This window comes from Ruegeria sp. AB7, assembly GCF_056542625.1.
The window spans coordinates 166,131-223,416 of sequence record NZ_JBQGAC010000006.1 but is presented as its reverse complement, the minus strand read 5'-3'; the positions used below and the strand labels follow the sequence as shown (position 1 = coordinate 223,416).

Annotated in this window: 54 protein-coding genes and 1 riboswitch (2 of these 55 only partly in view); of the genes, 29 read left to right on the top strand and 25 right to left on the bottom strand. The window is 54.2% G+C overall.

Annotated features, from left to right (window positions below; translation table 11 throughout):
- The first annotated feature begins 264 nt into the window (after positions 1-264).
- The 5 genes from urtA (at position 265) to urtE (ending at position 6,229) form a co-directional block, all read left to right on the top strand.
- Positions 265-1,545, top strand: coding sequence for an urea ABC transporter substrate-binding protein (gene urtA / locus ACR0EN_RS16410; protein ID WP_170392782.1), 1,281 nt, complete (start codon positions 265-267; stop codon positions 1,543-1,545).
- Positions 1,546-1,607: 62 nt separating this feature from the next.
- A complete protein-coding gene (gene urtB / locus ACR0EN_RS16405) occupies positions 1,608-3,560 on the top strand; it encodes an urea ABC transporter permease subunit UrtB (RefSeq protein ID WP_480587835.1) in 1,953 nt (650 codons plus the stop codon).
- 3 nt (positions 3,561-3,563) lie between these two features.
- On the top strand, positions 3,564-4,793 hold the full coding sequence (urtC, locus tag ACR0EN_RS16400) for an urea ABC transporter permease subunit UrtC (RefSeq protein ID WP_480587832.1): 1,230 nt from the start codon (positions 3,564-3,566) through the stop codon (positions 4,791-4,793).
- Positions 4,790-5,530, top strand: a complete 741-nt coding sequence (gene urtD, locus ACR0EN_RS16395) for an urea ABC transporter ATP-binding protein UrtD (protein ID WP_480587829.1) — start codon at positions 4,790-4,792, stop codon at positions 5,528-5,530. Before urtC ends, urtD begins: the two co-directional genes overlap by 4 nt.
- 3 nt (positions 5,531-5,533) lie before the next feature.
- Entirely contained in the window at positions 5,534-6,229 is a 696-nt protein-coding gene (urtE, locus tag ACR0EN_RS16390) for an urea ABC transporter ATP-binding subunit UrtE (RefSeq protein WP_170597604.1), read from the top strand.
- Positions 6,230-7,063: 834 nt separating this feature from the next.
- On the opposite strand, the gene ACR0EN_RS16385 is transcribed toward urtE, so the two are convergent.
- Both ACR0EN_RS16385 and ACR0EN_RS16380 read right to left on the bottom strand, forming a co-directional pair.
- Positions 7,064-7,885, bottom strand: a complete 822-nt coding sequence (locus ACR0EN_RS16385; RefSeq protein ID WP_480503755.1) for a prephenate dehydrogenase/arogenate dehydrogenase family protein — start codon at positions 7,883-7,885, stop codon at positions 7,064-7,066.
- Between the two features lie 297 nt (positions 7,886-8,182).
- Positions 8,183-9,829, bottom strand: a complete 1,647-nt coding sequence (locus ACR0EN_RS16380) for a hypothetical protein (protein WP_170818956.1) — start codon at positions 9,827-9,829, stop codon at positions 8,183-8,185.
- A gap of 450 nt (positions 9,830-10,279) precedes the next feature.
- Here ACR0EN_RS16380 and ACR0EN_RS16375 point away from each other — a divergent pair, with 450 nt between their 5' ends.
- On the top strand, positions 10,280-11,674 hold the full coding sequence (locus tag ACR0EN_RS16375; RefSeq protein ID WP_480587826.1) for an alpha/beta fold hydrolase: 1,395 nt from the start codon (positions 10,280-10,282) through the stop codon (positions 11,672-11,674).
- Positions 11,675-12,025: 351 nt separating this feature from the next.
- On the opposite strand, the gene ACR0EN_RS16370 is transcribed toward ACR0EN_RS16375, so the two are convergent.
- The 5 genes from ACR0EN_RS16370 to ACR0EN_RS16350 form a co-directional block, all read right to left on the bottom strand.
- Entirely contained in the window at positions 12,026-12,226 is a 201-nt protein-coding gene (locus ACR0EN_RS16370; RefSeq protein ID WP_170818954.1) for a hypothetical protein, read from the bottom strand.
- Positions 12,227-12,485: 259 nt separating this feature from the next.
- Positions 12,486-12,692, bottom strand: coding sequence for a hypothetical protein (locus ACR0EN_RS16365; protein WP_480587824.1), 207 nt, complete (start codon positions 12,690-12,692; stop codon positions 12,486-12,488).
- A 192-nt stretch (positions 12,693-12,884) separates the two neighbouring features.
- Entirely contained in the window at positions 12,885-13,853 is a 969-nt protein-coding gene (locus tag ACR0EN_RS16360; RefSeq protein WP_480587821.1) for a HupE/UreJ family protein, read from the bottom strand.
- A gap of 17 nt (positions 13,854-13,870) precedes the next feature.
- Entirely contained in the window at positions 13,871-14,701 is an 831-nt protein-coding gene (locus tag ACR0EN_RS16355; protein WP_170565398.1) for a peptidyl-prolyl cis-trans isomerase, read from the bottom strand.
- A 158-nt stretch (positions 14,702-14,859) separates the two neighbouring features.
- Positions 14,860-16,782, bottom strand: coding sequence for a DUF3604 domain-containing protein (locus ACR0EN_RS16350; RefSeq protein WP_480587818.1), 1,923 nt, complete (start codon positions 16,780-16,782; stop codon positions 14,860-14,862).
- 711 nt (positions 16,783-17,493) lie between these two features.
- On the opposite strand from ACR0EN_RS16350, the gene ACR0EN_RS16345 reads away from it, so the two are divergent.
- Both ACR0EN_RS16345 and ACR0EN_RS16340 read left to right on the top strand, forming a co-directional pair.
- The gene (locus ACR0EN_RS16345; protein WP_170818949.1) at positions 17,494-19,269 is read left to right on the top strand and encodes an amidohydrolase; all 1,776 of its coding nucleotides are present in this window, start codon (positions 17,494-17,496) and stop codon (positions 19,267-19,269) included.
- A 438-nt stretch (positions 19,270-19,707) separates the two neighbouring features.
- The gene (locus tag ACR0EN_RS16340; RefSeq protein ID WP_170392770.1) at positions 19,708-20,409 is read left to right on the top strand and encodes a hypothetical protein; all 702 of its coding nucleotides are present in this window, start codon (positions 19,708-19,710) and stop codon (positions 20,407-20,409) included.
- Positions 20,410-20,580: 171 nt separating this feature from the next.
- Here ACR0EN_RS16340 and ACR0EN_RS16335 read toward each other — a convergent pair whose 3' ends face one another.
- From ACR0EN_RS16335 to ACR0EN_RS16320, 4 genes are read right to left on the bottom strand one after another with little or no spacing between them, the layout of a single operon-like run.
- Positions 20,581-22,098, bottom strand: a complete 1,518-nt coding sequence (locus ACR0EN_RS16335) for an ABC transporter permease (protein WP_170392769.1) — start codon at positions 22,096-22,098, stop codon at positions 20,581-20,583.
- Positions 22,099-22,108: 10 nt separating this feature from the next.
- Complete coding sequence (locus tag ACR0EN_RS16330; protein WP_170392768.1) at positions 22,109-23,158, bottom strand: quaternary amine ABC transporter ATP-binding protein; 1,050 nt, start codon at positions 23,156-23,158, stop codon at positions 22,109-22,111.
- A 58-nt stretch (positions 23,159-23,216) separates the two neighbouring features.
- The gene (locus tag ACR0EN_RS16325) at positions 23,217-24,185 is read right to left on the bottom strand and encodes an ABC transporter substrate-binding protein (RefSeq protein ID WP_170392767.1); all 969 of its coding nucleotides are present in this window, start codon (positions 24,183-24,185) and stop codon (positions 23,217-23,219) included.
- 35 nt (positions 24,186-24,220) lie between these two features.
- Positions 24,221-26,446 carry a DUF1989 domain-containing protein gene (locus ACR0EN_RS16320; RefSeq protein WP_480587815.1) on the bottom strand — a complete coding sequence of 742 codons (2,226 nt, stop codon included), beginning with the start codon at positions 26,444-26,446 and terminating at the stop codon, positions 24,221-24,223.
- A gap of 203 nt (positions 26,447-26,649) precedes the next feature.
- On the opposite strand from ACR0EN_RS16320, the gene ACR0EN_RS16315 reads away from it, so the two are divergent.
- Positions 26,650-27,660 carry a LacI family DNA-binding transcriptional regulator gene (locus ACR0EN_RS16315; RefSeq protein ID WP_480587812.1) on the top strand — a complete coding sequence of 337 codons (1,011 nt, stop codon included), beginning with the start codon at positions 26,650-26,652 and terminating at the stop codon, positions 27,658-27,660.
- A gap of 737 nt (positions 27,661-28,397) precedes the next feature.
- Here ACR0EN_RS16315 and ACR0EN_RS16310 read toward each other — a convergent pair.
- The gene (locus ACR0EN_RS16310) at positions 28,398-29,246 is read right to left on the bottom strand and encodes a LysR family transcriptional regulator (RefSeq protein WP_170392764.1); all 849 of its coding nucleotides are present in this window, start codon (positions 29,244-29,246) and stop codon (positions 28,398-28,400) included.
- A gap of 86 nt (positions 29,247-29,332) precedes the next feature.
- Here ACR0EN_RS16310 and ACR0EN_RS16305 point away from each other — a divergent pair, with 86 nt between their 5' ends.
- From ACR0EN_RS16305 to ACR0EN_RS16290, 4 genes are all read left to right on the top strand, one after another.
- Positions 29,333-29,800: a c-type cytochrome gene (locus tag ACR0EN_RS16305; RefSeq protein ID WP_480587810.1), complete on the top strand. Its 468-nt coding sequence runs from the start codon at positions 29,333-29,335 to the stop codon at positions 29,798-29,800.
- 13 nt (positions 29,801-29,813) lie between these two features.
- Positions 29,814-30,722 (top strand): c-type cytochrome, encoded by a 909-nt coding sequence (locus tag ACR0EN_RS16300; protein ID WP_480587807.1) that lies wholly within the window; start codon positions 29,814-29,816, stop codon positions 30,720-30,722.
- Between the two features lie 158 nt (positions 30,723-30,880).
- Positions 30,881-31,762, top strand: a complete 882-nt coding sequence (locus ACR0EN_RS16295) for a cation diffusion facilitator family transporter (RefSeq protein WP_480587804.1) — start codon at positions 30,881-30,883, stop codon at positions 31,760-31,762.
- Between the two features lie 159 nt (positions 31,763-31,921).
- A complete protein-coding gene (locus ACR0EN_RS16290) occupies positions 31,922-32,791 on the top strand; it encodes a hypothetical protein (protein ID WP_480587801.1) in 870 nt (289 codons plus the stop codon).
- 76 nt (positions 32,792-32,867) lie between these two features.
- Here ACR0EN_RS16290 and ACR0EN_RS16285 read toward each other — a convergent pair whose 3' ends face one another.
- The 4 genes from ACR0EN_RS16285 to ACR0EN_RS16270 all read right to left on the bottom strand — a co-directional run bounded on the left by ACR0EN_RS16285 (position 32,868) and on the right by ACR0EN_RS16270 (position 35,418).
- Entirely contained in the window at positions 32,868-33,515 is a 648-nt protein-coding gene (locus ACR0EN_RS16285) for a response regulator (RefSeq protein ID WP_170392761.1), read from the bottom strand.
- A complete protein-coding gene (locus ACR0EN_RS16280; protein WP_480587798.1) occupies positions 33,512-34,201 on the bottom strand; it encodes a sensor histidine kinase in 690 nt (229 codons plus the stop codon). The genes ACR0EN_RS16285 and ACR0EN_RS16280 overlap by 4 nt, the downstream gene beginning before the upstream one ends.
- A gap of 4 nt (positions 34,202-34,205) precedes the next feature.
- On the bottom strand, positions 34,206-34,778 hold the full coding sequence (locus tag ACR0EN_RS16275; protein ID WP_480587795.1) for a hypothetical protein: 573 nt from the start codon (positions 34,776-34,778) through the stop codon (positions 34,206-34,208).
- Between the two features lie 241 nt (positions 34,779-35,019).
- Positions 35,020-35,418: a MerR family transcriptional regulator gene (locus ACR0EN_RS16270; RefSeq protein WP_170818943.1), complete on the bottom strand. Its 399-nt coding sequence runs from the start codon at positions 35,416-35,418 to the stop codon at positions 35,020-35,022.
- Between the two features lie 99 nt (positions 35,419-35,517).
- Between ACR0EN_RS16270 and ACR0EN_RS16265 the strand changes: the two genes are divergently transcribed.
- Positions 35,518-35,841: a hypothetical protein gene (locus ACR0EN_RS16265; RefSeq protein WP_480587791.1), complete on the top strand. Its 324-nt coding sequence runs from the start codon at positions 35,518-35,520 to the stop codon at positions 35,839-35,841.
- A gap of 4 nt (positions 35,842-35,845) precedes the next feature.
- Entirely contained in the window at positions 35,846-36,097 is a 252-nt protein-coding gene (locus tag ACR0EN_RS16260; RefSeq protein WP_480587788.1) for a GDCCVxC domain-containing (seleno)protein, read from the top strand.
- Positions 36,098-36,296: 199 nt separating this feature from the next.
- Here ACR0EN_RS16260 and mntR read toward each other — a convergent pair whose 3' ends face one another.
- Positions 36,297-36,749, bottom strand: coding sequence for a manganese-binding transcriptional regulator MntR (gene mntR / locus ACR0EN_RS16255; RefSeq protein ID WP_170818941.1), 453 nt, complete (start codon positions 36,747-36,749; stop codon positions 36,297-36,299).
- A gap of 116 nt (positions 36,750-36,865) precedes the next feature.
- Here mntR and ACR0EN_RS16250 point away from each other — a divergent pair, with 116 nt between their 5' ends.
- From ACR0EN_RS16250 to phnE, 4 genes are read left to right on the top strand one after another with little or no spacing between them, the layout of a single operon-like run.
- Positions 36,866-38,719, top strand: coding sequence for a cytochrome c peroxidase (locus ACR0EN_RS16250; protein ID WP_170818940.1), 1,854 nt, complete (start codon positions 36,866-36,868; stop codon positions 38,717-38,719).
- A complete protein-coding gene (locus tag ACR0EN_RS16245; RefSeq protein ID WP_170818939.1) occupies positions 38,719-39,579 on the top strand; it encodes a phosphate/phosphite/phosphonate ABC transporter substrate-binding protein in 861 nt (286 codons plus the stop codon). The genes ACR0EN_RS16250 and ACR0EN_RS16245 overlap by 1 nt, the downstream gene beginning before the upstream one ends.
- Positions 39,576-40,346, top strand: a complete 771-nt coding sequence (locus ACR0EN_RS16240; protein ID WP_170818938.1) for an ATP-binding cassette domain-containing protein — start codon at positions 39,576-39,578, stop codon at positions 40,344-40,346. Before ACR0EN_RS16245 ends, ACR0EN_RS16240 begins: the two co-directional genes overlap by 4 nt.
- The gene (gene phnE, locus ACR0EN_RS16235; protein ID WP_170818937.1) at positions 40,346-41,089 is read left to right on the top strand and encodes a phosphonate ABC transporter, permease protein PhnE; all 744 of its coding nucleotides are present in this window, start codon (positions 40,346-40,348) and stop codon (positions 41,087-41,089) included. Before ACR0EN_RS16240 ends, phnE begins: the two co-directional genes overlap by 1 nt.
- Before the next feature lie 7 nt (positions 41,090-41,096).
- Here the strand turns inward: phnE and ACR0EN_RS16230 are convergent, their stop codons facing one another.
- Positions 41,097-41,846 (bottom strand): transglutaminase-like domain-containing protein, encoded by a 750-nt coding sequence (locus tag ACR0EN_RS16230; protein ID WP_170818936.1) that lies wholly within the window; start codon positions 41,844-41,846, stop codon positions 41,097-41,099.
- Positions 41,847-41,943: 97 nt separating this feature from the next.
- A complete protein-coding gene (locus ACR0EN_RS16225; protein ID WP_170392752.1) occupies positions 41,944-42,372 on the bottom strand; it encodes a MerR family transcriptional regulator in 429 nt (142 codons plus the stop codon).
- 213 nt (positions 42,373-42,585) lie between these two features.
- Here ACR0EN_RS16225 and ACR0EN_RS16220 point away from each other — a divergent pair, with 213 nt between their 5' ends.
- The 8 genes from ACR0EN_RS16220 to ACR0EN_RS16185 all read left to right on the top strand — a co-directional run bounded on the left by ACR0EN_RS16220 (position 42,586) and on the right by ACR0EN_RS16185 (position 48,908).
- On the top strand, positions 42,586-43,149 hold the full coding sequence (locus tag ACR0EN_RS16220) for an SCO family protein (protein WP_480587899.1): 564 nt from the start codon (positions 42,586-42,588) through the stop codon (positions 43,147-43,149).
- A gap of 5 nt (positions 43,150-43,154) precedes the next feature.
- Positions 43,155-43,577 (top strand): disulfide bond formation protein B, encoded by a 423-nt coding sequence (locus ACR0EN_RS16215; RefSeq protein WP_480587782.1) that lies wholly within the window; start codon positions 43,155-43,157, stop codon positions 43,575-43,577.
- Positions 43,574-44,233, top strand: a complete 660-nt coding sequence (locus tag ACR0EN_RS16210; RefSeq protein ID WP_480587778.1) for a DsbA family protein — start codon at positions 43,574-43,576, stop codon at positions 44,231-44,233. Before ACR0EN_RS16215 ends, ACR0EN_RS16210 begins: the two co-directional genes overlap by 4 nt.
- A gap of 18 nt (positions 44,234-44,251) precedes the next feature.
- On the top strand, positions 44,252-44,731 hold the full coding sequence (locus ACR0EN_RS16205; protein ID WP_480587775.1) for a copper chaperone PCu(A)C: 480 nt from the start codon (positions 44,252-44,254) through the stop codon (positions 44,729-44,731).
- Positions 44,731-45,357 carry an SCO family protein gene (locus tag ACR0EN_RS16200; protein WP_480587772.1) on the top strand — a complete coding sequence of 209 codons (627 nt, stop codon included), beginning with the start codon at positions 44,731-44,733 and terminating at the stop codon, positions 45,355-45,357. The genes ACR0EN_RS16205 and ACR0EN_RS16200 overlap by 1 nt, the downstream gene beginning before the upstream one ends.
- A complete protein-coding gene (locus tag ACR0EN_RS16195; RefSeq protein ID WP_480587769.1) occupies positions 45,354-46,721 on the top strand; it encodes a peptidoglycan DD-metalloendopeptidase family protein in 1,368 nt (455 codons plus the stop codon). Before ACR0EN_RS16200 ends, ACR0EN_RS16195 begins: the two co-directional genes overlap by 4 nt.
- A gap of 100 nt (positions 46,722-46,821) precedes the next feature.
- Positions 46,822-46,989, top strand: coding sequence for a hypothetical protein (locus ACR0EN_RS16190; RefSeq protein ID WP_170663596.1), 168 nt, complete (start codon positions 46,822-46,824; stop codon positions 46,987-46,989).
- A gap of 23 nt (positions 46,990-47,012) precedes the next feature.
- Positions 47,013-48,908, top strand: coding sequence for a penicillin acylase family protein (locus tag ACR0EN_RS16185; protein WP_480587765.1), 1,896 nt, complete (start codon positions 47,013-47,015; stop codon positions 48,906-48,908).
- 192 nt (positions 48,909-49,100) lie between these two features.
- Here the strand turns inward: ACR0EN_RS16185 and ACR0EN_RS16180 are convergent, their stop codons facing one another.
- Positions 49,101-51,443 carry a heavy metal translocating P-type ATPase gene (locus ACR0EN_RS16180; RefSeq protein ID WP_480587762.1) on the bottom strand — a complete coding sequence of 781 codons (2,343 nt, stop codon included), beginning with the start codon at positions 51,441-51,443 and terminating at the stop codon, positions 49,101-49,103.
- 186 nt (positions 51,444-51,629) lie between these two features.
- Here ACR0EN_RS16180 and ACR0EN_RS16175 point away from each other — a divergent pair, with 186 nt between their 5' ends.
- Positions 51,630-51,902 (top strand): hypothetical protein, encoded by a 273-nt coding sequence (locus ACR0EN_RS16175; protein WP_170625485.1) that lies wholly within the window; start codon positions 51,630-51,632, stop codon positions 51,900-51,902.
- 41 nt (positions 51,903-51,943) lie between these two features.
- Here the strand turns inward: ACR0EN_RS16175 and ACR0EN_RS16170 are convergent, their stop codons facing one another.
- Positions 51,944-52,606: a L,D-transpeptidase gene (locus ACR0EN_RS16170; RefSeq protein ID WP_170392745.1), complete on the bottom strand. Its 663-nt coding sequence runs from the start codon at positions 52,604-52,606 to the stop codon at positions 51,944-51,946.
- A gap of 215 nt (positions 52,607-52,821) precedes the next feature.
- A riboswitch (cobalamin riboswitch) is annotated at positions 52,822-53,034 on the top strand.
- Between the two features lie 76 nt (positions 53,035-53,110).
- On the opposite strand from ACR0EN_RS16170, the gene ACR0EN_RS16165 reads away from it, so the two are divergent.
- Positions 53,111-53,794, top strand: a complete 684-nt coding sequence (locus ACR0EN_RS16165) for an energy-coupling factor ABC transporter permease (protein WP_170392744.1) — start codon at positions 53,111-53,113, stop codon at positions 53,792-53,794.
- A 105-nt stretch (positions 53,795-53,899) separates the two neighbouring features.
- Here the strand turns inward: ACR0EN_RS16165 and ACR0EN_RS16160 are convergent, their stop codons facing one another.
- Positions 53,900-54,523: a transglutaminase-like cysteine peptidase gene (locus ACR0EN_RS16160; RefSeq protein WP_480587757.1), complete on the bottom strand. Its 624-nt coding sequence runs from the start codon at positions 54,521-54,523 to the stop codon at positions 53,900-53,902.
- Positions 54,524-55,027: 504 nt separating this feature from the next.
- Positions 55,028-56,449 (bottom strand): AMP-binding protein, encoded by a 1,422-nt coding sequence (locus ACR0EN_RS16155; RefSeq protein WP_170818929.1) that lies wholly within the window; start codon positions 56,447-56,449, stop codon positions 55,028-55,030.
- Positions 56,442-57,286, bottom strand: partial view of a hypothetical protein gene (locus ACR0EN_RS16150; protein WP_170818928.1) — the 3' portion only. It continues 1 nt past the right edge of the window; only the last 845 of its 846 coding nucleotides appear in the window; the start codon is cut by the window's right edge — 2 of its three bases fall inside, at positions 57,285-57,286; its stop codon occupies positions 56,442-56,444. The genes ACR0EN_RS16155 and ACR0EN_RS16150 overlap by 8 nt, the downstream gene beginning before the upstream one ends.
- On the bottom strand, positions 57,284-57,286 hold the final stretch of the coding sequence (locus tag ACR0EN_RS16145; protein ID WP_170818927.1) for a hypothetical protein. The gene runs 1,329 nt beyond the window's last position; only the last 3 of its 1,332 coding nucleotides appear in the window; its start codon lies off the right edge, out of view; it ends in the stop codon at positions 57,284-57,286. Before ACR0EN_RS16145 ends, ACR0EN_RS16150 begins: the two co-directional genes overlap by 4 nt.

Below are 57,286 nucleotides of genomic sequence, written 5' to 3'. Positions count from 1 at the left end.
AGACAGCGACCCCGGTCTTGGATGAAAAATTAGGCGCATCGCGCCGATTTTCCGAATTGGGTTAAAGGTAAGTTGCCAAGCTTGCTGCGATGCAGAAACCGTATGGGTGCCACCGCGGAAACGACCCGGGGGTGTGTGACGGCTGCGCGAATTGGACCTCGAACACAACCGCCACACGGAACGCAACAACAGTTGCGGGGATCAGGTAGAAGAAGAGTGTGCCTTTGTGCAAGCCCTCTCTCCCGGCCCCGCCAGGAGGATCACATGAAATCGCTCAAATCCACACTCGCCGGATCGGCAGTATTTGCTGTCATGGCCACCGCCGCCTTGTCGACCGAAGACACGATCAAGGTTGGAGTGCTGCATTCGCTTTCAGGTACGATGGCGATCTCGGAAACGACGTTGAAAGACACTATGCTGATGCTGATTGACCAGCAGAATGCCAAGGGCGGTCTGTTGGGTAAACAGCTTGAAGCTGTCGTGGTCGACCCGGCCTCTGACTGGCCTCTGTTTGCCGAAAAAGCGCGTGAGCTGCTAACCGTCCACGAGGTGGATGTAATCTTTGGCAATTGGACTTCGGTGAGCCGCAAGTCGGTTCTGCCAGTGATCGAGGAGCTAAACGGTCTTCTGTTCTATCCGGTCCAGTACGAGGGCGAAGAAAGCTCTAAAAACGTCTTTTATACCGGTGCCGCTCCGAACCAACAGGCCATCCCCGCCACGGACTATTTCCTGGAGGAACTGGGGGTCGAGAAATTCGCTCTGCTCGGCACAGACTATGTCTACCCCAGGACCACCAACAATATCTTGGAAAGCTATTTGAAGCAAAAAGGTATCGCGGAAGCAGATATCTTCGTCAACTACACGCCTTTCGGCCATTCCGACTGGTCCAAGATCGTGGCGGACGTGGTCGCGCTGGGCGCGGATGGTAAAAAAGTCGGTGTGATCTCGACCATCAATGGTGACGCCAATATTGGTTTTTACAAGGAATTGGCAGCGGCTGGTGTTTCGGCAGATGACATTCCGGTCGTGGCCTTCTCGGTCGGTGAGGAAGAACTGTCCGGTTTGGACACCACCAACCTCGTCGGTCACCTCGCCGCTTGGAACTACTTCCAGTCGGCGGATACTGAGGCCAACGCGGAATTTGTGGACACCTGGAAAGCCACCATGGGTGATGAACGTGTGACCAATGACCCGATGGAGGCGCATTACATCGGCTTCAACATGTGGGTAAACGCCGCGACCGAGGCCGGTTCGACCGAGGTCGATGCCGTGCGCGCCGCGATGTATGGGCAGGAATTCCCGAACCTGACCGGAGGCACCGCTGTGATGCTGCCGAACCATCACCTCGCGAAACCGGTTCTGATCGGCGAGATTCAGGAAGACGGCCAGTTCGATATCATCAGTGAGACTGATGTCGTGCCGGGTGACGCCTGGACCGACTTCCTGCCGGAGTCGGCTGTGCTCGTCTCGGATTGGAAAGAGCTGGGTTGCGGTATGTACAACACCGAGACCAAGACCTGCGTTCAGACCCTGTCGAACTACTAACAGACCACGCAAGGCGGGTTTGTTTGCCCGCCTTGCCACAAAAGACATTCGGGTTTCACCACATGGTACGACTTTTCCTTGCGGGCCTCGCAATCCTGTGCGCCTGCCTGACTGCCAACGCTCAAGAGGTCGGTCTACAACCGATCCTGCAAGAGCATCAGGAGATCATCGCCAAAAGCTCGCGCAAGACGATCAAACCGGCGATTGATGCGATTGCGTCAAGCGGCTTGCCCCAAGCGCAAGTGATGCTTGAGACATGGGCAGCCAAGAACATGTGGATGCGCAAGTCGGACGGTCTGTTCTTCGCTGGCCAGAAAGGAGAGGGGCGGTCGTATGAATTGACCGACTTCGATACCGGAGAAGTCGTCGGTACATTTGAGAAATCCGAGCTTAGGCAGCTTAAGCCCAACAGCGGTATCCGCGCGATGATCGGGACCGCTCTGGTCCAGTTCCAACTGACCGATCCGGATCGCGCAAAACGTCTGGCCGCATTGCAATCCATCCAACGTGATCCCGAAAGTGCACTCTTGGAGCCACTTCGCGCTTCGATAGGGGATGAACCCGAAGCAGAGTTGAAGGCGCAAAAGCGACGGCTCGAACGATTGCTGACGATTGGATTTGACGAAGATACCGCAGCCCGCGTGGCGGCGATCAAAGAAATGTCCGGCGATCTGGGCGTAGACGTTCGTGCGGCTCTGAACCCGTTGCTCGTCACTGCCCGCCAAGCCGCTACCGAATTGCCCCAGGACCTGAACGTCGCCGTTATTCTTGAAGCGGGCTCAGACGCCTTAACGTCTGACGAAGCATATGACTTGCTCGTTGCAGGAAACCTGGCCGCACCGCGTGTTTCGGCGGAAGATATCAGATCGGCACTGGCGGCCAATATAGAAGGTGGTCGTGTAGGTGGTACTCCCGTCGCACAGCTGAATTCAGATGCAATGCGCGCGCGTGCGTATACCTCTCTGGCAGAGGCGGGGACTGTGCCAGCCTTGGTCACGAAGGCGGATGTCAACGCTGCAGTTAACACGCATGTATTCTTCGAAACCTACAGTGAGCCATCTGCCGAGGTCACTGAAGCAGCAGAGAAAGCCCTGCAACAGATCGAACTGAAGGTCGGCCTGAACCAAACACTCGACCTGACGCTGGACGCGATCTCACTGGCGTCGATCTATTTCCTCGCCGCCATCGGTCTGGCCATCACCTTCGGCGTGATGGGCGTGATCAACATGGCCCATGGCGAGTTCATCATGATGGGTGCTTATACCGGCTACGTGGTGCAGCAGATTATCCCTGATCATACGCTTTCGATCATGGTCGCTATTCCAATGGCTTTTGCTGTCACCTTCGCGATGGGCGTCGCTATGGAGCGGTTGGTGATCCGCTGGCTTTACGCTCGCCCGTTGGAGACGTTGCTGGCGACGTTCGGCATCTCTATTGCCCTACAGCAGCTGGCCAAGAATATCTTTGGCACGCAGGCGCGCCCGCTGACTGCTCCCGATTGGTTGGATGGTTCGTGGATGCTGAATGACGTGGTTTCAATCAGCTACATCCGCATTGCGATCTTCGTTCTGGCGCTTATTTTTCTGGGACTTTTCCTCTACATCATCAAACGGACGAGGCTAGGGCTTGAGATGCGTGCAGTAACGCAGAACTCGCGCATGGCGGCGTCAATGGGGATTAATCCCGGGCGAGTGAATATGCTGACCTTTGGGCTTGGCTCCGGCATTGCCGGCATCGCCGGGGTCGCGATTGGCCTATTCGCCAAGGTCACGTCCGATCTGGGCAGCGACTATATCGTGCAAAGTTTCATGACAGTGGTTGTGGGTGGTGTTGGTAACATCTGGGGCGCGCTTGCAGGTGCGGGCATGATCGGCTTCCTGCAGAAGGGGATCGAGTGGATGAACCCGTCGAACACCCTCGCGGCCCAAACCTACATGATCATCTTCATCATCATTTTCATCCAGTTTCGGCCGCGGGGCATTATCGCCCTCAAGGGTCGCGCGGCGGGGGATTGAGCCATGGAACGCAGCTTTATCGCCAAGAACCCATCCGTGCTGGTCTTTCTTGCCATCCTGTCCCTGTTCACCCTGAGCGTAACCATCCTGTCCGAGGGATTCGGGATCGGTGTAATCTCGACCAGTTTCGTCAAAACGCTGGGCAAAACCCTGTGCCTTTGCCTGATCGCAGTGGCGATGGATCTGGTCTGGGGCTTCACCGGCATCCTGTCACTGGGGCACTTCGCCTTCTTCGGGCTGGGGGGCTACATGATCGGCATGTGGCTGATGTACGAACGCACCCGCCTGATCGTGGTCGACTCGCTGGCACAGGCCGAAATTCCACCGACGTCGTCCGAAGTGGTGGACGCGATTGGAACACAAGTCTTTGGCGTTGTCGGATCGTCGGAGTTTCCGTTGATCTGGGCGTTCTCCCACAGCCTGACCCTGCAACTGATCCTGGTTGTGCTGGTCCCGGGTCTGTTGGCGCTGGCCTTCGGATGGTTGGCTTTCCGGAGCCGTGTCACCGGTGTATACCTATCGATCCTGACACAGGCGATGACGTTGGCACTGGCACTGTATCTGTTTCAGAACGACAGCGGGTTGCGTGGGAACAACGGCTTGTCCGGCCTGCAGAACCTGCCAGGTGTCACCGCCTCGCAGGACGTGGTGTCGATCTGGTTCCTCTGGGCCTCGGCGCTGGCCTTGGGTCTGGGCTATATGCTGGCAGCCTGGATCGTGTCAGGCAAGTTCGGCTCGGTCATCCGCGGCATTCGCGATAACGAGGCACGGGTGCGCTTCCTTGGCTATTCAGTCGAGGTATTCAAGCTGGCTGTCTTCACCCTGACTGCTTGTATCGCAGCCATTGCCGGCGCGCTTTATTACCCGCAAGCAGGCATCATCAATCCCGAGGAAATGGCCCCTATCGCCTCGATCTATTTGGCCGTCTGGGTCGCCATCGGTGGACGAGGCCGATTGTACGGCGCGGTAATTGGTGCAGCTTTTGTCAGTCTTCTGAGCACGTGGTTCACGGGCGGACAGGCCCCGGATATTCCGCTTGGATTTTACACGATCAAATGGGTCGACTGGTGGCAGGTGCTATTGGGCATAACTTTTGTGTTGGTTACGCTGTTCACCCCGCAGGGTATCGGAGGATTGTTCGACTTGTGGACCGACAGCCGCCACCCGGACAGGCATGGGGCAAATCTGGGACCGGATGACGGCGCTCTGCGCGAGAAGGAGGCCATCGAATGAGCACTTTGCTTGAGGTTAGCGGCGTTTCGGTCACTTTCGATGGTTTCCGTGCTATCAACAACTTGTCGTTTCAGATCGGCGAGGCCGAGCTTCGCGCCGTGATCGGCCCAAACGGGGCAGGCAAGACCACGTTCATGGACATCATTACAGGTAAAACCCGGCCCGATGAAGGACGTGTCATCTGGGGGGAGAAATCGGTATCTTTGTTGGGGCTGTCCGAGGCAAAGATCGCGCAGGCTGGGATCGGAAGGAAGTTCCAGAAACCTACGGTTTTCGAAGACCAGACCGTGCAGGAAAACCTGTTGATGGCGCTTCAGAACAAACGTGGCTGGCTTCACGTGCTTTTCTATCGAACCTCCACTGACGATTTGCAAAAAGTTGAAGGTCTGGCTGTTGAAATCGGTCTGAATCAGAGTTTAAGCCGCAAAGCTGGTGAACTGAGCCACGGTCAAAAGCAGTGGCTGGAAATTGGCATGCTGCTGGCTCAGGAGCCACGACTTTTGCTGGTGGACGAGCCTGCCGCTGGCATGACACCGCAGGAGCGCGAACACACCACCGACTTGCTAGTACAAGCCGCCAGAACCCGTGCCGTTGTAGTGGTGGAACACGATATGGAATTTGTACGACGCCTGAATTGCAAAGTCACGGTTCTACACGAAGGGTCCGCCTTGGCTGAAGGCAGTCTTGATCACGTGACATCTAACCATGACGTCATCGACGTATATCTAGGGCGCTAAACAATGCTGAAGCTAACAGAACTGACTTTGCATTATGGGCATTCGCAAATCCTCAACGGGATTTCCATGGAAGCCAGACAAGGTGAAGTGACTTGCGTCATGGGGACCAATGGTGTCGGGAAAACCAGCCTTATGAAAGCAATATCAGGTACGCATCCGCGATCGGGCGGCAGTCTGGAACTGGACGGGGAAATTCTGGGCGTCCTGCCTGCTCATCAAATGGCGTGGAAAGGTGTGGCCTATGTCCCACAAGGTCGTGAGATATTTCCTTTGCTCACAGTTCGCGAAAATCTTGAAACGGGATATGCCTGTCTGCCTGCCAGCGAACATTTCATTCCAGGTGATATATTTGATATGTTCCCGGTCCTCAAACAGATGCAAAACCGTCGCGGAGGTGACCTTTCTGGCGGTCAGCAGCAACAGCTGGCGATTGCACGGGCATTGATAACACGACCACGCCTGCTTCTGTTGGACGAGCCGACCGAAGGTATTCAGCCCAACATCATCCAACAGATAGGCGAAGTCATCCGACACCTCAGAACCACGAGAGGAATAGCAATCATTCTAGTGGAGCAATACTTTGACTTTGCCTATGAACTTGCCGACAGATTTATCGCGTTGCGACGAGGAGAAGTCATAAGCAACGGCACCAGGGAAGACGTGACACGCGGTGAGTTGCTGCAGGCTGTAACAGTCTAGTGCTGATACTTGAAATTGGTTTCGGAATTGAAGGATGAAATCCAAAATTTGGCACAATCTAAGCTCGGGACATGGTTTGATGATCTGAACAGGTTCAATTGAAACTGTATTTTCTTCTGAAACCCCATCGCGTGGTGTCTTCTGGCTTGAAGAGTAAATATTTTTTGATCAGATGACGGACTTCATTTCGTCCTATGGCTCGACGTGGACGCTCCTCCAACTTGCACCGCAATTAACGTAGTGACGGCTTTCTAGACGCACCTTTGTTGTGGAAGGCTTTTGAGCCGCAAACGGCAAAACCTGTACGCCGAAGAATTACCGAATGACTAATAGTCAATGACTTAAGTGTCATTGGAGGGTAAAACTATGTATCGCACAACTTTCCTGTTGAATGTCACACAAACCTGATCCAACCGTCATAGTCAGACCAGAAAAGCAGGGTACTTTCGACATCGGAAGGCGCTGCCAACGTTGGGCATCAGTTGAATTTGACCTTTGCGTCCTAAGCTTTCCGCAATAGCGGGGGCGCTGCAGCCGGAGGGCGGCCCGGTTACGCGAATCTACTCCGTCCGAGGCAGGAGCAAAGCAGTGCATCTTGATGAACTGTAAGAAGCCGCATCGCGTTACAACAATCTAACCTTTGTCCTGCGCGAAACATCCAAAGTGGACCGCTTCGACGCATCGGCCTTTTTCGGTTTCGCGAGAGACATGGTAGAAAAACCGTTTTGCATTGCGGACCCGTCACCCTTCGGGATGCATTTTGGAAAGGCCTTAAAGAAAAAGGCCAGTTCGCCCGACGCTTTCACTATGCGTTGTTCGAGATCCGACAGGTATTCAACGTCCGTTTTTGTTGTTGGCGGTGTAATCAAATGCTGCCTCCAGCTCTACACTCAGACTTGCGGCCAAATCAAAAAACCGTCGTCGGACGGTCTCGGCGTAGGGATTGGCCTTCTCAATCGCTTCGAATACTTCTGGCGCATCGTGCTGAACCATGGAAATCGCCTCAGACAGCAAGTCAAAACTCTTCGTGGTCATGCGCGTTGGCAGCGGTCCCATTCGCAGAAGCACTTTGGCGATGAGGTGCGTGAGCCCTTGGACTACTGCCGCTTCTTGGTCGTGATCTTCTGGAGTTGTCATGATGACAGTCAGACCCAGTGTCTTGCGCAAAAACGCAGCAAGTCTGGCATGTTGCCTTCCCTGAATGGGGCAGACGGCAATTTTCAAACCCTTAATACCTGTCGCAGCACTCTGAGGACCAAACAAGGGGTGGGTCGCGATTATGTCTACATCGTTCGGTAGCCGCCGCCGCATGATTTCCGAGGGAACTACCTTTACTGAGCCTACATCAACAATCAGCGCGCTGGGCTTACAAGCAGCCGCGATCTCGCTGACAACTTGCTCAAATGAGGATACTGGTGCAGCAATGAGGACCACGTCAGCCTGCGATACTGAGTATAATGATGACAGACGTACTCCGAGTTGCTTTGCGGCCTTGGCAACGTCTGGGGACGGATCGTAAGCAGATATTTCGAAGTGCTGGCTAAGATGAAGGGCTGCAAGCTGTCCGAACGCACCAAACCCCACGATACCTAGTGAAGTGTTTTGATTTCTTCTGTTGTTGTTCATTTTTCGACCTTTAAATTTGCCGCCCGGCACAAGGTCGATTGTTTGTTGACCGCTGTCAGGGGCAGCGGAAACTAATGATGAAGCACCCGCAGCTATCGAAGCTGAGGATAATAGTCCTGGAGTGCAAAGAACGATTTCATCATGACAACAGCGATAAGACACCCGAGAGAGCAGAGTCAACGATATTGCTGCATAGCGGCAATCGGCTAGGGCGCTGCGTTTTAGAGTTTTGGATTCTATGCGGCCGTTCGGCCAACTCGATTTGAAGCCCGCATTGCGGGTAAAGTAGATGTTGCTTTTGACTCAGACTGTCCTTCTGGCAGCCGATTACTCGGCTGCCAAAGCCTTGTGCCGGCAATAACATGATGCTTTGATTGGCACTTCGGCTCGGGCAGCGGCCTTGTCCAGTTGTAGTTTTATTTGGGGCGCTTCAACCGTTTCACCGCGCCGAGTCAGGCATTCGTACAAGCCGTGCAAGCTCCAGACATTGCCTGGGTGCTGGCAGGCCCGGCTAAGCGTTGCATCCAGACCAAGGTCGGCGCGATAGACGCTTTCCGCTTCCACCATATGGCCTTGCTCCAATAATAAAGCGCCGAGCGCATGCCGAGTGGGCTGCATCCAACCCCAGGGTTCGTCATAGGGCAGCGCATCATCAATCTCGACCGATCTGCGAAGATGCTCGAAAGCGCTCTCGTGCTCTCCCTTGTGATAGGCTAGCTCACCTAGCATCATTTGCTCAGCAACCTTCAAGATGTCGAGGCACGTGTTGTTGAACAGCATTCTGGTTTCAGGCACCCGATCCAAAGCTTCATAAAACTTTACCTTTTCACCATCGGCTTCAGTGATCTTGTGCTGGTTCGCCAAGGCAACGGTTCGCGCGTACCGCATCATGGCGGTAGTGACGCAGAAAAGCTCTTCATCCACTGGCAGGTCCTGATCGAGTATCTCTTGCCAGCGTCCGAACCGGATCAGAACATGTTGCTTCATAGGGATGAAACCTTCGAACCAGTCAGCCATGGGGCGAAGGGTCTCCGCAGGTAATGTCGCAATCAATTCTTCCGCCGCTTCGATCGCTGCACTCGGTTGTCCGAGGAACATCGCTCCGTAGATCTTGAAGTGGTAATTGTGGCAGCGATAAACGGAGTAGAAGTTGTCGGGGCCTTCGTGCTTCAGAAACTTCCTGTCGGCAACGATGGCCGCTTGATTGCGAAGCACCACGTTCATGTAGTCACCGCACAAAACGTCGACATGAGTAGGCATATGCAGTAGGTGCCCGGCGTCCGGAATCAGTGTGCTGAGCGCATCGCCATGGCGCAGCGCCCTTTCGGGGTGCGGGGACATTTCCATCAGATGGATATACATGTGCAGAAGCCCAGCATGTTCCCATGCGCCAGGAAGAGAGGAGAACGCTGTGTCGAGCACGCCAATTGCCTCAAGCGTGTCTGCGCCTTCGGCTGGCTTCCCGGTCGGTAAATCCCAAAGCTGCCAAGGCGTCCGGTTCATGATAGCCTCGGCAAGGACGGCGCACACGTCCAGATCATTGCTGAATTCGGCATGGACTTTGCGCATTGCGGTAGCAAAGGCATCATTCCAGGGTCTGAAATCCTCTACGTCTGGCGAACTCGGATAGCGGGATGGGATCGCCTCGATCAAGGCACGTTCAATTGGTGTCAATCGATCTAAAAGCACGGTAGCGGCTTCGATTGATGCACTTGCCAATGCGATGCAGTCGGGCTTCTCGTCGTCCTCAAAAGTTTCCCAAGGCTTGTTGTAGTTAGGTCCGATGCAATACGCGATGCCCCAATGCGCCATCGCACAATCGGGGTCGGCGGCAAGAGCCTTTTGAAAGCAAACTATCGCCTCTTCGTGATTATAGGCATATGTCCACGCCAAGCCCCGATCAAACCATCTCTGAGCGTTATCTGACGACGTTGAAATCTTACGAGTGTAGTCGCCGAGGTCGTAGTACTCCATCGGGATTTTCCCCCACTAAATTCGCTAAGTTTATCATGGAACGCCTTGAGTCGATAGCGACGCCGCAATTTGGCGAGAAATGGAGTACCTGCTCATTCTTTTAGCTGATTTGCGCTCACTGTTGTCATGTGGGCGCTTCTGTCTGATGACGCCTGTCTTCGCTATGCGGTTCTTGGCTGTCTCCGGTTCGAGGTTTCAGTCTTTCAGGTCCGGTTCTTCCGTCTGCGTAAGCTCATCAAGATCGAGGCAAGGACAGAGACTCGGACAAAACGGCCTTTCGCAAAAAGACGTATCTGCAGGCACTTTACGTGACTGTATCTCCGATTTTCCGACTTTTAGAGACCTTGCGAACGGTAATCTCGAAGCAAAAAACACGCCTTCTGACAAGTTATCGATTCTAACATCTTATGGGCGTGGTAGAGTTTTCGAGCAATCTTGCGGGAAATAACCATGAGCCAACGTCGCCTTGCTGCAATCCTGTCTCTCGACGTCGTCGGCTTCAGTCGGATGATGCAGGGTGGCTCAAAGGCACTGCTCAAAACACTGAACACGCTGTACCGCGATTTGGTGACACCAATCGTCGGACAGCACCATGGCCGGGTGGTCAAACTTCTTGGCGATGGGGCACTAATAGAATTTCCGTCAGCGAGTCACGCACTCGAAGGGGCAATCGCGATTCAATCCCACCTTAGAGAGCCAGACCATCCATATTTGGTTCCAGAACGCATTCAGCTTAGAGCAGGCTTGCATGTAGGCGATGTCACTGTGGACGGTGAAGATATCTTCGGAGGCGGCGTAAACATTGCGGCACGTCTCCAAGCGGCAGCTGAACCCGGTGGCATTCTGGTCTCAAAAGTACTCTGCGATCTTGCCGGGTCGGATTATGCCAACCGATTGCACAGAGAGGGACTGCGGACACTCAAAGGTATTGCACAGCCGATTGAGGTATTGTCGATTAATTTCACTGATGAAGGTGTATCAAAGTCACGAGTTGATTTCGCCAAAACACAAGAAATCCGCTACTGTCAAACTGATGACGGCATTAGTCTGGCTTGGAGCGTAGTGGGTGACGGATCCCCGGTTGTTAAAGCACCAAGTTGGATTGGACATCTAGAACTGGACTGGCGCAATCCTGCGGTGGCTCCAATTTGCACTTCGGTTGCGCAACATCACCGACTAATTCGATTTGATGCACGGCTCAACGGTCTTTCCGACTGGGATGCAGAAACTTGCACGTTCGATAGGTTCGTTGATGACTTGGAAACCGTTTACGACGCGGCTGGTTTAAAGCGCGCGCCAATCCTTGCGATTTCACAGGGGTCTGCTGTAGCCGCCGCCTTTGCAGCCCGTCGACCAGACCGGGTCTCGGCAATTGTTATGATCGGTGGTTTCCCAGTAGGACGAGCAAAACGTAAGTCTCCGAAGGATGTGGAGCGGGCTCTGGCTATGAAACACATGATGAATGCAGGGTGGGACGACGAGTATCCGTCTCTACGCGATTTGATGGCGCAGATCATTGTGCCAGGCGCGAGCCAAGAAGCCCGGCGGCAATATGCAAAAGACATGAGCCAAATGATCTCGCCCGAAAACATGGGACGGTATCGCGATGTGATCGACCAAATTGATATCCAGAAAACATTGTCAAAGGTTGAAGTGCCGTGCCTAGTTTGTCATGCGACGGGAGATAGGATGCAACCGGTCGATCAGGGACGGCTGTTCGCAAAGGGATTGCCCAACGCGAAGTTCATCGCCTACGAAAGCTCTAACCATGCCATGCCGGACAACGACCCAGAGTGGCCGCGTTTCGAGAGAGACGCATTGGCTTTCTTAGCAGAGCACAACTGAAAGGTTTTGTCAGATTAACTACGCTTCACCGTGGCGCGGGATGGCGTTTGGGAATGACCAGACCAAACTCCGTCAAGTACTTCAAAAGCATTCCTGGGGTCATTCGCCCAATCGTGATACTGGTAGGCATCGACCGCTATCCGGCGATTGAAGTAATGGTTTGCTTGGTCCGCAGGAGAACTGACCACTCAACCAAAGATCGCTTCATGTAAAACCCGTTAAACATCGCTTGTCGTTTGCTTTATCCCATTTATGGCGAGCGGGTTTGAAGGTGCTCGCTGAAGTATGCGTGCCGCAATTACCATGAATTCAAATAGAATGGCTAACGTTAGTTGTTTAACAAGTCCGCACTCAAAGTGCTTTTTCATATGCAAATTTGCCAGCATCGGCTTTGGTTTCTTTCTCACCATTTACATACGTCCAAGTCACCTCGTCGCTGGAAAAATCTAGTTTCAAAACGCCGGGAGCATTGGTGATCAACTGATCCGCAAAAGCGGCGCGTTCTAATCGATCGGTTTCTGTATTCCCTCCAGCGCCTGAGATGAAATTCATAGTGCCACCCTTGGCGGGCCTCCCATTTCCATCCGTCGGCTCGGTGCGCTCGTAAAATGGTTATGCCCATATAACACAAATAAAACACCGGAATCCGCCAGGACTTTAAAAAGTGCTTTTGCGTCGGAGCCGCCCCTCGGAACGGTTGAGTAGGCAGGTTTGTGATAAAAGTCACCAATGCAAGCATCCGGGTTTGCGGCAATAATTTCGTTCAACCAGGTTGCCTGTGGAGAGCCAGGCGACGCATCAGCCTCGCTATTTAGCGATAGCAGGGGCCAATTACCTGATCGAAGCGCATAGTAGCCCTTCCGATCTGGCCCTGCGCGTTCTCGCCAATAATCATAGTATCCATAAGCACCCGGAGATTTGCATTCATGATTTCCGGGAGCAGGCCATGTCCGTGATTTTGCCGCCCTCCAGTAAAGCTCATGGTGATCGTCAAACGCGGCAGGTTCTCCACGCCCATTCCTGATCCACAGTTTGGATATGTAGCAACTATGGCCGCTTAGGTAAACTAAAGTTGGGCATGCGATGAAGTGGGCTTTTTTTCGCAACCTATTCTGCGCGGTTGCACCTGCATCCGGTCAATTTGCGCGCTTCGCAATCGACTAGTGCCTTGAGCCGATCTACCACCTCAACGACATCGAGGTAAATCGCTTTAGAACCCACTTAAACGTTCTATGAGCCAGTACATCGATACCGACCCGATGCCATAAGCGGCAATCACAGTCGCCCTTTGGCTAACTGGACGTGCCATCAATCGCCAGATCGCGACAAGAAGTGCCAAAGCTCCGACAAAGCTCAACTGACCAGCTTCGACGCCTAGGTTGAAGGCAAACAAGGCTGCAGGAATATCGTTGGAGGGAAGTCCTATCTCGGCCAAAGCGCCTGCAAAACCAAGGCCGTGCAAAAGCCCAAACCCGAAACAAACGATCCAGGGCTTTTGTTTTGAAAGTCGAAAACGCCCGTCGCCGCCCTTAACAATTTCCATCGCCAAAAAAACGATAGAAAGCGCAATGACGGCCTCGACCGGCGGGCCGGGGACATTCAGAAATCCCAGCGTTGCCAGTGCCAGTGTTATTGAATGTGCCAAGGTGAATGCCGTGATTGCTCCCGCCAGTCTCCACGGATCAGGGACCAAAATAAATAGGGCGAAGACGAAGAGCAGATGATCCCAGCCTTCTAGTATGTGTTCATAACCCAACTGAAAATAGGCTATGAAAACAGACCATGTTGTCTGTTCAAAAGGTATGTTTTGGATGGCAGCATCCGGGGTGAAACGAAGCGTGGCAGGCTCGGCGTGCAGAGGATGCACACGGACCAAAACGTCGTTCTTTTGTGCCGCCAGTCCGTCGATCTCGATGGATTGGCCCGCGATCTCAGCACGGCATTCGACAACCCAGGAAGAAACCCACGCTCGCCCATCGGAGATTGGGTCAGGGCCGTGTGAGGGTGTACAGCCATCCGGTAACACCGCATCAATCGCCATTGGTTGACCATAAACATCTGGTTTTCGCCAATTAACACTCCAAGTGTCCGTAGTGATTTGTCGAATTTCCAAGTATCCCGGATCAAGCGCATGCGCGTTGGCGTACCCCGTGGGCCACGCGAACAGCAGAGCAAACATCAAGCTGAGTATGAAATTCATTTGACCTGACCTGTGAGATCGGGTGCTGTGATCTCATAATTGTCGGCAAGAGCCTCGTATTGCGCCTGCGCCAAATCTTCGCTCATGGCGCGACGCCAATCACGAAGCACCACACTGTGGATTTCTTGCAAGCGAGGTATCCGGCTTGGTTCAATGGCAAGCACTTTCACCAGATGGATGCCGTAACCCGATTGGACCGGCCCCATCCACTGACCTTTTTCGAGATTGGCGAGACCATTGGAAAATCCGGTTCCAAAGACCGAGTCGATTACCCGTGTCGCGGTTAGGGGCATTGATGCAGGCAGCAGTGTCGCGCTTTCCAAGCCGGAAGTCTCTTGTTCCGCACGCAAGGCGGCCAGTGCCCTTTCAATCTCGGTCTCACTTGGTCCTTCACCAAGAAAAACTTGAGTGAACGCGACCTTATTGGGTGTCGCGTAGCGGTCCGTGTTTTGTTGGAGGAAAGCCTCTAGATCTTCGTCTTCTGGAATAACTGAAGCGGCGATGGCTTCGGTCAGAAAATCCATCTTTTGGCTCAGCCGCGATCTAATCACGCTATCTCCGCGTTCCAAGCCAAGCTTCCTTGCTTCCCTAACTAAAACTTCTTCGCGAATTGAAGCGTCGACCAACGCTTGTAGCTCAGAACCGCTTGGCTGGCGTTTCCACCTCGCTTCGAACTGTGAAGCTAACAGCGCGGCATCACTTTCGCTTATCGCTATCGTCTCCGGATCTGCAGCGGCGTCGTTATCTGGTGATATTATGTGGAACCAAATGAATATGGCAGCTCCGATCAAGAAGAAATGGAACAGAGGTTCTTTCACTATTCGCATGAAGGCTCCTGCGTGAAACGCGATACGGCATTATGTTTTATGCTGGCATCAGGCAGTTGAATAACACAAGGAATTGCAACTCAAGGTGCGCCGCTTATCATAAGAGCGTCCCGAGTTAGTGATTGCGATCTGGGTCCCCAAATCTGCACGAAGTAAGGTCAATCTGCCGGCGTGTACCAAATCGGCGAGGAATACGCGCGCTCCTGATGCGTAAGTACCGCATCTTCCGGCAGCTCCGCACCAAACCTCAGTTTGTCGTACAACACCCAGCGTGGGGTTGGGATTTCGAGCGCACGTACGTAATAGAATGCCCGCGCATTTGGATCGAAATCAGGGTCAGACCAAACGGTTACCAGTTCGGCGGTTCCAATTGTATTGGTCCAGCTGGCGGTTTCCAGATCCACGGTATTCCCAACCGCAGGGATCTTGCCGTTTTGATCGGCAACACGGTTGTCCGACCATGCCACGTCATAGACGTTTTCCTGCAAAGCACCTTCGGAATCGAGCCATCCCTTTATCACCTGTACACGATCCAGGTTGGCCCCGACCGGGTCGCGTAGAGCGGCGATCAGGAATGTGGGTGGACCTTCACCCTCGCGAGGTCGCAGATCCGAACCCATTGGAACACCTTTTGTGTAGCCCACATCCGCAAGGAAGCGAGTTTCGACATCAGCGTCGAGGAAATCCCATCCGCCAAAGAACCGTAGACCAATCCGCGGTCCAGTGCTCGCGTAGGTTTCGCGCCGCTTGAACGCATCGAAGATCGCAGCGCGAGTATTGTCGGTCGCCCAAACGGCCGTGTACCCGGAAGCTACAAGGAGGTCGCCAGGAATTTCGCCAAGATCGTTGGCGATGAAAGGATGCTTTATTCTCGTGGCCGAAGGTTCAACGCTGACGGATTTTCCGAAGAAGTTGTCTTCCTCAGCAGTTGCCAGAGACGTATGGCTGTCCGTCGCGCCACCCATGCCAAACTTATATGGGTTCACGCCGAACTTCTCTTCCAACAACAAACCGCGCTTCAAGGCTTCTCGGGCGTACTCGCCGGCCAGCATGTCATCGGTTTTCAGCTCGGTTATGTCGAGATTGCCAACGTCCCAGTTTTCGTAATCCGCGAATTCGTCGTCGGGGCTCAGATAGGGGTGCGCTTCGCCATCGCCCTTGATCTGAGTGACTTCGTAATGGGGTTCCCATTTTGCGCGGGCAGCCACATATTCCTCGTCGACCTTGCCACCGTGATAGGTGTCTTCGGTCGGGAACATCCATCCGTTCGACAGGTTGCCATTATGGGCGAAAGCTACCGCGCGACCACCCGTTTTTTCTTGATAGTCATCTAGCCATGCATACAGCGTTCTTGGGTCGGTATCACCAAAGGGCGGTTGCGTGACTGGCGGCACCATCTGAAGCGCCCTGATGGGCCCATCGCGCAGCATAACATTCCGGTGCAGGTTGAAGCCCTTGGGTACAGAAGTCCACTCGAACCCTATGAACGCCGTGAAATTGCCGGGGTCGTTATGTTCTTCCGCAGCCAGAACGATTTGCTCCCATGTAAAAGCAAAAGCGTCAGCACCCGGGCTGTAGGAGTCCAGCAGGACTTCTGGCAGGGTCATTTGCGAGAAATTGGTAATGATATCGAACGCCGCTTTGCCGGCCTCTTCGCCGCCTGCCTTGTAACCTTCGTACCATTCCAAACCTTTCGGATCGGCAAGAACGCCTGGCTTGCCAGCCTGAAGGTCAGGGGCGAATCCCATTAGGTCGGTGTGATCCGTAAGAACCATCCAGTCCAGAGGCCGGGCCAGTCTTACTGGTTGACCCGTTGAAGAAGTAACCTGTTTACCTTTTGCAAAACGCCATGCTTCATCAGGCAACAGAGTGTTCCCAAAAGCACCTGCGTCCAGCGAAAGCCCGGTGTGAAGATGCGTGTCTCCCCACAGCGGTCGCTCGGGGAAAGTGCGTTCGGCATACGGGGAATACGGTTGATCTGAGAACAAGCCTGCCGCGGCTTCTTCACTTGGAACAGCATCTGCAAGGACAGTCGATGATGCCAGCCCTAGTGAGATAGAACAAACAAAAGCTCGAAGCATGTGGAACTCCTAAATCAAGATAGCGCGGTGGTGCCGATGACCTACAACTCAAGAATTTATATTCCTATTTATCTATATAACATCAATTTTCCGTTTGTGGGGATATTCCGCTTTTGGCATTGTCACGATGGTACACTTAGGAGTTTGTCTGAAGAAGTTGGTCTAACAATAACTCCATAAGCCATCTCCTAGATTGTTGTGCTCAACATCGATAACGGAAGCTTTAGAGAAATTGCGACTCAGCACCGTTAGGATTGGCAAATGCTCGGCCGCCCTCCATTGCAGCAGCCATCTAACTTTAAGATGAAGGCCTGAGATGGATCTTGGGATGATTTAAGATCAGCAACTCGCCGCAGCCCAAACCAGGCCTTCAAACCTGCGCCTTGCAATTCTAGCTTTGCAGACTTTGCCGCTATTAGCGATTAACTGTTTTAATGTCCGCTCTCAGATCAAAGAAAAAAGCAAAAAAAGTGGTCAGGCTAAGGAAAGCTGACCTTCGACGACCCGGAGCTGAAGGCCCCGCTTGCGGACAAAGCAAGGGTAAATTTCAGAACTGAATCGCGGTAATTTAAGTTGCTAATAGTATCAAGATATTCAACGCTGTGCATCAGATGGGCGCGCGCGCATTGCTCGGAAGCTTGCTTGAGGGTCCCGTTCAGCCAATCCCTGCGTTGGCGAGGATCAATGTTTGCACAATGATTGGATAGCCCCATGGCCTTCTCATTTCGCTTCCTGTTAGCGCCCGTTGCATTAATCGCCCTTGCGACGACGGCAGTACACGCTCAAACCGCCGACACCATATACACCAATGCGCAGGTCTATACGGTCAACCCTGAACAAGAATGGGCCCAGGCGTTTGCGATTGAGGATGGACGTTTCATTGCTGTCGGTTCAGCAGAAGAAGTCGTTGCGCTGGCTGGGAGCGAGACTGAAACGATCGACCTTGCGGGTGCGATGGTATTGCCGGGCCTTTATGACATCCATGTTCATTTCCGCAATTGGTACGTTGCTGCGGCATTGTCTGACGAGGTGATCCTACTCCCGGGCGATGCCGACCCGGAAGCGGCAACGGAGTTGATTCGCGAATTTGTAGCTGCGCGCCCAGATCTCGAATACCTTTTTGGATCTGGATTGGCCAACGAGCTGTTTGATGGAGAACCGAACACGACTTGGCTTGATGAGGCAGTCTCTGATATTCCGGCCTATATTATCACTGCAACCGGGCACGAGGCAGTGCTGAATACACCGGCGATGATCGATAGCGGTATTGATGTCGATACACCGGACCCACGGAACGGGATCATTGTGCGGGATCCAGAAACAGGAGAAGCAACAGGCTACATGAAAGAGGCCGCGATGGGTCTTTACGCGATGCCATTTCTACGCGGGCTGGATATCGAAACCCACGTTGATGGCGCAAGGGACGTGCTACACTTGCTTGCCTCAATGGGTGTGACATCTGCCAGAAACATGCATAGCGAATTGATAAATGTGCAGGCGCTACATCGGCTTGCAACGACCGAGGGGCTTCCGATCAGGGTTAGTGTGGCGTGGACCTACGATTCTCCGACGCGGGCATATCAATCCGTGGAAGACCAACGTGCTGCAATCGACACGTTTCAAGACTTGATCGCGCCACGGCTGGACCCAACCTTTATTAAGGTCAATATCGATGGCATTCCGACTGAAACCGGAGCGATGCTGGAACCTTTCCTGACGAACGCCTCGAAAGCGGAACAGTCCCAATCTGACGCGGTTTCAAAGTATGATCCTCTTGCTTCTGGTCAGGGCGACTATGGGCTAATCTTTTTCACCGAAGAGGAACTTGTGGCCGACATTATCCGGTTTGAAGAACAAGGTATGAAAGGCATGGTTTTCCACACTGTGGGTGATCGCGGTGCTAGGCTTGTTCTGGACGCAATGGAAATCGCACGAAACCAACTGGGCGAGCTGAAAGGCCGCTACCAGCTTGCCCATTCGTTTTTCATATCGGAAGATGACATGCCAAGACTGGTAGAACTCGATCTGACACCGGAATTCTCGCCAGTACTATGGTTTTCGAACCCCCACAACGATGTCGTCAACCGCGTGGTTGGCCCGGAACGCGCGCAGAGGGTTTTCCCAATGCGCTCTGTGGCTGACGCCGGAGGACGGGTCGTTATCGCTTCTGATGGTCCGTTGTTCATGCAGACCCCATTGGCATCGATCGAGGCGGCCGTGACCCGTATCGATCCTGTGGCTGACACGAGTCCACCCGATCCTGCGGTGGGCCAAGCGATCACGCTGAAGCAGGCAATTGATGCCCGCACAATCAACTCTGCATACTTGGATTTTGCGGAAGAAGAGCTTGGCTCAATCGAAACAGGCAAGCTTGCCGATTTCATCGTGCTTGACCGCAACCTATTTGAAATTCCGATCTCGGAGGTCAGTGAGACGCAGATATTAAAGACGTTCGTCGAGGGCGAGATGGTTTTTGAGGCCAAATAACGTTTTGATCTGAGTTTATTTAACTCACTGGCAGCAAGGCTTCCGAAAGAGACGCATGGTCCAGGCTCTCTTGGGGGTTACAAGGCCATGCGCTTGTGAACGCACCGGGTTCAATTCGGCAAGGCCGAGCGCCTGTACAAGTGTTTGTTTCAAGGCACGCCTTCAACCATGTAATTCTCGCTTTCCGTGCTTCTTTTTCATTGGCAATCCTTGCGTCATTGGGCGCGATGGGCTCGAGGCACGTGTTTGGCAAACTTGAATAATTGGCTGTTAAGCAGACAAAAGCTGCCGTTGATCGTTCAGTACGATCGGTACTCAAAAAACTAGTCGGTGGGCATTCTGAGAAAGCCGCTATCGCACCTTCTTCACTTTCTGGGTTGTGCTTTTGATCACAACGAGTGTCTCATCTGCTTGTAATATGTTCGTTGGATCTTAGCCGTGTTCGAAGCGCCGACATACCTCGCGATAACATCGATTGCAGTCATTGGTACTGTTCACGTCTTCTGCGTGTCCTTTTTCCGCAGATTCCCGGCCCCGGCAAGCTGGCTATCTGATTTTTCATCAGGGATCGGACTTGGCTATGCTTTCCTATTCTTGCTGCCAAAAATCGGTGAATTGTCAGCCGGTTTAGCTGCAACCGGGAAATGGGAACACTCGCTGTATGGTTACTCTCTGCTAGGATTTCTCGCTTACTACTTGTTGGAAGCCGGTCGCGAGATAGGGGTCGACAACAGGTTGTCTCTTGGCTTGGATACAGTGGCACTCGGAACCTATAACTGCTTGCTTGCCATTACAGTCATGCAAGCAACCGCAACTTCGCCTGAACTGTACGTCATAGGAACGTTGGCCTATTCGCTGCATTTATTTGGAGTGAATATTTATCTCTATAAAACCCACCCCGGGCATATGTCTGGATGGTTACGTACATATTTTGTCGCTTCACTTACGGTCGGCATATTAATCGGTCTCAACGCGGACAAAAGTAGCATGCTCTATTCAATCGCGACCGGGTTAACGGGGGGCGTGATTATAGCTCTATCTCTTCGGGTTAAACTGCCCGATCGTTCTTCAATGAATACAAAGGCTCTTTTGATTGGTGTGGTGTTCGCTGCGGTCGCAGTCGTTGTAACCCGGTACTGATCCGAGGACACTATTGGACTTTTCTTTAGATTAATGCACCGGATGTTTCTCAGCCTTTTTTGAGAGATATGGGCAAAGCATCGGATTGCTCTTCAGGCAGCGCCCGCCACCTACTGGCTTTGAAAACACACCTAGAACTTCAGACGGATGATCGTGCGTTTGCCACAATTGTTATTTTCGTCCGGCCACAATCCGATCTAAGATTAACGCGCAGAACAAGATTGCCAAACCGGCCAGAATTCCTTGTCCCGCCGCTGCGTATTGCAGTGCCTCTAGCACGTCCTCGCCCAAACCCTTGGCACCGATCAGCGAGGCGACAACAACCATTGCCAGAGACATCAGGATAGTCTGGTTCACACCTGCCATGATGGTTTTGTGCGCCAAGGGCAGGTCTACCCGCCATAGCAGGTAACGAGGCGTTGCTCCAAAGGCCAAAGCGGCTTCCCGCACAGTTTCAGGGACTTGTTGCAGGCCAAGTACGGTAAAGCGGATTACCGGAGGGCTACCGAAAATCATGGTTGCAACTACGCCTGCAGGCTTTCCAGATCCAATAAAAGCCACCACCGGGATCAAGTAGACGAAGGAGGGCATTGACTGCATGAAATCTAGAATGGGCCGCACGATGGCAAAAGCACGTGGGCGACGGGCGCAGTAGATACCCAATGGAATGCCCAGCGTGATCGAAATCAGCGCCGCGGCGCCCAACAGGGCGATTGTAGTCATCGCCTTTTCCCAAAAATCCAGCAGGCCTAGATAGGCCAGCGCGGCTCCGGTGAAGATCGCCACACGGGGACCAGCCGACAGGTAAGCCAGCATGATGATCACCAAAGCTACGACCGGCCAGGGGGTATCGACCAGCACAACCTCGATCCAGTCCAGCAGGGTGCGCATCCCATAGGTCAGCCCATCAAAGAAGCCGCGCCCGGCAGTCTTGGTCCACTCGAACACCGCTTGCACACCATCGCCTACGTTCAGACGCCAGTCCCGGTTGGTTGGGAAGGTCTTGAGCACAGCCACCGCGTCCGGTTGTGCAAATTTGATCATGGACAGGATCACCACCACAGCGGTCAACGCCGTCGCCACAATCAGCCGAGAGATAGACCAGCCATGGGCTACACTTGGGTCTGAACGCCAGCGCGCGAATTGACCTTCAAGCGTCCAGTTGGCCAGCGAAGCAGCTAAAAACTTGACTGCCAGCAGAAGGGCGATCCCAATGATCAGATACGTGACACCGGTCGAGTCCGCTGTGCGTGCGGCCTCCTGCGCGCCAGCCAGAGCTCCTTCAAGTGATTCCGCCGCGCGTTTCAACGACTCCAACGTGGTCGACCCGGATTGCTCCGCCGCTGCAATCTGCTGTCGGCGCAGCTCCAGTGTCTGCTCGATCTGTATCGCCCGCTCGCGGAACTCGCGCCCAAGATCACCAAACAAACCCAGACCGATCTGGATGTAGGCCAGCGTTTCCAAAACCAAAAACCCGAGAAACCACGACCACAGCCCGCGTGCACCAAACCAGATCGGCCCGAGGATTGCTGCAGCTGTGTTTAAAGTAAAGCGATAGCCTGGGGCCTGCATCATGTAGGCGAAGGTCTTCTGGTAATAGGCGTTCCCCTGACCGACAAAATCTCCTATTAGCCCATTCAGACGGTCGGCGGTTTCCGGTTGGATCTGTTGCGTATCAACATGTTTCATATCGTTGCCCTTACGCCTGACTGTCCTGAATTGCGCGGATCAAACCCGCGCGGTTAATAACACCTACCGTCTTGCCATCCTGCGTCACAGCTACGACTCCATGTCCGTCCACGCAGAGGTTCATCAGGTCGGACAGATCCATATCTGGGTGAGCCTCTTTGGCATCCTCCGGGAGTTCGCCGTGATGCGCCTCGAACTCATCGACCGGTTTCATGACCGCATGGGCGAAGATCATATTGAGTTTCGAAATCCCCGCCACAAAGTCGGCCACATAGTCGTCAGCGGGATTGAGTATGATCTCTTCCGGCGTGCCGATCTGCACGATGCGCCCGTCCTTCATGATCGCGATGCGGTGGCCGATGCGGATTGCTTCATCCAGGTCGTGGGTGATAAACATCGTGGTTTTGTTCAGCTTGTGACTGAGGTCCATGAACTGATCCTGCAACTGCTTGCGGATTAGCGGGTCTAGGGCCGAGAACGGCTCATCCATCAAAAGGATTTCAGGGTCTGCAGCGATCGCACGGGCCAGTCCCACGCGTTGTTGCATGCCGCCTGACAGCTCATGTGCGTATTTGTCTTCCCAACCGTTCAGTTCAACCAGCTCCAGCACCCGGTCCGCTTCTTCCCAGCGGCGTGCTTTCCCGGTTCCGCGAATTTCGAGCGGCATTGCTACATTGTCGCGGACTGTGCGGTGAGGCATCAGGCCAAAGTTCTGGAACACCATCGCAACGCGCCGGTTACGCAGATCGCGCAGACCTTCATCGTTTAGGCCCATCACATCCTCGCCATCCAGATAGATATGGCCGTCAGTGGGCTCCAGCAGACGGTTCACATGACGCACAAGGGTCGATTTACCCGAACCCGACAGGCCCATGACGCAGAACAGCTCGCCCCGTTCGATCTCAAAGCTGGCATCAGCCACGCCGACAACGCAGTTGAAACGCTCCAGCACCTCAGCCTTGCTCAGGCCCTCGCTGTGGATAGCGTTCAAAGCCTCCTGCGAGCGTGTACCGAAAACTTTCCACACGCCTTTTGCGTCGATTGCTATTTCCGCTGTCATATTGGCCCCATTGGAATTGTGTTGGTTCGCGCCCCCGATAGTCAGGGGCGCATGGGCTTTAGTTGGTCGTCAGTCCCAGCCAACCGTCGACGATATCGCCGTTGGCGGCGATCCATTCGGCTACGACTTCATCCGTGTCACGGCCCTTGACCACGACTTCATAAGTCAGACCGCTTAGCTCTCCCGCATCCATGTCGATATTGGCAAGGAAAGAGGCCGCTGCCGGGTTGCGCTGTTCCAGCGATTTCGAATGCGCCACTGTCACGGTTTTGACCGGTTCACCCGTGCTGACATGGGATTTGTTATACCAATCGGCATCCTGATCGGGCTGAACCATCTTGTAGGTGGCCGCGTCGTGCTCGGGCTCTTCCAGAATGGTCACATCATATAAGGCGTGTACGTAGTGTGGCGCGTAGCAGTAGAAGGCCGCGCCTTTCTTCTGGTCGATCTGATCTTTCAGACGGGAATAGAACACGGTTTCGTCTTCGGTGGTCGGCGTCAGAAATGTCTCGATCCCATAATCCCGCACCCGCACCTTGAACGTGTTGGTCGAGGCCCAGCCCGAGGCACCAACCCAGACCTCACCCATGCCGTCGCCATCGGAGTCAAACAGCTCTTGCGCGACGGGTGTCGCTAGGTCGTAGATCGAACGGATGTTGTGATCTTCGACCATGTAGTTTGGCACGCAAATCCCAGCGCGGCCTTCGTAACTGCCTGAGGACAAACCTACGGTGCCTTTCTGATCGACATATTCATCCGTAAAGGACGACTGGTTCGGCAGCCAAACATCCGGGTGTACGTCGATGTCACCACGACCGCCATCCATGGCGGCAAAGATCACCGCGTTTGCTCCGGGGGCATAGCCAGCTTCTCCACCCAAGCGGGTCTCAATGATCTGGCCGATCACACGGCTCATTATTTTGGCACCGGGCCAGCTGGGCTCGCCCACCATAACCTTTTCTTGTGCCATCGCCGTTGTTGCGCCGAAAGCAAAGGTCAAGGTTGCAATAAGTTTCAGTTTTTTCATGTACTTTCTCCCGTTGCGTTGAGTTGCATGCGCCTTCAGGCGCGCGCCCGCTTACGTTGCGGGTCTATGAATGGAATATCCGAGACGGTGGCGCGCAGGCGTTTCATCCGCCCGTCGAGTTGACCGATCTCAAGTTGAGTGCCGTTTTCCGCGTGTTCGATGGATAACCGTGCCATTGCGATTGCGTGTTCCAGCGTCGGTGATCGGGTGGCAGACGTTACCACTCCTACTTGCCGTTCACCTGTATAGACGGGTGCACCGTGCGCTGGCACATCATCGCATCCGATTAAAAGCCCTTTAAGCGCCCGACGTGGCTCGCGCAGGTTGCGTTCCAGTGCGGCTTTTCCAGTGAATTCAGTTTTTGTCAGATCGACGGCGAAGCCAAGACCAGCCTCAAAGGCATCGACACCCGGCGCAAACTCGGCATTGGCCGCGGCCAGCCCTGCCTCTATCCGGATGATGTCCAGGGCGGCCGAGCCCATTGGCGTGATCCCAAACTCTTCCCCAGCCGCCATCACCGCATCCCAGATCGCAACGGCGTCGGATTTGGAACAGAAGACCTCATACCCCAACTCACCGGTATACCCCGAGCGTGACAGCATAAACGGCGCACCCTCGCGGTCACGTAGCCGCGCGACGGTGACGCCGAACCATTTCAGATGATCCAAGCCTGGCACATGCGGTTGCGTAAAGGCGATCTTGCGTAGCAGTTCGCGCGACTTTGGCCCTTGAATGGCCAGGTTGGGCATTGCTCCACGCAACGCATGGATCCGCACTTGCAGGCCACGCGCATCGGCCAGTTCTTGCAACGCGCGCCCGCTTTCCTCGGTGCCGCAACACCAACGGAAGATTTCGGGCGCAAGTCGGAACAGGGTGCCATCGTCGATCACCGAACCGCTCTCGTCACACATCAATGTATAAGACCCGCGCCAGACCGGTAGCTTCGCCACATTGCGCGTGGTGGCCAATTGCATCAGAGCCTCGGCATCCGGGCCGACAATATCGAATTTGCGAAGCCCGCTCATGTCCTGAACAGTCACCGCCTCGCGACAGGCCCAGTATTCACCCAACGTGCCGTGGGCAGGGTAACTGACGGGCGCCCATAGGTCGCGCGCAGGTGCGAAATGCTGGGTTAACGGGGCCAGACGGTCGTGAAAGGCCGACTCCTGACTGATCGACATGGGCGCGTCTTCCTTTTCACGATAGGCAACCGCACGGCGGATGGGCGTTTCGGGGCGGTAGATGCGTACATGCACATCGGTCGGGTTCCAGCCATTGATGGGATCAATGTCGTCCGGGCAGGCGGTCGAGACGCAAACCAGATCCTCAAGCGCGCGCATGGCGACATAGTCACCGGGACGCGAGTAGGATTCCTCGGTTAGTATGTGATGGTTCGTCGGGTCGATCCATGTATTCCAGAAGAAGTTGATTGCAGGCCACGCAGCCCGCTGTGAAACGCCGTAAGGTGCCAACGCGTTTGACATATTATCCGAACAGTTCACATGGCCGGGGAACCCTCGCTCTTCATACCCGCGAGCGGTACAGGCTAGTCCGAATGTGTCATGCCGACCGCAGGTATCCTGCACTACGTTCAACAGCGGGCGCATGTCACGATCAAAGAACTTGTCCAGCAAGCCGGGGCCGGGATAGGCACGGCGCACCATCGACCGAGTGGCAGTTGAATCGATCATCCATTCCTGGCCACGATCCAGCCCATCAGTCCGCAGCGCCATGAAGTCAGAACACTGCTGGCCTTCAATGTCGATGATTTGAACAAATTCTCCAGCCTTCAGTTCATAGGCCAGAGCGCTACCGCGTTGCACGGTGAATTCGTCCCGTGTATCACCCAGCAAAGGTGGCAAAGGCGGCCCTTTGACCATTGCTGGTTTGTGCAAGACTGTGATGTTCCCGGTCGCACTGCCTTCAATCAACCCTGTGACCGCGGTTGTACGGATCACCCAGACAGTAACCGTGTGGTCTGCGCGGAGAATCAGCGGCTCGGGTATATGGTCCAGCCTGTGACAGGGAACCTGCCGACTGCCGCCATGCGCCGTAACCCAAGTCAGGAGCTGTGTACTATCAAAATCGTCCCATTTGACGTGCCCGGTTGCTGTCAAACTCAGCGCCGCCAGTCCCGACTTTCCATCATTGGTGAACGCCACAACATCCAGTGCTTGCTTTGGACCAACCCCTTCTATCGAAAGCAAATCACCGTGCTTTGCGACCAGTCGAACAGCCTCACGTGGGGTAAGGATGTGCATGCGGGTGTCAGAAGCGTTTTGAAGCCCAGGGAACAGGCGGCCAGGGCTGTCAAACCCCGAGTTGGTAAACGCATGTAAGACGGATGACCCCTGCATATCGCTGCTGAATTCCCAAAATGTAACTAGTTACAGAGGTTGATGAAACTAGTTACATATGTCAACTCTTTACTCAGAAATCCGCGAAATGGACACCAAATCCTACGATGCAAAAAGCCCCAGAGCCTAAAAAACGCGCAAATCTCAGAGATGTAGCAAAGGCTGCGGGCGTGTCTGTCGCGACGGTGTCGCGCGTGTTGAACGAACCGAGTGTGGTTAAGAAAGATACTCTGGAAAAAGTTCAAGCCACCATCGCTGACCTCAAATTTGTCCCAAGTGCGGCCGCGCGCGCGATCAACTCCGGACGCACTAGATTTGTCGGCGCATTGGTCCCAACTCTGGACAACGCAATCTTTGCCCGCTTTCTTGCGGCGCTAGAGCGCAAGCTGTCGGACCACCAATTGTCACTGATCGTAGCAACCACCGAGGCAAATCTGGATATCGAAGCCAAGAAAGCCAAAAGCCTGCTGGATATCGGAGCTGAGGGGCTGATTATCACCGGAGCCACACACAATGCCGCGCTGCTCGATCTGATCGAGCGCACTATGTTGCCAACAATCATTACGTCTTTCTTTGACCCCGAAAACCCGTTGCCGACCATCGGGTATGATAACGCAGCCGCGGCGCAACTTGCATTGCAGCACCTTGCAGATCTCGGACATCGGGACATTGCTGTCGTACATGGCCCGGTTCACGACAATGATCGCACACGAGCTCGCCTTGCAGGCATTACAACCTTTCCCTTCGCTGGAAATCTTTCAACCTTCGAAACCGAGATCAGCCATCAGGGCGGAGTAGACGTTGCAAAACACCTCGGCGGTCTAAACACCAAGCCAGATGCAATTTTATGCCTATCTGACGTCGTTGCGCTTGGGGTTTTGCTTGGTCTTCAAGCGCAAAACATCGGCGTCCCGGACCAGATTTCTATGATGGGCGTTGACGACCTTCCAATTTCGTCCGTGACCGTTCCGCCACTGACAAGCGTGCATCTACCTGTTTCTAAGATGGGTGAACGAGCAGCAGACGCGCTAGCCGATTGGATCGCTTCTGATCAGGCACCTAAATCCGAAGAGCTCGCCACACGACTCGTTGTTCGGAGCTCTACAAAACGAATTTAGACGACCTGGACATCACGATTTGCGAAACGAACAACGCTATGGATGATGCCGAAGGCCTAGTGCGGGCTCTGATCGCCAGTCGGCGCAAACCACGGTGGATGTCAGCGAGAAGCGCGTTTGCTCATTAGTCGAGACGCAGCGAATACCTGAGAAATTCTAAGAAGGGCGCTGACTAACCGGAAATGCCTTGACTTGCGAATGTTTATGTCTGCGCTCCTCTGAGGAAAAATAACATATAAAATCAGTAAGCTAATATCTATCAAATGGCGAAGCTGTGTGTCTCACCACATTCCTGTTGTTTAAAGTCAAACGAACCCGATCTAACCGTCATGGTTGGACCAGACAAGCGGTGGACGTTCGTCATCAGAAGACGCCCCCAATGTTAGACATTAGTTGAATTTGACATTTGCTTAATAAACTAACCCACCGCCCCCAGTTCATGCTCCGACGGACTGTTTGGTTTGATCTGACTTCCCTTTCGGAAAATCAGGGCTGATTTGTAGGTCAGTCAGCGAAGCTGTCTTGGGGACGAGGTAATGCTATTCGGCAATAGTGCTGCAGCCCGTAGACGCAAGCTGAGGACACGGTTTTATCCAATGGAGTTGCCTTAGAGGTCAGCCGCGCCTTTTGCGACGTTCGTAACCGTAATGATCGCGCGCTTCCTGCCACCGGACGAAACCCTTGAAGGCCTGAAAGCGTACAGTCCGCCTGAGCGAGGGCGCGACTTCCCGTTGTTCTCAGCGGCAGAGTGTTTTGTTGGCTATGCGATCAACCAAAGCTCGTTGTACAATGGCAAACCTCGGAGTGTGTGCTATTTCATCAAGTGTCGCGACCCACAGTGGAACATCAATTCCAGGATCCATCTCGCTCGATAGCTGAAGCCGAGGGTCCGCGTTCCCGATGAACAAAGGCAGAAACGCTCTGCCCACCCCAGATGCAGCCATCTGCTGAAGCACTAAGAAGCTATCTGCTCCGTTGGTCATTTCATCCGCACTGACATGATCGGCAAGCCATTTTGCTGGAAGAGAACGACTCAATGCCCCATCAAGCCGCAACCATTTTCGATTGGTGCCGCCGTCGTCGAAAACTCCAAATGACAGCGTACCTGCGCGTTCCCCAACAAGCCCTTCTTCAAGTTTTATGGAGGGTCTTACGGCGATGTCCGCAGTTAATCTCGATAAATCATGATGGCTGTTGCCGCTCAATAAAGTCAGCTCCAAGCCAGGGTATAACTGGGATATCTCTTTAAGTATTTGGGGCAAAACAAGCTGGCAAAGGCTGTCAGTTGACGCGATACGTACGTGACCTACCGGAGACCGGTTTGCTCCTACAAGCGCACGTTCGACCGATAGCACCGCATCTTCGACGCTTTCCATAGCCGACAGAACTGCTCTGGCCTCGGGCAGTGCGGAGTATCCCGAAGGGCTTTTCTGGAAAATCACACAGCTATTGCGCTCTTCGAATGCGGCCACCCTTCGCAACACGGTCGCATGCGTGACGCCCAGTGCCGCTGCCGCTGCATTGAGTGAGCCGTATTTGCTTACGGCGAGCGCGAACCGAATATCATCCCAGTTTTCGTTGTTCATAAATTAACAAGTGACGACCAATAACAAACAATTACAAGAAAAATTGTTCAAGCTAACATTCGGAGCATTAAACAGGGAGACACATCATGAAGAAGAAGTTCTCAGTATTCGCGGCAGGTCTTTTATCATTGGCCGCCATTGGCACAGCCATCGCCCAAGAAAGTGAAAACCCGGCTGTGAAAGCTCGTACCTCAATCATGCAACTCTATGCCTTCAATCTTGGTACACTTGGCGGAATGGCTAAGGGAGAGGTCGATTATAATGCCGAGGCCGCAACTCGGGCCGCGAATAATCTTGTTGTACTGACACAAATCGACCAATCCGCGATGTGGCCCCAGGGATCTGACAATGTGTCCGATTCGACCACCCGTGCATTGCCTGCGATCTGGGAGAACTTCCCTGACGTTGGTGCGAAAGGGCAGGCCATGGCAGACGCCGCTGTTGCGATGCAGGCTGCGGCAGGTCAAGATGTTGATGCCCTAAAAGCAGCGATGGGCGATCTGGGCGGAAGCTGTTCGGCATGTCACAAAGCATACAGAGCTCCAAAGAACTGATTGGGCCCTGATGGTGCGGCGCTTTCTTTTCTTTGTCGCAATCGTCATTGTGTTGGTCGGGTTGGCCGGTTTGGTGCTGACCCGACCTCAACGAATGGAGCAATCACGACTCGACGGTTTGAACCCAGATCTTGCCAGAGGTGAAATTGTGTTCCACGCGGGGGGATGCGCATCCTGTCATTCAGCGCCGGATGCGGTCGGTGAAGACAAGCTCGTGCTCGCTGGTGGTCGCCGGTTTGAGACGGAATTCGGTACGTTCATTGCCCCCAACATTTCCAGTGACCCGGAAACTGGTATCGGATCCTGGTCTGCCCTGGATCTGGCCAGTGCCTTGATCCATGGAACCGGACCCGAAGGGCAGCACTATTTCCCAGCGTTTCCCTATACCTCTTACGCCAACATGTCGGCCGAAGACGTGGTTTCGTTACACGCATTCCTCGGCACGCTGCCAGCGGCCGCAACGGAAAGTGTTGCGCATGACGTAGGTTTTCCTTTCAGCGTTCGGCGCGGATTGGGGGGATGGAAGCTCTTGTTCATGTCATCAGGCTGGGTGGTTGAAGGTGATCTGACCGACCAACAAAAACATGGCAGGTATTTGGTCGAGGCGCTGGGTCATTGCGCTGAATGCCATACCCCGCGAAATGGTTTAGGGGGCCTGAAACGAGACCTTTGGCTGACGGGTGCACCAAATCCAAACGGGAAAGGTCGTATCCCCGGCTTAACCTCAGACCAGCTTGATTGGTCAGAGGCAGACATTGCCGAATACCTAAAATCTGGCTTTACACCAGACTATGACAGTGCGGGTGGTGAGATGGTGGACGTCATCGAGAACACCTCACGGCTGACGGATGAGGACCGTTTGGCGATTGCCGCCTATCTCAAGGCTGTTCCTGTTTCGTCGACCGGGCTTTCATCCGAATAACAGTCGTTTGGCGCCACGCAGCGGCGACCAGATGCTGTCGCCAATAGGATGCCGTAAGACCTATTCCCTTTTCGCCAAACACCTGTTTTACGTTTTGAACATCGGAGCTCACCAATCACCCGAGTTTCTGTTCATAATTGACTGAGGGTCGCGGCCAAATGACACAAAAAATCGCTCTTTGGTCTATCCCGATATCCATTGCGGTACTGGCCCTGAAACTGTTGGCTTGGTGGCTGACAGGTTCGGTGGCTTTGTTGTCAGACGCAATGGAATCAACCGTGAATGTTGTCGCGGCTTTGTTGGCGTATTTCGCAGTTCGGGTTGCCAATAAGCCCCCTGACCAAAACCACCCCTTTGGTCATAAAAAAGCGGAGTATCTTTCAGCCGTGTTTGAGGGCGCGCTGATTGTGTTGGCGGCGTTCTTGATCATCAGAGAAGTTGTACTGGTGCTCCCGAACCCGCATCTTGAGGATGCGCCGCTGCTTGGAATTGCCGTCAATATCGTTGCAACGGGTGTGAACGGTGCATGGGCCTACCTCTTGCTTAGGACAGGTAGGCGCGAGGGATCGCCCGCCTTGGACGCGAGCTCCCGCCACATTTTTACGGATGTTATGACTTCTGTTGGTGTCGTCGCAGGACTGATACTAGCGCTTGTCACCGGCTGGTTGATCCTTGACCCGATCCTGGCAATTCTTGTTGCGCTGAACATCTTGTGGGAGGGTTGGAAAGTTATTCGGGCATCCGTCGATGGCCTGATGGATGTGAGCCTGTCGGAACATGACTTGCAGACTGTTTCTAATGCAATCGAAGCAAACCTCGGCGCAGCCTTAGAGTATCATGACCTAAAAGGGCGCAGATCCGCGAATGTTATCTTTGTAGAGTTTCACCTTGTTGTGGACGGCACAATGCCAGTCAGCGCAGCGCACGATATATGTAACGACATAGAGGAAGAACTAGAGTGTCTGTACCCGGGTTCCGTCTTTGTCATCCACCTCGAACCTGATGACGAGCTGAAAGGCGACGGGGTTAATCCCCACTAAACTGCTCATTTGGTTCTGCAAAGAATCTATTGGTTTGACTGATCGGATTAAGACGTTCGGCTTGAAATTCGTCAGACCTAAGCCCGATGTGGGAAAGTCGGGCCGGTAGTAGCCTGTCTCCAATGTCATGAAGCGTGACGATCAAAATTGGAGGCGAAAATGAAAATTCAAAGAAAGCTGGGTCAACTTCTAAGTACCGCGGCGTTGGCTTCGTTGATTGCCGCGACGCCTTATGTGCCAACCTTTGATGACGATGGCCGCCTACATTTTGAACCGTCATATGCCTTTGCCAAAAGCGGCAAAGGGAAAGACGGGGATGATCGTGACGATGACCGGGATGATGATCGTGACGATGACAGGGATGATGATCGCGACGACGATCGGGATGATAACTCGGGGTCGGGTAATAGCGGCCGTGGTGGCGACCGAGATGATGATCGTGATGACGATAGAGACGATGATCGAGACGACGACAGAGATGATAACCGGGACGACAATTCGGGGTCAGGAAAAAGTGGTCGCGACGACGATGATGATGACGATAATGACGATGATGACTCCAAACGCTCCAATAAGGGCAGCGGAAAGAAGGATAAGTCTAATTCAGGGGGCAAATCGTCGGGTTCGGCTGGGATAACAAAGGTCGAAACGAACGCCAACGGCATTGAAGTGCGTTACGCCGACGGAACCAAGGAAGAGATCGAAAACGGGCGGTATGAGAGAAAGAATGCTCAGAACCGAACTGTTGAGGAACGCCCCGCGACAGGCGCTGACGTTTCAAGGCTTCGGTCCTTGGCGAATGTTATCTCAATCGACAATGTACGCTCATCTGGGCAAGGCGGCACTGCTGGAAGTCGACCCACGAAAATCGAACGCCAAGGCAACAATATCGAAGTAAATTATGCCAATGGTTGGAAAGAGGAGATCGAGTTTGGGCGTTACGAGTTGAAAGACCCTTACAACCGGACTGTTGTTGAAAGAAACGCAACGGCCTCTGATCGCCGAAGGTTACAGTCGGTCGCCAACTGAGCTGCAATTCCAGTCGATAATCCGTTGGCGGCTTCTTTTTGGTGAGGGGCCGCCACCGTCGTCAACGAGACCGCAGCTATTCTCCCTTGTTCCAAACATCATGTGCAATGAGCGCGGCCTCTACCCGATTTCGCGCATGAAGCTTGGACAGAACTGCGGTCATGTAGTGCTTCACGGTCTTTTCCTGGAGGTCTAACTCGTCAGCGATTTCACGATTACTCAGTCCTTTGGCCACACGTCTCAGTATTTCTTCCTCACGATGTGTAAGGTCATCTAGAATGCTGCTGTTAACAGACATGCCGGTGTCAGCGTTGATTTGAAGAAGTACCCGCGAGGCCAAGCCAGGAGAAACGAACCCTTCACCTGCGGCGATGCTGCGTAAAGAAGCGGTTAGTTCGCTTGCGGTTACTCCCTTCACAATGTACCCAATCGCACCCGCCTCCAAGGCGTCCGCGACATCGCCGCTGTTCTCTGAGACTGTCAAGATTGCAATGACAGGTGGATTTGCCATTGCCGCGATTTTACGTGTCGCGCTTATCCCGCCACCGGGCATAGAGAGGTCAAGAATAGCTATGTCCGGCTGATGCGTGCCGACCAGCGATACTGCCTCTTCAGCACTGGACCCAGCGGCTAAAACTTCGAAGCCATCAGCTTCATCCAACGTGCGCTGCAAACCATCCCTGAATATCGGGTGATCATCGGCTATTACGACAGATGTAGTCATGATGTGCCTAACTTTCTGGGAAATAGTGTCATAGCTATGGTGGTGCCTTCGCCCGGTCTCGATGCGACGTCGAACCTGCCACCAATACTCTCGACCCGATCTCGCAAGCCCATAAGCCCTTGGCCACCATCATCTCGCAACGCGGTTTCTTCTGACCTGTCAAATCCTGGTCCGTCGTCTGTGACCTTTACAACTATGCGGTCGTTCTGCGCCTCAGCGATAACAGTGCACTTGGAAGCTGGAGCATATCTCACCGCATTGGAAAGCGTTTCCTGGAGGAACCGAAAAACGCACAGTTTGTCGGACAATGACAACACCGGAGCCTGGCTACCCAGGAATGAAATATCCGGTCGCAACGGGCTGTGTTCGGCGTGATCCTCTACGGCTCTCTTCACAACATCGACGAGTGACAGGCTATCGATATCTGGCGCGGACAGCCCTCGCGAAATTGCACGAATTTCAGCCAGCGATTTTTGCAAAGACTGCTGAATTTCCACTGCCTCTTTAGGCCTTTCCGACTCTTTGGAAAACGCCGCCTCCAATCTAAGGGCGGCGAGCGACAGGTATTGCGCAGGGCCATCATGTAGCTCAGCTCCAAGATTCTTGAGGAACCGATCTGTTTGCGTGGTATATCTTTCTGACGCCTCGACCACACGCGACCGCAGCAGCGCATTCTGCTCAGCCATCTTCTCACTTTCTTTCAACCGCTGTTTTAAGAAGAGACCCCTGTCGTCGAATTGTTTTGTCGCCAATTGCGACGATGGAATACAGAACAATAGTACTTGCCAGAAATGCGGAGCCGACGACCAACCAACTTGTTCGCCTGGCCTTGGCTAAGTCTAACTCAAGCTGGTCAGCTCTTTCGTAGAACTCCGCAACTGCGATGATTTCGCCGGACCAGAGTTCGCGGATGGGGCTGTAAACTTCAAGCAGTGGTATCCCCAATGCCGCCTCGGCGGCGCTCTCGGCATGATCAAGCTCTTCGAAAGAGCCGGAGATATCTCCGCTCCACGCTCGCCTTAAATCATCCGTTGGATTGAAACGGTTTCCTATGATGTCTGTATCCGAGGCATGCGCAATCACACCGCCTTGCTTCCAGAATTTGTAGGAAACGATACGGTCACGCATTGGCTGGGTCATGAAAATCTCATCCAGCGCCAGGCTCGCCTGCTCAGAAAGGCGGTCGCCATGTGCCAATTCCTGGCTGAGCGGGGAAACTACGCTTTCCATATACAGCGCTGCGGAGTTGGCGGAGTTTTGCACGACTGCGTTCTGAATTCGATTAGACACCCAGACCCCAACGATTGCGGTAGCAGTACCCATCACGAAGATACTTGCCGCAAGAAAGACTCGCGACAACGACCAATTGCCAATCGTCAGGTCAGTTACTTTCGCTCTCATCGTGAAATCGACTATGAACTACAATCTGTTACCGCACCACAGACCTTGGTCTGAGGTGATCTGGCTAAATCTCAGACCCTGAGTTTCCGCCCAGTGTCCAGAGTCAGATATCATCCATCGTTCGCAGACTTTGCAGCATCGGGCAGTGAACGTTACCACTATCACAATTGGCAGTAAGCTCACTCAAGGCGTGCTCCAGACGTCTGAGCTCATCAATCTTGCTTCGAACGCTAGAAATATGCGCCTCGGCCAGCTCTTTCACCGACCGGCAGTCTTCGGCACTTCCTTCTGACAGCTCTAAAAGCGCCTTTGCGTCTGGGAGAGGAAATCCCAGGTCGCGGCACCTCTTCAAAAATCGAAGTCTTCCCACATCGCTTGCTGAATAGAGGCGACGATTGTTCAGAGCTCGCACAGGTCTTGGTACGATACCTTCGCGTTCGTAGTAGCGGATGGTTTCTATGCCAACCCCGGATTGCCGGGAAGCCTCACCTATCGCAATCATGTGAAGTGCCTCCACTTGATCCTGTAGTTACTACAGGAGTTATACGCTCTGAATACCGGTGCTTCAACACAATCAAATCGAGCATCTCGGGAGCAAAAGATGAAGAAATACGTGAACCTCAGCTACTTGGGATCGGTTTCAGCTCTGGGCGTCGCAACATGCTGTGTTCTTCCAATGGCCATGATGTTGTTAGGCTTGGGCGGCAGTTGGTTGGCTGTATTCGGAAAATTAGCGGCGGCAAGCTACTATGTTCTCGCCGTCTCAACAGCGCTGGTCGCGGTTTCGTGGTTCTTAGCGCATCTAAACGGGACGTTGGCAAATCTGAAATGGTGGCTTGTCGGAAGCACGGCGACTACCGCGTCGGCATGGGTCATCGTGTTCAATGAGGCTCAAATCAATGACTATCTAATCATGCGGATGTGAGACAATGACAAATCAAACTGTGGTGCTCGATAGCATTTTGACCTGCCCTCGGTGTGGGCACGTTGAAACCGAGAAAATGCCAACTGACTCGTGCCAGTGGTTTTATGAATGCAAATCATGTGAGGCAGTTTTGAAACCGTTGGAAGGCGATTGCTGTGTCTTTTGTTCCTACGCGACTATACCGTGTCCGCCAATTCAGTTGGGGGATAGCTGCTGTAGTAAGGCCACTGCCGCTAAAGGTTTCGATCCCCAATGAAAATAAGTGAGCTAGACCGATTATTACCTTGGCTGCTTGGGAAAAGATTCAATCATTAAATCCGCTCAATTTTCGCTTTTCAGATGCGACAAGGGTTCGTGCGGGGCTAGTGCAACGGCCCAACAAAGGTTTAAGTGGTCTTAGTCTTTCTAAAACTAAGAGTGCCAGAATTCGCCAGCACAACTTAGGTTTTTAGTTTCTACTTTGTTTCCTCAGTCCGCCCAACGAACCCTTTGAAAACTGCAAGAGTCTCTTCGCTTACATGATGCTCAATACCTTCAGCATCATGCTCTGCGACTTCCTTTGAAACACCCAAGGCGATCAGGAAATCCACGACAATTCGGTGACGCCTTCTACAAGCTTCCGCCAATTGACGCCCGGCATCGGTCAGTTGAAGTGAGCGGTAGGGAATTTGTTCTATGAAACCTTCTCGTTTCAAACGGGCCAAATTCTTCGAAACCGTAGGTTGGGTTACGCCCAACCGCTCGGCTATTTCGACCGGGCGCGCCGAGCCATTCTGATGGATCAACTCCGCAATAAGTTCAACGTAGTCTTCAACCATTTCGCTTTGGTGGGCCTGTCGCACAGCCTCAAATCCACTCGCCTGAGTGTCAATAGTACGATCTGAATCTTGCGGTGTCGTTTCAGTCATCGGCTCACGATTAGGTCGGTAATCCAGTCACTAGTGTATGCACCTGAAAGCCGAACTTGACAATGAGCATGCCTTCATCAATAAATTAGACAAGGCTAACTTTAATAGACAGGGCTATGAAATATCTAATAGCGTCCACACTTCTTTGCGCATTGCCAGTGATCGCCGATGCCACGGCGATTGAAGAATCTCCTTGGGCTCCGCGCGCTGCCGCGTATCGACTGACCTTGTTCATGGGAAATCTAACCCCGGTTCCCTGGGATGAAATTGAGAGGAGTTGGACCTCGCCCGCACCTGGCAGTGACATTCAGGTCGCTCCATTGTCACGCGTTTCCGACAAAGAGGCGCTTGCGATCAACCAAGCTATGCAAGCCGAAGATCTCCAGGCGCTGTTCGAAGCAAGCACAATTGCCATTGCTGAGGGAATCCTGCGCCATCTGGATGTCGCAAAGACCGCGTTGGGTCAGCCTGAAGCGGCACGCGAGGTTGCACAAGCGGCAGCTCTGTTCCGCGCATTCGAAGATGGTATCAAGGCTGCGGATGCGTCGGCGGCTCGCGATCTGGGCCGGGCATGGCTGGTTCTGAACTCCACCCTTGGCAGCGCAGGAGTACTGGGCAATGGTGCACAAACGGTGGATGCCGACCAATTTGCGGAGGCTCAGGCCATTGTCGCTGCCTATATTCGTGCCAACTATCTGCCATCCGAGTATGCCCAACGCGACAAGTTAACACCGCTGCCTGAAACAGTTGTGCTTTCCGGCGAACAAATCACAATGCCCGCCACGCTGCCGCCAGGGTCGAACATCGGAGATCAGGCGCAGCTGCCGCGGCTGGTTCTTCAGTTTGAAGAGGCGGGTGAGGATGAAGCCAATCTACCGCTGGTGGCCTATGGCGATATGCTGTTCGACAGCCCTGAAATCTTCGGCGGCCCGGCGCGCGAGTTAGGCATCGCCTGCTCGACCTGCCACAACCGCTCCGACGTGAACCGGGATTTCTTCATTCCCGGCCTGTCATCCCATCCGGGTGGGATGGATGTGGACGGTTCGTTCTTCAATCCAATGTTCAATGATCGGACCGATGATCACTTGGATACGCCTTCCATGCGCGGCATCCGCTTTACCGCACCTTATGGCCGCGACGGGCGCGAACCCAGCCTGCGCCGGTTCATCCGAAATGTGATTGTGACCGAATTCGCGGGAAAGGAACCAACGCCGTTCCAACTGGACGCGCTGGAAGCCTATGTCAAACAGTTCGACTTTCTTCCCAACCCAAAGATCGATCGGTCCGGTAAGCTGACGGATCTGGCGTCAGATGACGCCAAGCGTGGGGAGGTGCTATTCAACACCAAATTTGCAGGACTTGGTGACAAGTCCTGCGCTTCGTGTCACACGCCTGACCGTCAGTTCCGCGATGGTCTGACCTACGACATCGGCAGCGCTGAACCACCATTCCCCGGCGGCACGGCTTCTGCGTTCGAAACCCCGACGCTGCGCAACGTCAATTTCACTGCACCTTACATGCATGACGGATCGCTGCCGACGCTGGCCAGCGTTGTTGACTGGTTCAATGATACCAAAAATTTGGGTTTGGACGAAGCACAGCGCGCAGATCTGACGGCCTACGTCGAAGCTGTTGGAGACGGTGAAGAACCCTATCAAGTATTCGAGGGTCGCAACAGCGTATTCCGCTTGTCCTGGGAGGAGCTGACGACATTCGCCAGCACGCTCGATACCCTGCTGCCGATGCAGGATGCCGAAAACATAGCGGTTCTGATCGACACGGTCGCTCCTGATCTGGCCGCGGATGCCAGTGTCATGGTCAATCAGAACGCCAAGCCCGAAATCTACGAATTCGCCGCGATCCTGCGGGCGGTTGGCGATGCCAGCGCCGAAGGAAACTGGACCGAAGCCACCCGCCAGTGGGAACTGTTCAAGGCCATGCAGGCCGAAATTGACGAGAGGATGTTCTGATGTTGTCACGCCGCAATTTTCTGGTCGCTGCAGCCGCATCTGCAGCCCTGCCCGTAATGGCTGCAACTGACCGAGGGCTGAAGCTGGCCTTCATCCCGCAGGAGAACCCCGAAAAGTTATTGGGTGACATCAACGTCATCACCGGCTGGCTTTCAGAGCAGATGGGCGTCCCGGTCACGGGGTTTGTCACGTTCGACCACGCTGCTGCCGTTGAGGCGCTGCGCAACGGTGATGCCGATATCTCGTTCATGGGAGCGTTGCCCTTTGTGTTGGCCGAAGACCAGATCGGCGCCGTACCGCTATTGTCCGAGGTTTATCGCGGGCAACCCAGCTATTCGGGCCGGGTCTTCGTGCGGCGTGACAGCGGAATCGAAACGCTGGCCGATCTCCGGGGACGTGACATCGCCTTTTCCGATCCGGTCTCGGAATCCGGTTACATCTATCCGCTTGATCTGTTTGTGCGCGCCGGGCTGTTCGCGGGCACGGGCGATGCCGACAGCTTTTTCGGGCAGAAGTTCTTTGCTGGCGGATATCAGCAAGCGATGCAGGCCATGGCCAACGGACTGGTCGATGCGGCAGGCGCAAGCCAGTATGCCGATCTCTATCTGACCCCGGATCAGCAGGCCGAGGTCAAGGTGCTGGCGGAATCAGAACAAATTCCCAGCCACGCAATCATTGCCCGCCCTGATCTGGACGCCGGGCTGCAGGCAAAGTTCATTGAAACCATGCTGCGCCTCAACGAGAGTGAGAACCGTCATCTGTTGGCCTACCTCTATGGCCCGGATGGCTATCTTCCTGCTGATCCATCGGTTTACGAGGGCGTGCGCGAGACTGCGCGGCGGTATGGGTTTCTGAAATGAACCCTGTAGTTTCACTCAACGCGGTATCGCAGCACTTTGCCAGTGCGGCAGCTCTTACAGATGTTTCACTGTCGGTGCAGCCGGGTGAAAGCGTCGCGCTACTCGGTCCTTCGGGTGCGGGCAAATCAACGATGCTGGCTTTGTTGGACGGTCGTCTGAGCGGTTGGCAGGGCGAGGCTCAGGTACTGGGCAAGCCACTTTTGGCAACTGGGATTCCATCCCGCGAGGACCGTGCCAATACTGGCTTTGTCTTCCAAGAATTCGCACTGGTTGATCGGCAGAGTGTTTATCAGAATGTAATGAACGGTCGGATGGGCCGGATGAGTATCTGGTCTTCGCTTTGGGGGCGGTTCCGAGAAGAGGACCACATGTGCGTGACACGGGCTCTTCAGGATACGGGGCTGTCCGACCTGGCAAGCCGCCGTGCCGATCAGTTGTCGGGTGGGCAACGGCAACGCGTTGCGATTGCCAGATGTCTGGCACAAGAGCCCGAGTTGATCCTTGCGGATGAGCCCGTTAGCAATTTGGATCCTGCTCACGCCGAACGCATTCTGAGCTTGATCACCAGCTCTGCACATAGCCGCGAAATCGGCGTCATTTTCAGCTCGCATCAGCCCGACCTGTCACGCCGCTTTGCTGAGCGCATCATAGGCCTGCGAGATGGCGTGGTATTGTTCGACAAACCTTCGGCTCAGTTGACCAGCGGGGACATCGATGAACTGTATCACGGTGCCGGTGTCACATCAGGGCTGCGTGTAGTCAGTTGATGGGTCGATCCGTCATTTGGGTCATGCTGGTGCTGGCGATCCTGTGGTCGCTGACCAGCGGGGATATGGGATTGGGCAAGCTGCCAGGCGCAGGGCCCCGTCTGGCAGAGTTTTTGGGGCGTATGATCCCACCTGACCTGTCCGTTTGGCGCGAGGTTCTGACCGGGCTGGCGGAGACACTGAGGATCGCCATTCTGGGAACATTGTTCGCCGTGATCCTGTCGGCGGGACTGGCCGTTTTGGCCTCTGAAACTATGGTACCAACAGCGATCTGGCGTCCCGTCCGTACCTTGCTTGCGATTAACCGGTCGATCCCGCTGATCCTGGTCGCTATGCTAATGGTGGGCGCTGTTGGGTTGGGCCCGCTTCCCGGTATACTGGCAATCACATTTCACGCGACCGGCATGTTGGCAAAGTTCTATGCAGAAGCCATTGACAATGTTGCCACCGCTCCCGTGGCGGCGCTTGAAAGCGCAGGGGCCAACAGAATTCAACAGTTGCGCTGGGCAATCTGGCCGCAGATGGCGCCTGTGATCATGCGCGATACCGTGTTTCGGTTTGAGCTAAATCTGCGCGAAAGCCTGATACTGGGCATTGTCGGTGCCGGTGGCATCGGGTTGTATGTACAAACCTACGTACGGTCGTTTCAGTATGAAAAGGCTGCGACCGTGACGTTGGCAATCATCGTTTTGGTTTTATTGTCAGAGGCACTGAATACGGCCTTGCAAAAGCGCTTCAGTTGAAGCCCCGCTATGCATTTCCGTGTGTATGCGTGGCGGCCATTCGAGCCTTCAGCTTCCCATTGCGCAGGGAACGTACGCGCGCGTTCATCCAGTGACGGAATATGAAGCGATAGAGCCAACCACGAATGCTCCCGAAACTTTGCGCATGGTCAGCATAGAACGCATCCGGAGTATCAAAAACGCCAAAATCCTGCACGATGCCGGTTTTCTGAATGTACGTGTCACGACCTTCCCATTCGACCTGAGGGTCGCTCAAACAACCGGTGCCCGCCCCGTAACCGCACAGGATTTCTGTTTCTGCAAAGTTACGCTGCAACGCCTCCAGGTATGGCTGATCCAGAATAAATCCTTCGAGGTTGACCCAACGATCGCCTACTTCAACTTCGACCCACGAATGCAAGATTTCTTCTGGCGCCAGCGGATAAATCAATTCGGGGACCACACCCCTCTGCAACTCTTTGTGGATCATAAAGCCATGCAAACGGCATCGAATACCGCTGCCGCGAAACAGTGCCATCAAAAGCGTGCCCTTGGTATTGCATTGCCCAAAGCCGTTAGCGAGCACCTCTGAAGCCGGGATATCGTCAGCACGGTTGTAACCAAAGGCAATCTCGTTACGCACGAAATCATAAATAGCGCCAATTCGATCCGAGACAGGCAGATCGGGCCAGCGCCGTTCCGTTATGAGTCCCAAAATTGCGGGTGTTTCAAAATCAAGCAGAGGTGTGGCGGTTAACAACGGGTCTCGGTTCAGCATTTGGTCTCTCGTCGAATCAACTCAGAAAGACTTGTAATTGCTACAGTGACTGTAGCTTCAAGAGGCTATTTCCAGTTCGCAACAACGCTGCCCAGGGTTACGCGCCGATGTCTTCGTGATCAGTAAGACATTCGGAATGATCGCGTAGAACTTCGAGTACACGACAATCCGAGGTGTTGCCGCCACTGCATTCATGCACCATGCGCTCCAGCTCGGTCCGCAACGCTTCTAGCCGCGCCATTCTTTGCTCAATCTGTTTGAGTTGCCGGCGCGCAATACTGTCGGCTTCATGACATGGGCGATCTGGATCGTCGGACAAATCAAGCAGTTCGCGTATCGCCTCAAGCGAAAACCCCAATTGGCGTGCGTGACGGATAAAAGCCAGGCGATCCAGTTCGGTATGGCCATACCGCCGCTGGCCACCTTCGGTGCGCCCCGGTTCCGGCATAAGTCCGATCTGCTCGTAGTAGCGGATCGTCTGAACCTTGGTTCCGGTCTTTTTTCCAAGCGTTCCGATCGTCAGCATCTGGGTCTCCTTACAAAGTTACAGCTTATGTAGGTTCGGGTTGGCGCCGCACAATAGCACCTTCCAGACGTTGGACCTGTGACACCCAGCCGCAGGCTCAAAATCCCCTTTGAACCTCTAGCAGGTAGAGGGTGTACATGCCGTTCTGAACCAAGAATCACAGGCGGACGGCTAACTTTGAAACTGACCGTATTTCAAAAAATCTTATGGGTACTGGCTGGTGTCGCAACGGCGGCATCTGCCTATCTGATGCTGTGGTCAGAATATAGACCTGCGCGGATTGAGGAGGGGTCTGTTCCGTTCGAAGCCAGGTTCGAACTTACAGATCACTCTGGTGTTGTCCGCACCCAGAACGACTTTGCAGGCAAGTGGATGTTGGTGTTTTTCGGTTTCACCAACTGCCCCGACGTTTGCCCTACAACACTGTCCGAGGTGGCAGCAGTGCAGGAAGGTCTGGGAAATCAATCAACCCAAGTGCAACCTATCTTCATATCCATCGACCCCGAGCGCGACACTCCGGCCGTCCTGGCCGAGTATGTGCCACTTTTCGATGCGGGGATCATTGGGCTTACAGGCACGCCAGAACAGATTGCGCAAACGTCCAAGACCTTTCCAATTTTCTACGAACGGATCGAACAAGCCACTGCGCCGGACGGTTATACGATGGGACATACCTCTCATCTGTTTCTGTTCAACAAGGACGCTGGATTCGTTCAGTCCTGGTCATATGGCACGCCAGCCGAAGAAATTCTTGCGGATCTGAAACAAAGACTCTGAGCACCATGTCCCGGTTTTCCAAAGATACACTTCTTGCCCTGGCCTGGACGATTGCCCTGGTTGCGTCTCTTTCTGTTCTGTTCATTGGAGAGATCTTGGGGCAGAAGCCCTGCGTGCTTTGCTGGTTCCAGCGTGCGTTCATGTTCCCATTGGCGATCGTACTGGGGCTTGGCCTGTGGTGGCAGGACCAGAACGTGGGCCGCTACGGAATAGCACTGGCATTGGGGGGCGCTGCTGTCGCCTTGTGGCACATGGGCCTGTATGCTGGTCTAATCCCCGAAAAAATCCAACCATGCTCGGCCAGCGGTCCGTCCTGCACGGATGCAAATCAAACTGTTTTGGGCATCCCGATTCCGCTGATGGCGCTCGTTTCGTTTGCGCTGATCGGCGCTTTATGTGCTCTTTCACTCAAGGAGAAACAAGTATGAACAGACGTGGCATGATCTTGTCCGTTCTCGCGCTCGGTGGGGCCGGATTCGGGGCCGCCGCCTGGTACGTGAACCGAACGACTGCTTCAGGCAATACCGAGCCTGTCGCACCCGAAATCGCTGAAACACTTATCCGTTCTTACTCGCCTGTTCTCGGCCCTAAAGACGCACCGGTTACAATCGTCGAATTTTTCGATCCGGCTTGTGAAGCCTGCCGTGCCTTTCATCCGGTCGTGAAGGACATTATGGCACAGCATGGAGACCTCGTGCGCGTTGTGATCCGGTACACTCCTTTCCATGGCGAAGGCTCAGAGGAGGCGATCCGCGTGCTTGAAGCGGCACGCATGCAGGGGGTCTTTGAACCGGTCCTGGAAGCTGTGCTGCGAGAGCAGCCCAAATGGGCCGCGCATGGTGCGCCTGAGCCTGGTCTTATTATTCGAATTGCAGCAGCAGCGGGACTGGATGCCGAGGCAGCGCAGACACAAATGCTCGCACCCCAGACAGTCGGTGTTCTCAATCAGGATCGCGCTGATGTCGAAGCAGTTGGTGTACGGCAAACTCCCACGTTTTTCGTCAACGGCAAATCGCTCGATCCGTTTGGTGAGGCCGAGTTGAGGCGCCTGGTCGCTGCAGAAGTTGCAGCGCTGCAAAGCTGATCTATAGCGAGAGATAAAATGAGACTCACTGCAAAAAATACTCTTCTAGCAGGGGCGCTAAGTGCATTCGGTTTTGCGGCCATTCTCTCGGCGCCGGTACTAGCAGGGGTCGATGATGTTGTCGTTGAAGGAGCCTGGTCGCGCGCGTCAATCGGCGCCAACCGGCCGGGGGCCGCTTACATGACGATCCGCAACACCGGCAACGAGGCCGTAACGCTGACCTCTATCCGCACCGATCTTGCGATGATGCCCGAGATCCATCAGACATCGACCAATGCAGAGGGCGTCAGTTCCATGGCACCAGCTGGCGAGCTGGAAATTGCGCCGGGCGGTTCCGTAGCGCTTGAGCCGGGCGGGCTCCACGCAATGCTCATGCGGCTGCAACGCCCTATGACCGAAGGCGAGAGCTTTACGCTGACTCTTATCTTTGCCGATGGCGCAGAAAAGACTGTCAACGTGCCGATATTTGGCATTGCTGCGCGAGGCCCTGGGAACTGATGCAGCGGCGACGCGTTCTCAAATTCGGGGCTGCTGGACTTGGTGTAATCGGCCTGACACTCTTTGCTGGATGGTGGCAAGTGGATGGGCCGGGAGCGGCTCAATCTGATCGCCTTCGTCCCCTTGCGTTGTCGGGCATGAGTTTTCGCATGGTCGATCACGAAGGGACTACCGTCACCCCGCAATCGCTGGTCGGACGTGCAACAATGGTGTTCTTCGGCTTTACCTACTGTCCGGATGTTTGCCCGACGACACTCTCAGATATTTCCCTCTGGCTGGATGATCTGGGCAATGACGCGGATGAGGTGAACGTCGTGTTCATAACTGTAGACCCTGAAAGAGACACCGTTGAAGCCATGGCCGATTATGTCAGCTACTTTCATCCGGCAATTCGCGGATGGGTCGGCGTTTCGGACCAAATCGCTCAGGCCGCGGACGATTTTCGCGCCACTTATGAAAAAGTTCCAATGGAAGATGGCGACTACACAATGAACCACACTGCAAGTGTATTTCTGTTTAGCCCCACAGGCGAATTTGTCAGCACCATCGACTATCATGAGCAGAAAAAATTCGCTGTACCCAAGATCCGCCGCGCTTTGAAAAGTGGAGCGGATACAACATCATGAACGCACGATTTCTAGCAACCTCGGCGATCGCGATCAGCAGCGTCTCGATTGCTTCGATCATGTTCATTGCCTCGAACAGGTCTGAAATGACGGCGCCTGCGCCCACGGTCTTTCAGGTGCCCAAACTTCCTGCGGAACCGCAGATCACATCGGCTCTGTTGTTGAACGTACCATCGGCAGAACTCGCTCCAAGCCCGGTTTCGTTTCGACCTGCTCAGCCGGAACCCATTCAGGCAGAGGAACCTTTGCCACCTGTTGAACCACCTTCACGAACATGGACGCGCGAGCTTGCGGTGGGTGACACACTCGACAGTATGCTGTCTGACGCGGGGGTCGACGCAACCGATCGCGCCGAAATCGCACTTGCACTTGGCGCTGAATACGACTTGCGGCGCTTGCGGCCGGGTTACTCGATAATAGTCGTTGCAACGGCAGCGGATCAACTGCGGAGTGTGGAGCTCGCCGTGGAAGATGGCGTGAGAATTGAAGTGACACTTAGCGAGACGTTGTCCACGCGCGTGGTCTCACCGGAACCCGACACTGTCATTCTGGCCCGCAAAACAGAGATCGAAACTTCGATCTCAAATGCTCTGAGCAGCGCAAATATCCCGGTTCGTTTTGCGGTGGATCTCGCTCAGATGCTGAGCGGGACAGTGGATTTTCGGAGGGACCTGACAGGTGGTGAAGCTCTCCGTCTTCTCTGGCGTGAAAAGAGCATTGATGGCGAGAAGGTAGGCCAGTCCGAGCTCATTTTTGCAGCGCTGGAAGTGGATGACCAACTTTACGAAATAGCATGGCCAGACGCCGAAAATGGCCGCGCCACAATCTATGTCGATGGTGAGCTTCTTCGCGTCTTCTCGCAACCAGTTGAGGGCGCGCGCCTGAGTTCTGTCTTTGGTCGGCGGAAACATCCGGTCTACGGCAATGTGCGGATGCACACCGGTGTCGATTTCGCTGCCGCACGTGGTACTCCGGTACATGCGACGGCCCCGGGCCGCGTGTCTTATGTAGGTTGGCGCGGTGGGTATGGGCGTGTGGTGGAAATCGCTCATGGATCGGACACGGTCACACGATATACGCATCTTAGCGCAACCGCCGATGGTCTGGCCAAAGGTCAGCGCGTGGAGGCTGGCGAGATGGTTGGCCGTGTCGGGTCGAGCGGCACCGCGACCGGCCCCAATCTTCATTATGAAGTATTGGTCGACGGGCGCCCGACAGACCCGCTTTCTGACGATCGACTTGCTGCCGCTGCGAATGACAGGGTAGAAAACGAAGCAGCGCAAAAGCGATTAAGTAGTGCACGGGCACAGCTTGAGAAGCAGCTGGGCGATCTCACTGCCAAGAAACGCGAAGCTAACTCGTGAGAGTTCTTTCAGAACGCCTTCAGACGCGCGGCTATCAGTTTGACGGTTTGAACGCCTGAAGTGAACTGCACCGCAAATGAACAAAATCAGAGGATGTAAGATGATGGCAATCGCGGGTGCCTTGGTTGGCGCCGTTTGGGGTGGGGTCCTGGCAAAGCGCCGGAATGGCAACAGCCTTGATATTCTTCAGTACGCCGCAGGATATGCCATCGTTTGTGGCCTGATTGCGTTCTTTATGTCGATCGCAGTTGTGCGTCTGATTTCCTAGGCTGATCCGATTGGTGGTTGAAATTGAAAGCGCTGCTCAGGATTGTGCTTGGGTTGGTTCTGGCAGCCCTGTTCATCGCTACTGTCTGTTTCAGCACGGCTACATATCTCATGCTGGCTTCTCTTCCGGACTATGAGGAAGATTTTAGGTTAGAGGGTTTGAAAGATTCTGTGGACGTCCTGAGGGACTCTATGGCGATCCCACATATCTCGGCTTCATCCCCGTCCGATGCCTATTTCGCACTTGGTTTCGTTCATGCGCAGGATCGATTGGGTCAGATGTTAAGGGAACGGCGGTCCGCTTCGGGCAAAGTGCCGGTTCCGCGATATCGCGATATGGATCCAGTTTTGTCCGAAATGCTGATTGCCTATGCAGCTGGCGTAAATGCCTGGATCGGGGAGGTGTCAAAAGACCGGCGTGGCCGGGGGGCACCAGAACTGTTGTTGTACGATGAAAAGACAATCATGGCCTGGCGGCCAGAGGATAGTCTCAGAATAACTCAACAGTTCTTAGGCAATCTTCGGCAGGCCGAGAGTGGCGGCGCGTCAATTCCAGGCGACAGACCGAAAACACCCGGATTGCTCAAGAGCACGCCAAAAGCTCGGCTGGGTGCCTGGGCATTGACCAGTGAACGAACGGTTTCCAATTCCCCAATTCTCGCGATCGAGACTAGCGGGCCGCTTTCGCTCCCATCAACCTTGTACATGGCTGATCTTCAATTTCCCTCGGGGGCAGTAGCAGGGGCGACTTTGCCCGGCGTTCCGTTCGTTGTTCTGGGTCGTTCAAATGACGTTGCTTGGGCCTTGGACTCAAATGCCGGGCAACCTGAATTGCAAAACGGCACATCCGAACGGGTAGATAGCGATATCTTTTTGAGAACTCTTTACCGACTGACACAGGTAGTCACCGCAAAAGACGCCGTGAAGTTGATCTCTGAAATGCCTCTGTTCGGGTTGGAGACCGTCGTTATTGACAAAGAAGACGTCATGACCTGGCCGGGCATCTCCGATGAAGATGCAATCCTGCTTCGGCAGCAAAGGCTCAAAGAACTTGATGCGCGCCAACGCGTTTTTTCAGTTGATGGTGTTATGGCGGTACAACAAGATACCGTTAGTTCAGCAGCGCGTAGCTTGTTGCCTCTGATGGCAGCGGACTTGTGGCGTTCTGCACCCATGATCCCCGCAACCGACGACCCGCTCGATGGAATCCGACAGGATGCCTTGAACCGCTTGGCTGAATGGAACGGTGAAATGGATCGTTTTTCGCCGGAGCCATTGATATTCTGGGCATGGACGCGTGCTTTGCAACGCCGATTTCTACAGGATGAATTTCCTGCGGCGCGTGATTTGTGGACCAATCCGAATCCATATTTTCTTGCCGCGGTTCTTTCAAATAGAGACGAGGCCGCGATGTGGTGTGACAATCGCACCTCAACTCGTGTCGAAACCTGCGACGAGTGGATCGTTCTCGCACTCGACGATGCGCTCGTCTGGATAACCGAGCGCTACGGTCCCGACCTTTCTTCGTGGAGCTGGGGAGCTGAACACATTGTGAATCTGGATTGGTCTGCGGTTAGCCCAGCCGGATTCCTCAATGGGTTGTTATCTGTGCGGGAACCGAAGTCCGGAGGACCTTATTCATTGCTCTCGTCTCAATTCGGGATGTCTGACGAAAAACCGTTTGCAACAAGTATCGGCACGAATTTTCAGGCCGTCATGTCTGTTTCAGAAGACAAAGGCTTCTTTTTCCTGACACCATCCGGGCAGTCGGGACACCCGCTTTCGCGGTTCTACAAGAACTTGTTTTCTTCATGGATGCGCGGTGATTACAGGATGATGACAATGGATCTGGCGGTAGCAGAGGGTGGGGCAGTGGGGCGATCCAAACTAACCCCCCGCATTCAGGATGAAGTTGACTGATTAAAGTGCGGGGCCGGGAAACCAGATCAGTGTCAATGTCCCTAATCTTCAGGATGAAATGCCACACAAAGCCCAGGACTGATTGATATATCGGGCACCACGCCACAGTGATAAATTGCGAAAATCGGCTGTGGGATGCTGTTTTCAGTGGGCATCCCACAGCACACGCGATCTTAGGTTCCGCGCGCCTGATTACTGCCCATGCGCCAATTCAGCATTTTCACCTGGCGTTCCAACGGTTTCTGTTCCTGTTGAGTGTATGTTACCCTCCGAGGCATTCAGAAGCCGCAAGGCGTTAGCCACGACCAGCAAGGACACTCCGACATCTGCGGCGATTGCACCCCACATTGATGCCAGCCCAAAACCCGTCAGAATGACAAACAGCGCCTTGGTCGCAAGTGAGAAGCCGATGTTCTGACGGATGATCGACATGGTTCGACGTGAATGATCGATCAGCCAGGGTACTTTGCCGATGTCATCAGTCATCAGAGCAATGTCTGCAGTCTCAATAGCAGCATCAGATCCAACTGCACCCATCGCAACTGCATAATGTGCCCGAGCCATCGCAGGTGCGTCGTTGACGCCATCGCCGATCATCGCAACCATCTCGTGCTGTTCTGCCAGTTCCTCAATCGCAGCGACTTTGTCCTCCGGCAGAAGTTGGGCCCGGACTTCGTCGATGCCGACTTCGGCTGCTACCGCTCTCGCGGTTTGTTCGTTGTCACCTGTCAGCATGATGATTGACTTCACGCCCTGCGCGTGAAGCCGGGCAACGATGTTCTTGGCTTCGGGGCGAATGCGGTCCCGCAGCTCAAGCAAACCGGTGACTCCGTTCTCATCCCCGACAACCACAAGTGTGCTTCCCGCGCTCTCGATTTGGTTGCGCAATTCGGTAGGGATGGACGCGCCAAAGCCCTTCTCTACAGCGAAGCGGTCGGAGCCAAGCCAGATATCTCCGCGCTCGGTGCGGCCTTCAAGACCCCGACCGGGAACGGTTCGGATGTCTTCAGCCGCAGATATCGAAATGTCGGTCTGTTCTGCTCTGGTCAAAATGGCGCGGGCCAGCGGGTGTGAAGACCGAACCTCGAGGCTGGCAGCGCTCGCCAACAGCTCCTGCTCGGATGCGTCACCCAGCGGATACACATTGGCGACTTCAGGCTCTCCCATGGTGATCGTGCCGGTCTTGTCCATGGCCAGTGCGGTGGTACGCCCGGGAGCCTCGATATATGCGCCGCCCTTAATCAGAACCCCAGCCCGGGCCGAAGCGGTCAAAGCCGCAACGATTGAAACCGGTGTGGAAATGACGAGTGCACAGGGGCAGGCGATAACCAGAAGAACAAGTGCATTGTAAAACCAGAAGCCCCACGATGCGCCAAATGCAAGCGGCGGGATCAGGGCGATAGCCACTGCGACGACCATAACGATGGGCGTATAAATCCGCGCAAATTTTGTAACCCACTGCTCAACCGGCGCACGGCGAGCATGAGCATCACCGACCATCCGGATGATCTTGGCAAGCACGGTATCGGACGCTGTTTTCGTCGCACGTATTTTGAGGGTGCCTTCACCATTGATTGTGCCGGCGTAGACCTCATCACCCAGCTCCTTGGGGATCAGTGCGCTTTCACCTGTGATTGGAGCCTGGTCAACGGCACCGGCCCCTTCGATGACTTCCCCGTCAAGTGGAATGCGATCCCCACCTCGAACGATGAAGCTGTCACCGACAAAGACATCCGCCGCCGGGACCGTTGCCTCAGAACCGTCAGCACGAACCAGCCGAACCGTCGGGGGGGCCAGATCAAGCAGCGCGGATACCGCGTTCCGAGCACGTCCGACACTCCAGCTTTCCAGATAAAGAGAGAGCGAAAAGAAAAATGCTACAGTTGCCGCTTCAAAAAACTCACCCAGAGCGATGGCACCAGCGACGGCAACAACCATCAGAAGGTTCATATCCGGCGAAAGGCGCCGCGCCGAAGACCAGGCCTTAGGGGCCACCAGCCAGACGCCAAACAAGATCGCGACTGCGAACAAAGCTGCCTCGGCTAAAGGCATCGGAACCTCACCATGTCCCGAGAACAGCCCGAGCGCACCGCCCATGCCGGTTTCGAAAATGTGCCAGCCAAAACCTGCTGCCCAAAACCCTCCGCTAAGAGTGGTGAACCGCCGCTGACGTGCAATATGCGCCGCCTGGTCCTGGGCGGCATTTCCGTCATCCCATGGTTTGGCGGTCATACCAGTACTCGCAACCAGCAGCATGACATCTTCGTCAGATAACTTGGAAGCACTATCAAGAAGCGTCATCCGACCGTTAATCACATCAAATGCAAGATGCTCTTCGCCACCTGCTTTCGGGCCGACGACACGGTTCAGGATCGCCACCTCTTCGGCGCAATCAAGGCCAGAGACCTGAAAGCTTCTACCACCTTCAGGAATTGGACCGGCGGGGGCGATGTCGCCACACCCGCCACTACCGCATGCGTGGTGACCATGTTTGTTTTCGTGGCCATGGTCGTGGCTATGGGTATCGGATGACATGATTGGACCTCAAGAATCTCTATGGTCCTTTGTAAATAGTTCCTACAGTAACTAGAGCTTCAATACCTTTTATATTTTTTTCATCCGGGTTCTTTGCCTGCGATATTGTTAGTTCATTTCGTCTTGCGGGCCGGCCGTGTGGATGCAATCTAATTGCAGATGACGCAAAAAATTTGGAACAGATCAATGCAGAAACGGATCGCCATTACCATCACGTTAGTCTCGATTACGGCTGGTTGCTCAGCCCAGTTCACCGGGGCCAAAAGCAAAGCATTTGAACCAGGCAACGTGCCAGATTCGGTCGTAGCGCTGGCAGGGCCGGCGCAGGATTTGACCACGGCACGCCTTTTGCCAGAAGATAATTGCTTTTGGTATGAGCACAGCGGACCCGTCGAGACGACATTGGTACCATTGCGCGCGACGAATGGCGCTCCGATCTGCATTGCGCGCGAGGCCTGATCGAAATGAGGGCAGCGACGTCCATGTACGCTGCCCAATATTCATGAGCGGGCTGTGACGCTATCTTCGGCAGAGTATAGGAAAGCGGTCGAGCCGGTTTTCACGTTTGGGTAGAGGTCATTGATATGGGCCATGATCATTCGCACACATCCAGAACTTGCGCGACCGCCGATGCTTCTTGGCTCAGGCGTGCCGTGAATTCTGAGATATGTGTCTCGGTCTCCAACGTATAGATAAAGGGCACGAGAGCCGAGAGCATTATTCGGCCCGGGCTCCATGCCATTCCGGAATTCCGCGTATTCGGGGTTGCGCTCGATCATTGAAGCGGTTGGTGTCCAGTGTGGCCATTCGACCTTTCGGCGGATAACATAGGTGCCGGGCTCGTAAAGATTCCCACGCGCGATCGCTACGCCATAGCGCATTGCGGTCCCGTCTTCTTCGATATGATAGAGATAGCGCGCGACGGCATCCACATGGATGTCACCTGGAACCAAACCATCATTTGCCGCGACGCGTCTTGGTAAAAAACGGTCATGAACACCCCACGGATTTGAGGTCATTGGATCGTAACCAATTGGCGTGACCTGACTGTCCCAATAGGTCTTCTGCGATGCGGTTGGCCAGGTTTTGGCGATCAATGGACTGGCCGCAGACGCCGAGAACAGCGCTGTGGTGGATTGAATGAAATGGCGCCTTGTAAGCATAGGTCTCGTCCTGGTTCACAAGTTTAACGTATTTGGATCGCACTATCGCGAATTAATTCGAATCTTAAAGCCTCTAGCAGCTAGAGCTTCAAGAGGTTTCAGGTAACGCTTGGTTTACCCAGTTGATCACGTGACCGGTTGCGTGAATCCTGCTTCGGTCGAGTTTACATTGGAATAGGTCGCAAAGACAATTGACACAGGCGAAGCCGCCATTGTAGCGGTGATTTGTTTTCGGTTCCTGATGGCGGAAGCCAAAAGGATTAAAAGGGAATACGGTTCGGTGTTTTCAATGGCGCCAATTCCGTAACTGCCCCCGCAACTGTGAGCGGAGAGCGATGCCAAGACACCACTGGTTCGTAATGGAACCGGGAAGGTTGGCGGAGCGAGCACCCGCGAGTCAGGAGACCTGCCGTAAAGCGCCGGGCTATGCCCAGACTGAACCTGTCGGCCTTACGGTCGATTCAACCTGACAAGCCGCCGGGTGAGGCGGTAGGGAGAAAGAACATGCATATCGAACCGGGCATCGTGAATGGTGCCAAAATCGCGCTTTCCTATGTTACCGCCGCAGGTGCGGCTACTTACGCAGCGAAAGAAACGTTTTCCACATTGCGAGCGAATGGACCTGCATCTTTTGTTATGCGCTCGGTGCTCGCCACCGTTGGGGTTTTCCTTTTCTTCGAAGTCCTGCCGCATTTCCCGGTTGGTGTCTCTGAAGTCCACTTCATCCTGGGGTCGACGCTGTTTCTGCTTCTCGGTGCTGCACCCGCGGCTTTTGGATTGGCAGCTGGTCTCCTGATTCAGGGTGTGTTTTTTGCCCCGTTCGATCTTCCGCAGTACTTCATCAACCTGACCACTCTGCTGGTGCCGCTATTTGCGCTACAAGCACTGGCCAGCCGCATCATCGCACCCGGCACAGCATATGTTGACCTCAAATATGGCCAAGCTCTTGCCCTAAGTGCGACGTATCAGGGAGGAGTAGTCGCATGGGTTGGGTTCTGGGCCTTCTACGGCCAGGGTTTCGGCGCAGAAACCATGGCGTCGGTTCTGTCCTTTGGCGGTGCTTATATGCTGGTAATTGTCATTGAGCCGATTGCTGATCTGGCAGTGCTTGCGGCAGCCAAGGCGATGCGCGGTTTGAACAGTACAGGTCTGGTGACTCCGCGTTTGTACAACGCTGCGAAAGCTTGACCAAAGTTTGAAGCGGTGTCCTAAACTTGGGTTGCCGCGAAACAACCAGTAGCCGCAGGACCAAAATTTTATTGTGGCGCGTCTCGAGGGCGCGCCACATTGTTTTTAGCCGCTAGAAACCTGTACCCAACGATCAGGGTGATTTGGGTCCTGTATTCGTAGGAAAAGATACCTCGTTTCCTTCCACGATTTGATCCTGTTGGTGACATTGTCCAGAATCAAATCGCCTTCACTCGAGCGATAAACTAAAACTGCATGGCCACTGCGATTGGTGTTTAAGACAGTTGCAATAAGTAGCTTCGTAGGATCCAAGCCGTTCTGCATTAGTTCAAACTTCTTTTGCAAAGCGAAATCTTCGCAATCCCCTGACCCCTGCATTGGTAGCGTCCAGTATTCCTTTGTCCCGTATTGGTTTTGATCCGAAACGGCGCGGATCCTCCGATTGACGCGCAAGTTAATCGCTTTAACGATCTGTTTCTCCTGCGCTTCTGGCAGACCAGAAGTACGAGTATTCGCGCACGCCCACGAATAATCTTTGCAGAGTGATTTGGCGCCCGATGGCGCCTGAACCTCTCTATCTAGTTTGATCCAGGGAAGCTCAGAAGCTTGCAATGAAGCGGCGGAGACAAGGTAGCTGCATATGATACAGGCCAACGATAGATAAACTGGTAACCGTTCCGAAAGTTTTTTCTGAGCGGAAGTAGGTTTTGTCATATCTGCTTTCCCCATACTCGTTTCTCCTGGGTATCTGAAGCTACCGAGCCAAGAGAACTCTATTTCAATCTTTTATATTCATCGACGCATTACAACAGCTTATTCAATTTAAAATGCAGAGCAGCAAAGTTCGCGAGCGCGCAGTTATTAGTCGTGATTGTGTGCGTGAGCTTAATTGAGATTCTTGCAGCAGCATAGAAGAAAGCCGGCTAGTAGTTCTGGGTTAGAAACGCTTGAGGTTTGGGACGGATTTGGATGACGCGTCAAGCCGAACATCTTTGTGCAATGACATGGGTATCAACCGTTCGCCGGGGCGCACCCTAACAGTGTATCTGCGATTATATGTTTCATGCGGCCAGATGTAACTGGCAATTGCAGATTTCCCCTGACCAAGGTGTGCAGGTTTTGATTGGAAATTCTAAAACAATGACTTCGTCGCTACACTCAGTCCTCTGTTAACGCGCACAGCGACGGGAGCGATGAGTTGGGCAGGCTCAGTGGCCTACGAGCCATATTGCGTCAGGTTTCTATTATGCGTGTAAGTTTCGTACGATCGACTTTGGAGGCATGACGCTTGTCCATAGGAATGTGCTTAATCGAAATCACATTTGGAACGTCAAAACCAAGCGCAGATTTAGTCCAATCGTCGATGTGATCCGCGGAACCTTGGACGCAAAGTGTGGGGCCTGCTTTGGTATTGACGAGCGCGCATCGATCTACACCTGGCCATCGCTGTGCCGCGACTTCGATAGCAAAGGGGAAGAGCGTACCTGAAAAGACTTCAATTTCGGACCCGACGCGCCCCCATAACCATAAACGCCCGTCATCATCCAGCGTGCCAGCGTCACCGGTCCGATGCCATATGACACCACCTTCTGCGATTTTGTTGTTCTTTGAGTGGGTCGGGTCCAAATACCCGTCATTCACATGTGCGCCGGCGACCTGAATTTCATTGTCGCGGATGCGGAGCGTGATTTCGGGCACCGGGTATCCCACAAGTAGACCCCTTCCAACAGCCATGTCGTGGTGATCCTTCACCGTGATATCCGCGGCGTCAAGATGGGCAATCGGTTCAGCCTCAGTCGACCCGTAGACGCACACAACCGACAGACTGTGCCGGGTTCTCAACGCCTCGACAAGACTCGGAAACACCGGACCGCCGCCGGTGAACACCGTGTGCAACGGACCGGTATCGTCGGATTGAACCAGTTTTTCACATAGCGATGGTGGGATGAGGGCCCGGGTGACCTGTTGCGTTTGGAGCCAGCTTTCCAACTGCACAGTCGACAGGCGGTCCGGCTTGCTGAACCTCCAGTTGGGCAGAACACTTGTGCGCCCGGCCGCCAGATTGATCAGGGTGAACACCGGAAAGGCCACCAGATCGCGCTCGGCCTTGCGGCTGTCGAGGAGGGGTGCGATGGCATCGTGCTGCGCCATCAGAAACGCATGTGAGCGCGGAATGGCCTTGGGCAGGCCGGTTGTACCAGAGGTAAAGGAAATAAGGGCGATATCGTCCGGTTGTACCTTTTGCGCCACCGGGTTACTGCGGCTTTTACCAGGCGTCAGCAGGGGCAGGGCCCAGAGATCCGGAACCAGAAACTTCAGCAAAGAATACGTACCCGCTGCACAGAACGCTTTTGGCTTCGTTGTTCGGGCGGCGTGGCGCAGACCGGCCAGCCCCAAGGCTGGCTCTGGTAAGACAACGGTTGCGCCAAGGGTCCAAAGCGCAGCCAGACTCGCATATAGGTCCGCGTTGACAGGCATGGCCAACAACACGCGATCACCTGACTGGATACCCTTGTCCTGCCACCGACCTGCCAAGTGCTGAACGCGCGTGTGCAGGGTTTGAAAGGTGATCTCGCGGCCCTTGCTGTCCACTATGGCTGTCCGGTCAGGAACCCGTTTAACCGCCGCGGCGAATTGGGACAGTAGGTCATTCATTCAGTTTCCGTCCAAGCAAAGTATAGCGCCGGAATATTGTCGCGCCTTCCGCTGCACTGCGCTCGGCGGAGGTGTTGTCATCATGGATCAGCGCATGAATGGCGGTTTCGTACCCCATCCTGAGCGCCGCCTTGTGAAACCGGTGAGCCAGATGCCGTCCGGCGCCCGGTTCGAGACTTGCATAGGTCTTGAGGATTGCGGATGCCGGATTGGGGCCTTCGGCATAATTGGGAATGCCAAACAGAAACCCGGCCAATGTCCCGTCATGGCGGCGCGCAAAAAGGATCAGGTCGGGCTTCATCATCGGCACAACTGGCATATACATGGCCAGAAAATCTGCCTCGGCAATCGGCTTGTAGAACGCGTTGTTTGAGAACGCACGGGTTGAAAGTTTAAAGACCTGACGAAACAGGGCCTCGGGGTCTGTTCCATCCCATTCTTCCACGACAAAACCATTGGTTTCTGGCGGTGCTGATCCAGCGGCGGTCCGCAACGGCACCCGGGCCGAAAAATACCGGCTGATCTCTGTAAATCCTGCCGACTGGAAAACCCCCGGCTCATGAAGTTTGTTGGTAGGCTCCATCAGGAACGGAGCGGACCCGTCGCTATCCGAGACGAACCGGTAACTGTGCCAGGTATCGCCTGACATCGGCCCGATGATGCGATCCAGGCCTGCGTCTTGCACCCTCTCGATCCCTTTGCGCAGGATTTCGGCACCGGCTTCGGACGTTTTGCAGGAAAAATCGCCGAAGGTCGCAGCGGGAACGCCGTCCCAGTTCGGACCGTTCAAATAAACGGTCAGCTTTGCATCCGCTGTTTTGATTGTCTCTTTGGTCA

Coding starts and splice junctions, on each gene's coding strand:
- urtA (WP_170392782.1), top strand. CDS start 265: ATGAAATCGCTCAAATCCACACTCGCCGGATCGGCAGTATTTGCTGTC.
- urtB (WP_480587835.1), top strand. CDS start 1,608: ATGGTACGACTTTTCCTTGCGGGCCTCGCAATCCTGTGCGCCTGCCTG.
- urtC (WP_480587832.1), top strand. CDS start 3,564: ATGGAACGCAGCTTTATCGCCAAGAACCCATCCGTGCTGGTCTTTCTT.
- urtD (WP_480587829.1), top strand. CDS start 4,790: ATGAGCACTTTGCTTGAGGTTAGCGGCGTTTCGGTCACTTTCGATGGT.
- urtE (WP_170597604.1), top strand. CDS start 5,534: ATGCTGAAGCTAACAGAACTGACTTTGCATTATGGGCATTCGCAAATC.
- ACR0EN_RS16380 (WP_170818956.1), bottom strand. CDS start 9,829: ATGGAGTACTACGACCTCGGCGACTACACTCGTAAGATTTCAACGTCG.
- ACR0EN_RS16375 (WP_480587826.1), top strand. CDS start 10,280: ATGAGCCAACGTCGCCTTGCTGCAATCCTGTCTCTCGACGTCGTCGGC.
- ACR0EN_RS16370 (WP_170818954.1), bottom strand. CDS start 12,226: ATGAATTTCATCTCAGGCGCTGGAGGGAATACAGAAACCGATCGATTA.
- ACR0EN_RS16365 (WP_480587824.1), bottom strand. CDS start 12,692: ATGGGCGTGGAGAACCTGCCGCGTTTGACGATCACCATGAGCTTTACT.
- ACR0EN_RS16360 (WP_480587821.1), bottom strand. CDS start 13,853: ATGTTTGCTCTGCTGTTCGCGTGGCCCACGGGGTACGCCAACGCGCAT.
- ACR0EN_RS16355 (WP_170565398.1), bottom strand. CDS start 14,701: ATGCGAATAGTGAAAGAACCTCTGTTCCATTTCTTCTTGATCGGAGCT.
- ACR0EN_RS16350 (WP_480587818.1), bottom strand. CDS start 16,782: ATGCTTCGAGCTTTTGTTTGTTCTATCTCACTAGGGCTGGCATCATCG.
- ACR0EN_RS16345 (WP_170818949.1), top strand. CDS start 17,494: ATGGCCTTCTCATTTCGCTTCCTGTTAGCGCCCGTTGCATTAATCGCC.
- ACR0EN_RS16335 (WP_170392769.1), bottom strand. CDS start 22,098: ATGAAACATGTTGATACGCAACAGATCCAACCGGAAACCGCCGACCGT.
- ACR0EN_RS16330 (WP_170392768.1), bottom strand. CDS start 23,158: ATGACAGCGGAAATAGCAATCGACGCAAAAGGCGTGTGGAAAGTTTTC.
- ACR0EN_RS16325 (WP_170392767.1), bottom strand. CDS start 24,185: ATGAAAAAACTGAAACTTATTGCAACCTTGACCTTTGCTTTCGGCGCA.
- ACR0EN_RS16320 (WP_480587815.1), bottom strand. CDS start 26,446: ATGCACATCCTTACCCCACGTGAGGCTGTTCGACTGGTCGCAAAGCAC.
- ACR0EN_RS16315 (WP_480587812.1), top strand. CDS start 26,650: ATGCAAAAAGCCCCAGAGCCTAAAAAACGCGCAAATCTCAGAGATGTA.
- ACR0EN_RS16310 (WP_170392764.1), bottom strand. CDS start 29,246: ATGAACAACGAAAACTGGGATGATATTCGGTTCGCGCTCGCCGTAAGC.
- ACR0EN_RS16305 (WP_480587810.1), top strand. CDS start 29,333: ATGAAGAAGAAGTTCTCAGTATTCGCGGCAGGTCTTTTATCATTGGCC.
- ACR0EN_RS16295 (WP_480587804.1), top strand. CDS start 30,881: ATGACACAAAAAATCGCTCTTTGGTCTATCCCGATATCCATTGCGGTA.
- ACR0EN_RS16290 (WP_480587801.1), top strand. CDS start 31,922: ATGAAAATTCAAAGAAAGCTGGGTCAACTTCTAAGTACCGCGGCGTTG.
- ACR0EN_RS16285 (WP_170392761.1), bottom strand. CDS start 33,515: ATGACTACATCTGTCGTAATAGCCGATGATCACCCGATATTCAGGGAT.
- ACR0EN_RS16280 (WP_480587798.1), bottom strand. CDS start 34,201: ATGGCTGAGCAGAATGCGCTGCTGCGGTCGCGTGTGGTCGAGGCGTCA.
- ACR0EN_RS16270 (WP_170818943.1), bottom strand. CDS start 35,418: ATGATTGCGATAGGTGAGGCTTCCCGGCAATCCGGGGTTGGCATAGAA.
- ACR0EN_RS16265 (WP_480587791.1), top strand. CDS start 35,518: ATGAAGAAATACGTGAACCTCAGCTACTTGGGATCGGTTTCAGCTCTG.
- ACR0EN_RS16260 (WP_480587788.1), top strand. CDS start 35,846: ATGACAAATCAAACTGTGGTGCTCGATAGCATTTTGACCTGCCCTCGG.
- mntR (WP_170818941.1), bottom strand. CDS start 36,749: ATGACTGAAACGACACCGCAAGATTCAGATCGTACTATTGACACTCAG.
- ACR0EN_RS16250 (WP_170818940.1), top strand. CDS start 36,866: ATGAAATATCTAATAGCGTCCACACTTCTTTGCGCATTGCCAGTGATC.
- ACR0EN_RS16245 (WP_170818939.1), top strand. CDS start 38,719: ATGTTGTCACGCCGCAATTTTCTGGTCGCTGCAGCCGCATCTGCAGCC.
- ACR0EN_RS16240 (WP_170818938.1), top strand. CDS start 39,576: ATGAACCCTGTAGTTTCACTCAACGCGGTATCGCAGCACTTTGCCAGT.
- phnE (WP_170818937.1), top strand. CDS start 40,346: ATGGGTCGATCCGTCATTTGGGTCATGCTGGTGCTGGCGATCCTGTGG.
- ACR0EN_RS16230 (WP_170818936.1), bottom strand. CDS start 41,846: ATGCTGAACCGAGACCCGTTGTTAACCGCCACACCTCTGCTTGATTTT.
- ACR0EN_RS16225 (WP_170392752.1), bottom strand. CDS start 42,372: ATGCTGACGATCGGAACGCTTGGAAAAAAGACCGGAACCAAGGTTCAG.
- ACR0EN_RS16215 (WP_480587782.1), top strand. CDS start 43,155: ATGTCCCGGTTTTCCAAAGATACACTTCTTGCCCTGGCCTGGACGATT.
- ACR0EN_RS16210 (WP_480587778.1), top strand. CDS start 43,574: ATGAACAGACGTGGCATGATCTTGTCCGTTCTCGCGCTCGGTGGGGCC.
- ACR0EN_RS16205 (WP_480587775.1), top strand. CDS start 44,252: ATGAGACTCACTGCAAAAAATACTCTTCTAGCAGGGGCGCTAAGTGCA.
- ACR0EN_RS16200 (WP_480587772.1), top strand. CDS start 44,731: ATGCAGCGGCGACGCGTTCTCAAATTCGGGGCTGCTGGACTTGGTGTA.
- ACR0EN_RS16195 (WP_480587769.1), top strand. CDS start 45,354: ATGAACGCACGATTTCTAGCAACCTCGGCGATCGCGATCAGCAGCGTC.
- ACR0EN_RS16190 (WP_170663596.1), top strand. CDS start 46,822: ATGATGGCAATCGCGGGTGCCTTGGTTGGCGCCGTTTGGGGTGGGGTC.
- ACR0EN_RS16180 (WP_480587762.1), bottom strand. CDS start 51,443: ATGTCATCCGATACCCATAGCCACGACCATGGCCACGAAAACAAACAT.
- ACR0EN_RS16175 (WP_170625485.1), top strand. CDS start 51,630: ATGCAGAAACGGATCGCCATTACCATCACGTTAGTCTCGATTACGGCT.
- ACR0EN_RS16170 (WP_170392745.1), bottom strand. CDS start 52,606: ATGCTTACAAGGCGCCATTTCATTCAATCCACCACAGCGCTGTTCTCG.
- ACR0EN_RS16165 (WP_170392744.1), top strand. CDS start 53,111: ATGCATATCGAACCGGGCATCGTGAATGGTGCCAAAATCGCGCTTTCC.
- ACR0EN_RS16160 (WP_480587757.1), bottom strand. CDS start 54,523: ATGGGGAAAGCAGATATGACAAAACCTACTTCCGCTCAGAAAAAACTT.
- ACR0EN_RS16155 (WP_170818929.1), bottom strand. CDS start 56,449: ATGAATGACCTACTGTCCCAATTCGCCGCGGCGGTTAAACGGGTTCCT.